The organism is Stutzerimonas kunmingensis (assembly GCF_032106285.1).
Lineage (GTDB): Bacteria > Pseudomonadota > Gammaproteobacteria > Pseudomonadales > Pseudomonadaceae > Stutzerimonas > Stutzerimonas kunmingensis_B.
Genome location: NZ_DAMCPO010000005.1, coordinates 1 through 55,261 on the forward strand (window position 1 = coordinate 1; position 55,261 = coordinate 55,261).

55 protein-coding genes (1 of these 55 cut by a window edge) are annotated in these 55,261 nt (G+C 66.1%); 28 read left to right on the plus strand and 27 right to left on the minus strand.

The features are described 5' to 3' along the window. Positions 1-158 precede the first annotated feature (158 nt). Both RT582_RS05395 and RT582_RS05400 read left to right on the plus strand, forming a co-directional pair. Positions 159-2,048, plus strand: a complete 1,890-nt coding sequence (locus tag RT582_RS05395; protein WP_313476893.1) for a methyl-accepting chemotaxis protein — start codon at positions 159-161, stop codon at positions 2,046-2,048. Positions 2,049-2,169: 121 nt separating this feature from the next. Beyond that, entirely contained in the window at positions 2,170-2,850 is a 681-nt protein-coding gene (locus RT582_RS05400) for a type 1 glutamine amidotransferase domain-containing protein (protein WP_313476896.1), read from the plus strand. Between the two features lie 3 nt (positions 2,851-2,853). On the opposite strand, the gene rimA is transcribed toward RT582_RS05400, so the two are convergent. Together rimA and RT582_RS05410 are read right to left on the minus strand one after the other, a co-directional pair. Further along, a complete protein-coding gene (gene rimA, locus RT582_RS05405) occupies positions 2,854-3,666 on the minus strand; it encodes a S6 modification regulatory phosphodiesterase RimA (protein ID WP_313476898.1) in 813 nt (270 codons plus the stop codon). A 50-nt stretch (positions 3,667-3,716) separates the two neighbouring features. Continuing rightward, on the minus strand, positions 3,717-5,390 hold the full coding sequence (locus tag RT582_RS05410; RefSeq protein WP_011912067.1) for a cation:proton antiporter: 1,674 nt from the start codon (positions 5,388-5,390) through the stop codon (positions 3,717-3,719). A gap of 181 nt (positions 5,391-5,571) precedes the next feature. Here RT582_RS05410 and RT582_RS05415 point away from each other — a divergent pair, with 181 nt between their 5' ends. After that, positions 5,572-6,897 (plus strand): DEAD/DEAH box helicase, encoded by a 1,326-nt coding sequence (locus tag RT582_RS05415; protein ID WP_313476900.1) that lies wholly within the window; start codon positions 5,572-5,574, stop codon positions 6,895-6,897. Positions 6,898-6,941: 44 nt separating this feature from the next. Here the strand turns inward: RT582_RS05415 and RT582_RS05420 are convergent, their stop codons facing one another. Both RT582_RS05420 and RT582_RS05425 read right to left on the minus strand, forming a co-directional pair. Then, positions 6,942-7,529 carry a LysE family translocator gene (locus RT582_RS05420; protein ID WP_045159165.1) on the minus strand — a complete coding sequence of 196 codons (588 nt, stop codon included), beginning with the start codon at positions 7,527-7,529 and terminating at the stop codon, positions 6,942-6,944. A 101-nt stretch (positions 7,530-7,630) separates the two neighbouring features. Continuing rightward, positions 7,631-8,470, minus strand: coding sequence for an AraC family transcriptional regulator (locus tag RT582_RS05425; RefSeq protein ID WP_011912070.1), 840 nt, complete (start codon positions 8,468-8,470; stop codon positions 7,631-7,633). Positions 8,471-8,665: 195 nt separating this feature from the next. Here RT582_RS05425 and adhP point away from each other — a divergent pair, with 195 nt between their 5' ends. Further along, complete coding sequence (gene adhP / locus RT582_RS05430) at positions 8,666-9,688, plus strand: alcohol dehydrogenase AdhP (protein WP_013981783.1); 1,023 nt, start codon at positions 8,666-8,668, stop codon at positions 9,686-9,688. Between the two features lie 27 nt (positions 9,689-9,715). Here adhP and RT582_RS05435 read toward each other — a convergent pair whose 3' ends face one another. Further along, a complete protein-coding gene (locus RT582_RS05435) occupies positions 9,716-10,999 on the minus strand; it encodes an NAD(P)/FAD-dependent oxidoreductase (RefSeq protein ID WP_313476902.1) in 1,284 nt (427 codons plus the stop codon). A 19-nt stretch (positions 11,000-11,018) separates the two neighbouring features. Beyond that, positions 11,019-11,939, minus strand: a complete 921-nt coding sequence (locus tag RT582_RS05440) for a histone deacetylase family protein (protein ID WP_313476904.1) — start codon at positions 11,937-11,939, stop codon at positions 11,019-11,021. Positions 11,940-12,009: 70 nt separating this feature from the next. On the opposite strand from RT582_RS05440, the gene RT582_RS05445 reads away from it, so the two are divergent. From RT582_RS05445 to RT582_RS05455, 3 genes are all read left to right on the plus strand, one after another. After that, a complete protein-coding gene (locus RT582_RS05445) occupies positions 12,010-12,564 on the plus strand; it encodes a GNAT family N-acetyltransferase (protein WP_095460603.1) in 555 nt (184 codons plus the stop codon). 76 nt (positions 12,565-12,640) lie between these two features. After that, a complete protein-coding gene (gene tesB, locus RT582_RS05450; RefSeq protein WP_013981787.1) occupies positions 12,641-13,510 on the plus strand; it encodes an acyl-CoA thioesterase II in 870 nt (289 codons plus the stop codon). After that, complete coding sequence (locus tag RT582_RS05455; RefSeq protein WP_313476907.1) at positions 13,507-14,109, plus strand: HAD family hydrolase; 603 nt, start codon at positions 13,507-13,509, stop codon at positions 14,107-14,109. The genes tesB and RT582_RS05455 overlap by 4 nt, the downstream gene beginning before the upstream one ends. 210 nt (positions 14,110-14,319) lie before the next feature. On the opposite strand, the gene ypfJ is transcribed toward RT582_RS05455, so the two are convergent. Continuing rightward, positions 14,320-15,177, minus strand: coding sequence for a KPN_02809 family neutral zinc metallopeptidase (gene ypfJ / locus RT582_RS05460; protein ID WP_104097958.1), 858 nt, complete (start codon positions 15,175-15,177; stop codon positions 14,320-14,322). Between the two features lie 130 nt (positions 15,178-15,307). Continuing rightward, the gene (locus tag RT582_RS05465; RefSeq protein ID WP_042928334.1) at positions 15,308-15,745 is read right to left on the minus strand and encodes a DUF411 domain-containing protein; all 438 of its coding nucleotides are present in this window, start codon (positions 15,743-15,745) and stop codon (positions 15,308-15,310) included. Positions 15,746-15,935: 190 nt separating this feature from the next. Here RT582_RS05465 and RT582_RS05470 point away from each other — a divergent pair, with 190 nt between their 5' ends. The 7 genes from RT582_RS05470 (at position 15,936) to RT582_RS05500 (ending at position 25,579) form a co-directional block, all read left to right on the plus strand. Further along, entirely contained in the window at positions 15,936-16,475 is a 540-nt protein-coding gene (locus RT582_RS05470; RefSeq protein ID WP_042928335.1) for a DUF4345 domain-containing protein, read from the plus strand. Between the two features lie 863 nt (positions 16,476-17,338). After that, positions 17,339-18,118: a tetrathionate reductase subunit TtrB gene (gene ttrB, locus RT582_RS05475; RefSeq protein ID WP_042928337.1), complete on the plus strand. Its 780-nt coding sequence runs from the start codon at positions 17,339-17,341 to the stop codon at positions 18,116-18,118. Then, positions 18,099-19,217 carry an NrfD/PsrC family molybdoenzyme membrane anchor subunit gene (gene nrfD, locus RT582_RS05480; protein ID WP_042928338.1) on the plus strand — a complete coding sequence of 373 codons (1,119 nt, stop codon included), beginning with the start codon at positions 18,099-18,101 and terminating at the stop codon, positions 19,215-19,217. Before ttrB ends, nrfD begins: the two co-directional genes overlap by 20 nt. Before the next feature lie 19 nt (positions 19,218-19,236). Then, positions 19,237-22,326 (plus strand): molybdopterin dinucleotide binding domain-containing protein, encoded by a 3,090-nt coding sequence (locus RT582_RS05485; protein ID WP_042928339.1) that lies wholly within the window; start codon positions 19,237-19,239, stop codon positions 22,324-22,326. Positions 22,327-22,582: 256 nt separating this feature from the next. Next, positions 22,583-23,572, plus strand: coding sequence for a GTP 3',8-cyclase MoaA (moaA, locus tag RT582_RS05490; RefSeq protein ID WP_042928341.1), 990 nt, complete (start codon positions 22,583-22,585; stop codon positions 23,570-23,572). A gap of 232 nt (positions 23,573-23,804) precedes the next feature. Continuing rightward, positions 23,805-24,350: a molybdenum cofactor biosynthesis protein B gene (gene moaB / locus RT582_RS05495; RefSeq protein WP_313476914.1), complete on the plus strand. Its 546-nt coding sequence runs from the start codon at positions 23,805-23,807 to the stop codon at positions 24,348-24,350. Further along, positions 24,347-25,579, plus strand: a complete 1,233-nt coding sequence (locus RT582_RS05500) for a molybdopterin molybdotransferase MoeA (protein WP_042928343.1) — start codon at positions 24,347-24,349, stop codon at positions 25,577-25,579. Before moaB ends, RT582_RS05500 begins: the two co-directional genes overlap by 4 nt. Before the next feature lie 55 nt (positions 25,580-25,634). On the opposite strand, the gene RT582_RS05505 is transcribed toward RT582_RS05500, so the two are convergent. From RT582_RS05505 to RT582_RS05545, 9 genes are all read right to left on the minus strand, one after another. Beyond that, complete coding sequence (locus tag RT582_RS05505) at positions 25,635-26,186, minus strand: cytochrome b (RefSeq protein ID WP_042928344.1); 552 nt, start codon at positions 26,184-26,186, stop codon at positions 25,635-25,637. A gap of 122 nt (positions 26,187-26,308) precedes the next feature. Further along, on the minus strand, positions 26,309-27,730 hold the full coding sequence (locus RT582_RS05510) for an ATP-binding protein (protein WP_312173004.1): 1,422 nt from the start codon (positions 27,728-27,730) through the stop codon (positions 26,309-26,311). Further along, on the minus strand, positions 27,724-28,383 hold the full coding sequence (locus RT582_RS05515; protein WP_014821503.1) for a response regulator: 660 nt from the start codon (positions 28,381-28,383) through the stop codon (positions 27,724-27,726). Before RT582_RS05515 ends, RT582_RS05510 begins: the two co-directional genes overlap by 7 nt. Before the next feature lie 62 nt (positions 28,384-28,445). Continuing rightward, positions 28,446-29,096 (minus strand): tetratricopeptide repeat protein, encoded by a 651-nt coding sequence (locus RT582_RS05520; protein ID WP_313476917.1) that lies wholly within the window; start codon positions 29,094-29,096, stop codon positions 28,446-28,448. After that, positions 29,093-29,929: an SDR family oxidoreductase gene (locus RT582_RS05525; protein ID WP_313476918.1), complete on the minus strand. Its 837-nt coding sequence runs from the start codon at positions 29,927-29,929 to the stop codon at positions 29,093-29,095. The genes RT582_RS05520 and RT582_RS05525 overlap by 4 nt, the downstream gene beginning before the upstream one ends. Beyond that, a complete protein-coding gene (locus tag RT582_RS05530; protein ID WP_313476920.1) occupies positions 29,916-30,587 on the minus strand; it encodes a TenA family transcriptional regulator in 672 nt (223 codons plus the stop codon). Before RT582_RS05530 ends, RT582_RS05525 begins: the two co-directional genes overlap by 14 nt. A 15-nt stretch (positions 30,588-30,602) precedes the next feature. Beyond that, the gene (locus RT582_RS05535; RefSeq protein ID WP_313476922.1) at positions 30,603-32,048 is read right to left on the minus strand and encodes an AMP-binding protein; all 1,446 of its coding nucleotides are present in this window, start codon (positions 32,046-32,048) and stop codon (positions 30,603-30,605) included. Further along, positions 32,032-32,721, minus strand: a complete 690-nt coding sequence (locus RT582_RS05540) for a thermostable hemolysin (protein ID WP_014821498.1) — start codon at positions 32,719-32,721, stop codon at positions 32,032-32,034. Before RT582_RS05540 ends, RT582_RS05535 begins: the two co-directional genes overlap by 17 nt. Before the next feature lie 138 nt (positions 32,722-32,859). Further along, the gene (locus RT582_RS05545; protein WP_014821497.1) at positions 32,860-33,255 is read right to left on the minus strand and encodes a YkvA family protein; all 396 of its coding nucleotides are present in this window, start codon (positions 33,253-33,255) and stop codon (positions 32,860-32,862) included. A 57-nt stretch (positions 33,256-33,312) separates the two neighbouring features. Between RT582_RS05545 and RT582_RS05550 the strand changes: the two genes are divergently transcribed. Both RT582_RS05550 and RT582_RS05555 read left to right on the plus strand, forming a co-directional pair. Next, positions 33,313-34,266 carry an SdiA-regulated domain-containing protein gene (locus tag RT582_RS05550; protein WP_014821496.1) on the plus strand — a complete coding sequence of 318 codons (954 nt, stop codon included), beginning with the start codon at positions 33,313-33,315 and terminating at the stop codon, positions 34,264-34,266. Between the two features lie 91 nt (positions 34,267-34,357). After that, positions 34,358-34,822, plus strand: coding sequence for a hypothetical protein (locus RT582_RS05555; protein WP_312966278.1), 465 nt, complete (start codon positions 34,358-34,360; stop codon positions 34,820-34,822). A 67-nt stretch (positions 34,823-34,889) separates the two neighbouring features. Here RT582_RS05555 and RT582_RS05560 read toward each other — a convergent pair whose 3' ends face one another. Continuing rightward, the gene (locus RT582_RS05560; protein ID WP_014821494.1) at positions 34,890-35,630 is read right to left on the minus strand and encodes a phosphatase PAP2 family protein; all 741 of its coding nucleotides are present in this window, start codon (positions 35,628-35,630) and stop codon (positions 34,890-34,892) included. Positions 35,631-35,667: 37 nt separating this feature from the next. Further along, positions 35,668-37,626 carry an LTA synthase family protein gene (locus tag RT582_RS05565; protein WP_014821493.1) on the minus strand — a complete coding sequence of 653 codons (1,959 nt, stop codon included), beginning with the start codon at positions 37,624-37,626 and terminating at the stop codon, positions 35,668-35,670. A gap of 108 nt (positions 37,627-37,734) precedes the next feature. On the opposite strand from RT582_RS05565, the gene RT582_RS05570 reads away from it, so the two are divergent. From RT582_RS05570 to RT582_RS05595, 6 genes are all read left to right on the plus strand, one after another. Further along, positions 37,735-38,418: a response regulator transcription factor gene (locus RT582_RS05570; protein WP_014821492.1), complete on the plus strand. Its 684-nt coding sequence runs from the start codon at positions 37,735-37,737 to the stop codon at positions 38,416-38,418. Beyond that, positions 38,408-39,682 (plus strand): sensor histidine kinase, encoded by a 1,275-nt coding sequence (locus RT582_RS05575; protein WP_014821491.1) that lies wholly within the window; start codon positions 38,408-38,410, stop codon positions 39,680-39,682. The genes RT582_RS05570 and RT582_RS05575 overlap by 11 nt, the downstream gene beginning before the upstream one ends. Before the next feature lie 81 nt (positions 39,683-39,763). Then, entirely contained in the window at positions 39,764-40,441 is a 678-nt protein-coding gene (locus tag RT582_RS05580; protein ID WP_014821490.1) for a class I SAM-dependent methyltransferase, read from the plus strand. A gap of 2 nt (positions 40,442-40,443) precedes the next feature. Further along, positions 40,444-41,163, plus strand: a complete 720-nt coding sequence (locus RT582_RS05585) for a lipopolysaccharide kinase InaA family protein (RefSeq protein WP_041754586.1) — start codon at positions 40,444-40,446, stop codon at positions 41,161-41,163. Beyond that, positions 41,153-41,581: a diacylglycerol kinase gene (locus RT582_RS05590; protein ID WP_014821488.1), complete on the plus strand. Its 429-nt coding sequence runs from the start codon at positions 41,153-41,155 to the stop codon at positions 41,579-41,581. The genes RT582_RS05585 and RT582_RS05590 overlap by 11 nt, the downstream gene beginning before the upstream one ends. Positions 41,582-41,591: 10 nt before the next feature. Next, on the plus strand, positions 41,592-43,742 hold the full coding sequence (locus tag RT582_RS05595; RefSeq protein ID WP_014821487.1) for an LTA synthase family protein: 2,151 nt from the start codon (positions 41,592-41,594) through the stop codon (positions 43,740-43,742). Between the two features lie 13 nt (positions 43,743-43,755). On the opposite strand, the gene RT582_RS05600 is transcribed toward RT582_RS05595, so the two are convergent. From RT582_RS05600 to RT582_RS05625, 6 genes are all read right to left on the minus strand, one after another. Then, on the minus strand, positions 43,756-44,238 hold the full coding sequence (locus RT582_RS05600; RefSeq protein WP_014821486.1) for a hypothetical protein: 483 nt from the start codon (positions 44,236-44,238) through the stop codon (positions 43,756-43,758). 92 nt (positions 44,239-44,330) lie between these two features. Continuing rightward, on the minus strand, positions 44,331-44,795 hold the full coding sequence (locus RT582_RS05605) for a periplasmic heavy metal sensor (RefSeq protein WP_014821485.1): 465 nt from the start codon (positions 44,793-44,795) through the stop codon (positions 44,331-44,333). Next, positions 44,792-45,223 (minus strand): anti-sigma factor family protein, encoded by a 432-nt coding sequence (locus RT582_RS05610; RefSeq protein WP_014821484.1) that lies wholly within the window; start codon positions 45,221-45,223, stop codon positions 44,792-44,794. The genes RT582_RS05605 and RT582_RS05610 overlap by 4 nt, the downstream gene beginning before the upstream one ends. After that, positions 45,216-45,776 (minus strand): RNA polymerase sigma factor, encoded by a 561-nt coding sequence (locus tag RT582_RS05615; protein WP_014821483.1) that lies wholly within the window; start codon positions 45,774-45,776, stop codon positions 45,216-45,218. Before RT582_RS05615 ends, RT582_RS05610 begins: the two co-directional genes overlap by 8 nt. A gap of 151 nt (positions 45,777-45,927) precedes the next feature. Next, on the minus strand, positions 45,928-46,452 hold the full coding sequence (locus RT582_RS05620) for a diheme cytochrome c (protein WP_014821482.1): 525 nt from the start codon (positions 46,450-46,452) through the stop codon (positions 45,928-45,930). A 10-nt stretch (positions 46,453-46,462) separates the two neighbouring features. Next, a complete protein-coding gene (locus RT582_RS05625; protein ID WP_014821481.1) occupies positions 46,463-46,870 on the minus strand; it encodes a DUF1924 domain-containing protein in 408 nt (135 codons plus the stop codon). A gap of 140 nt (positions 46,871-47,010) precedes the next feature. On the opposite strand from RT582_RS05625, the gene RT582_RS05630 reads away from it, so the two are divergent. Next, positions 47,011-48,600, plus strand: coding sequence for a 2Fe-2S iron-sulfur cluster-binding protein (locus RT582_RS05630; protein WP_014821480.1), 1,590 nt, complete (start codon positions 47,011-47,013; stop codon positions 48,598-48,600). 177 nt (positions 48,601-48,777) lie between these two features. On the opposite strand, the gene trmA is transcribed toward RT582_RS05630, so the two are convergent. Together trmA and RT582_RS05640 are read right to left on the minus strand one after the other, a co-directional pair. Further along, entirely contained in the window at positions 48,778-49,866 is a 1,089-nt protein-coding gene (trmA, locus tag RT582_RS05635; protein WP_014821479.1) for a tRNA (uridine(54)-C5)-methyltransferase TrmA, read from the minus strand. A 122-nt stretch (positions 49,867-49,988) separates the two neighbouring features. Then, positions 49,989-51,284 carry an NCS2 family permease gene (locus RT582_RS05640; RefSeq protein ID WP_014821478.1) on the minus strand — a complete coding sequence of 432 codons (1,296 nt, stop codon included), beginning with the start codon at positions 51,282-51,284 and terminating at the stop codon, positions 49,989-49,991. Positions 51,285-51,415: 131 nt separating this feature from the next. On the opposite strand from RT582_RS05640, the gene RT582_RS05645 reads away from it, so the two are divergent. The 5 genes from RT582_RS05645 to RT582_RS05665 form a co-directional block, all read left to right on the plus strand. Beyond that, entirely contained in the window at positions 51,416-51,982 is a 567-nt protein-coding gene (locus RT582_RS05645; protein ID WP_014821477.1) for a DJ-1 family glyoxalase III, read from the plus strand. Positions 51,983-52,054: 72 nt separating this feature from the next. Then, positions 52,055-53,029: an XdhC family protein gene (locus RT582_RS05650; RefSeq protein WP_014821476.1), complete on the plus strand. Its 975-nt coding sequence runs from the start codon at positions 52,055-52,057 to the stop codon at positions 53,027-53,029. After that, on the plus strand, positions 53,022-53,612 hold the full coding sequence (locus RT582_RS05655) for a nucleotidyltransferase family protein (RefSeq protein WP_014821475.1): 591 nt from the start codon (positions 53,022-53,024) through the stop codon (positions 53,610-53,612). Before RT582_RS05650 ends, RT582_RS05655 begins: the two co-directional genes overlap by 8 nt. 201 nt (positions 53,613-53,813) lie before the next feature. After that, the gene (locus RT582_RS05660; protein ID WP_014821474.1) at positions 53,814-54,326 is read left to right on the plus strand and encodes a (2Fe-2S)-binding protein; all 513 of its coding nucleotides are present in this window, start codon (positions 53,814-53,816) and stop codon (positions 54,324-54,326) included. After that, a protein-coding gene (locus RT582_RS05665; RefSeq protein WP_014821473.1) for an FAD binding domain-containing protein crosses the window boundary here: on the plus strand, positions 54,323-55,261 show its 5' portion. 48 nt of this gene lie beyond the right edge of the window; the window shows 939 of its 987 coding nt (coding positions 1-939); its start codon is at positions 54,323-54,325; its stop codon lies off the right edge, out of view. The genes RT582_RS05660 and RT582_RS05665 overlap by 4 nt, the downstream gene beginning before the upstream one ends.

Consider the following 55,261-nt stretch of genomic DNA (forward strand, 5'->3'; position numbering starts at 1 on the left):
CTAAACTTGGCGCGATGAAAAATAGATTATTGAACTAACCGCTCAGGCCACTAGTAGGTCAAGTTTCTTTGGGAACGGCCGAAAAAGTGATTGAGATCAAAGGAATGCACAGTGCGCAGGATGCCAGCACCCCGTTCAGTCATTCGGATGCGCCTCAAATGTCTAGTCATCTCAAGTTCAGCCACAAGATTCTGCTGGCCGCCTCGTTAGTGGTGATCGCAACTTTTGCGCTGTTTACCCTCTATAACGATTATCTGCAGCGGAGCGCCATTCGCGCCAACCTCGAAAGCTACCTGGGGGAAATGGGCGAGGTTACCGCCCACAACATTCAGAACTGGCTGTCAGGCCGTATCCTGCTGGTGGAAAGCGCTGCGCAGACCATCGGCCGGGATGACTCGGCAGAGTCTGTTGGCAGTCTGCTCGAACAACGCGCACTGGCCTCTACGTTCATGTTCACCTATCTCGGCGGAGCCGATGGCAGCTATATCCTCCGCCCTTACGAGGCCATGCCGGACGACTACGATGCGAGAACTCGCCCCTGGTACAAGGATGCGCTGTCTGCAGATGGCACGACGCTGACCGAACCTTACCTGGATGCCACGCTGAACGAGCTGGTTGTGACAGTCGCAACCCCGGTCAAAAGCGGCCAGGGCGCGACGGGTGTAGTTGGTGGCGACCTAGGCCTGAAAACTCTGGTGGATATGCTCAACGCGCTGGATTTTGATGGCATGGGGTACGCCTTTCTTGTCAGCGGCGACGGCAAGGTGCTGGTCCATCCCGATCAGCAGATGGTGATGAAGTCGCTCCAGGATATTTACCCGCAGAATACGCCGTCGCTCAGTAGTGGCTATGTCGAGGCGCAGCTTGAGGGTAATCCGCGCATCCTCGGCTTCAGCCCAGTCAAGGGCCTGCCTTCGGTGCAGTGGTACGTGGGTATTTCGCTGGATCGTGACAAGGCCTATGCCGCGCTGACCAGTTTCCGCACCACCGCGCTGGTTGCCACGGTTGCCGCCGTGGCGTTCATTCTGATGCTGCTGGGCATGCTGATTCGTGTACTGATGCGTCCACTCACCGATATGGGCCGCGCTATGGCCAACATCGCCGAGGGCGAGGGTGACCTGACCCGGCGCCTCGCCGTGCAGTCCATGGATGAGTTCGGTCAGCTGGCGACCGCCTTCAACCGCTTCGTCGAACGTATCCATGAATCGATCCGCGAGGTGTCCTCGGCCACGCTGCAGGTCAACGAAGTGGCACAACGCGTGCTCGGCGCTTCGAACGCATCGATGGCCAACTCCGACGAGCAGGCCAGTCGCACCAACAGCGTGGCGGCGGCGATCAACGAACTTGGCGCCGCCGCCCAGGAGATCGCCCGCAACGCGGCAGATGCCTCGCAGCACGCCAGTGGCGCGCGACATCAGGCCGAAGACGGTCGCCAGGTGGTGGAGCAGAACATCGCCGCGATGCGCGAGCTGTCGGCGAAGATCAGCGCGTCCTGCGGGCAGATCGAGGCGCTCAATGCCAAGACCGTGGACATCGGTCAGATTCTCGAGGTGATCAAGGGCATTTCCGAGCAGACCAACCTGCTCGCGCTGAACGCCGCCATCGAGGCGGCGCGGGCCGGGGAGGCGGGACGCGGCTTTGCCGTGGTCGCCGACGAGGTGCGCAACCTGGCGCATCGCACCCAGAGCTCGGCGCAGGAAATCCAGCAGATGATCGAGCAGCTGCAGGTCGGTGCCGGCGCTTCGGTGCAGACCATGACCGAAAGCCAGCGGCAGAGTGAGTCCAGCGTCTCCATCGCCGACCGCGCCGGCGAGCGCCTCGGCGAAGTGACCCAGCGCATCGGCGAGATCGACGGCATGAACCAGTCGGTGGCCACCGCCACCGAAGAGCAGACCGCGGTGATCGAGTCGCTGAACATGGACATCACCGAGATCAACACGCTGAACCAGCAAGGCGTGGAGAACCTGCAGTCGACCCTGCGCGCCTGCGGCGACCTGGATCAGCAGGCGCGCCGCCTGAAGCAGCTGGTGGACAGCTTCCGTATCTGACCTGAACGGGGTTTAGAAGGGCGCTGCGACGCCCTTTTTCATGGATGTGATTTGGCCGCGGAGCAATGCGCCCAGAACGGCAGTCTCAACTGTTCACGTCGCGCTTCAACAAGGAGGCTCCATGAAAATTCTTATCGTGCTCACGTCCCATGACCAGCTGGGTGACACCGGCAAACAGACCGGCTTCTGGCTGGAGGAATTCGCCGCGCCGTATTACGCCTTCATGGATGCCGGGGCGCAGGTGGTGCTTGCGTCGCCCGAGGGTGGCGAGCCGCCGCTGGACCCGAAGAGCGACGAGCCCGACGCCCAGACCGAGGCCACCGAGCGCTTCAACGGCGATGGCGAGGCGCAGACGCTGCTGGCCAACACCTATCGTCTGGATCAGGTCTCGGTCGAGGATTTCGACGCGGTGTTCTATCCGGGCGGCCACGGCCCGCTGTGGGACCTGGTGGACAACCCGACCTCCATCGCCCTGATCGAGTCCTTCGTCAAGGCCGACAAGCCGGTGGCCGCGGTCTGCCACGCACCGGCGGCGTTGACCGAGGTGCGCGGCAAGGATGGCGAGTATCTGGTCAAGGGTAGGCGCGTCACCGGCTTCACCAATGGCGAGGAAGCGGGTGTGGAGCTGACCGATGTAGTGCCGTTCCTGCTCGAGGACCGCCTGCGCGAGCGTGGCGGCCAGTACAGCAAGGGTGCGGACTGGACGCCCTATGTGCAGGTCGACGGGCTGCTGGTGACCGGGCAGAACCCGGCCTCATCGGAAGCGGCGGCAGAGGAACTGCTCAAGCTGCTGCGCAGCTGATACTTACTGTGGCCAGGCGAGCTGTTCCGCCTGGCCACAGGCCTCGAACAGCGGTCGGCTGAACAGATAGCCCTGCATCAGATGGATGCCCAGATCGAACAGGGCGCTGCATTCGTCGGCGGTTTCCACGCCTTCGCCGATCACCTTGATACCCAACTCCTCACACATCCCCACCGTCGCCCGGACGATGGCCTGACGCGTGCGGCTCTGGTCGATGCCGCGGATCAGGTCCATGTCCAGCTTGATGATGTCCGGCTGGAAATCGGCCAGCAGATTGAGCCCGGCAAAGCCCGCACCGAAGTCGTCGATGGCGGTGAGAAAGCCGATGCGCTGGTATTCGCGGAAGACTTCGGTCAGCCACTTGCCGTCGTTGATGCGCTCGCCTTCGACGGTCTCGAAGATGATTTGCTCGATGGGAAAGTCGTGGGCACGGGCGGCTTCCAGCGTCGAGCGGATGCACAGCTCGGGGCGGTAGATCGCATTGGGCATGAAGTTGATCGACAGCTTGCTCTGCATGCCGAGCTTGGCGGCAGTCTTGATTGCCTTGACTCGGCCGGCCTGGTCGAAGCGGAAGCGGTTCTGCTCGTTCACCTGAGCTAGCACGCTGGGGGCGGGCTCGCCGCCAGTGCCGCGCACCAGTGCTTCGTGAGCGAAAATTTCGCGGCGGCGCAGATCGACTATCGGCTGGAAGGCATAGCTGAAGCCGAAGCCGAGGCGTTCGCCGCTGGCGCAACTGGGGCAGGCGCCGTGCTCGGTGGCACCATGGCACGGGTAGGCATCTGGCGCGGGGTTGTGAGCGGTGTTTCCTGGATTCATGAAGACACTCGGTGGCGGGCTGACGGTCAGGTTAACGGCCGCATCGGCGATCACTGCAGTCCGCCGGTCCGTTCGCCGCCCAGCTCTTCGAGCAGGCTGCGTGCGGCGTAGTCTGCCGCATCGGTGAACGGATTGAGCACCCGCGCGACGCCGGCCGCGTCCAGCGCCTTGCCGTGCTGGTCGTCGCGCACCACGCCGGCGATCTTGCCGGTGAAGCCGGCATGCTTGAGCGCGTGGAGGAAGGCGCGATTGGATTCCCATTGCGGAAAGCTGGTGACCACCCATTCGGCATGCTGCAAGGGCAGCGACTCGAGAAAGCTCGGGTCCTCGCCATCGCCGAAGCGTACCGGCAGCCTGGCACGGCGCAGCGCGCGTACCGCTTCCGGATCGAAGTCCACGCCCAGCACCGGCATGCGCTCGGCGGCCAGCTGTTGCAGCAGGCGCGAGCCATAGCGGCCCAGGCCGAAGATGATGATGCGCGGCTGCCCCTGCGGACGACCCTGCGCTTCCACCTCCAGCTCACGATAGGGACGCTTGCGCTCGAACAGCCCCAGCCACGGCGCCAGCCGTTCGTAGAGCGGTTGCGAGAACAGAATCATGTAGGTCGAGAGCATGATGGTCACCAGGCCCACCAGCGTAGTCAGGCCCAGCGCCTGCGGCCCGACATGGCCGAGACTGATGCCCATGGCGACGAAGACGATGGAGAACTCGCTGATCTGCGCCACCGTCAGCCCGGCGAGAAAGCCGGTGCGCTTGCGATAGCCCATGTAGCCCATGATCGCCATGACGATCAGCGGGTTGCCGATCAGCACGAACAGCGCCAGCACGAGGGCTGGCAGCAGCTCGTTGCCGAGGGTGGAGAAGTCCAGCTTGCCGCCCAGGTCGATGAAGAAGAACAGCAGCATGAAATCGCGAATGCCGGTCAGCCGGGCGTTCATTGCTTCGCGGTACGCCGTGGAGGCCAGCGAGAAGCCGGCGACGAAGGCGCCGGCCTCCTTGCTGAAGCCGACATAATCGCCGAGCGCGGCAAGCCCGGTGCCCCAGGCGATGGCGAAGATCAGCAGCAGCTCCTGCGAGCGCGCCATGCGGCTGACCAGATCCGGCAGCACGTAGCGCATCAGCAGGTAGAGCAGCACCGCCGCACCGCCCAGGCGCAGCAGCAGCGAGCCGGACACCTCCGCCCAGCCGGCATCGCCAGCACCGCGCAGGGCGCTCATGGTCATCATCGCCAGCACCACGGCCAGATCCTGAACGATCAGAAAGCCCACTGCGATGCGCCCGTGCAGCGAGTCCAGCTCCTGTTTGTCCGAGAGCAGCTTGACGATGATGATGGTGCTGGAGAAGGTCAGCGCCACGGCGATGTAGATCGCCTCCATGGCGCTCTTGCCCATCAGCAGGGTGAGCGCGAAGCCGAAGATGATGGTGAAGGTCAGCTGCCCCAGCCCCGTGGCCAGCGCCACCGGGCCGATATTGCGGATATGCGCGAGATCGAGCTTGAGACCGACCACGAACAGCAGCACGGCGACGCCGATCTCGGCCAGCAGATGGATCTGGTCAGCGGCGTTGACCGGCCCGAACACCGCCGGCCCGAGCAGGATGCCGACCACGATGTAGGAGATCAGCAGCGGCTGGCGCAGGCTCACGGCGATGGCGCCGACCACTGCCGAGATGATCAGCAGCAGGGCGAATTCGGCGAAAGGGCCATGGGCGAGCAGCGCTTCCATGTGGGCTCCGTGGGGGCATCGGGCAGCGGGACCGCCTTATCCTGCGACAGCGCGTCGCTGCATGCCACCATCGCGATGGGAAAAACCGCCGTGCCATGTTGGGCCGGTGGCGCCGAGCAGGGCGGGCTGCTGCTAGAATCCGCCCTTTTTCACCGCGCCGAATCGGCGCCGCGAGCCTGCCATGACCTTCGCCTCCCTGGGCCTGATCGATCCGCTGCTGCGGACCCTGGAAACCCTCGACTATCGCAAGCCGACGCCGGTGCAGGCCGAGGCCATTCCCTCCGTGCTCAAAGGCCGCGACCTGATGGCAGCGGCGCAGACCGGTACCGGCAAGACCGCCGGTTTCGCCCTGCCATTGCTGCAGCGCCTGACCATGGAAGGCGCCAAGGTGGCGAGCAATTCGGTGCGCGCGCTGGTACTGGTGCCGACCCGTGAACTGGCCGAGCAGGTTCACGAGAGCTTTCGCGTGTACGGGCAGAACCTGCCGCTGCGCACCTACGCGGTGTACGGCGGCGTGAGCATCAATCCGCAGATGATGGCGCTGCGCAAGGGCATCGATGTGCTGGTGGCCACCCCGGGGCGCCTGCTCGACCTCTACCGGCAGAACGCCGTCGGTTTCGCCCAGTTGCAGGCGCTGGTGCTCGACGAGGCGGACCGCATGCTCGACCTCGGTTTTGCTGAAGAACTGGATGCGCTGTTCTCCGCTTTGCCGAAAAAGCGCCAGACCCTGCTGTTTTCCGCGACCTTCTCCGAACCGATCCGGCAGATGGCCCGCGAGCTGCTGCGCGACCCGTTGTCGGTCGAGGTCAGCCCGCGCAATGCGGCGGCGAAGACGGTCAAGCAGTGGCTGGTGCCGGTGGACAAGAAGCGCAAGAGCGAGCTGTTCCTGCATCTGCTGGCGGAGCGGCGCTGGGGTCAGGTGCTGGTATTCGTCAAGACGCGCAAGGGCGTCGATCAGCTGGTGGACGAGCTGCAGGCGCAGGGCATCGCCAGCGACGCGATCCACGGCGACAAGCCGCAGGCCTCGCGTCTGCGCGCGCTGGAGCGCTTCAAGGCTGGCGAGGTGCAGGTGCTGGTGGCGACCGACGTGGCGGCGCGCGGACTGGACATTCACGACCTGCCGCAGGTGGTCAACTTCGACCTGCCCATCGTCGCCGAGGATTACGTGCATCGCATCGGTCGTACCGGCCGCGCCGGAGCCAGTGGCGAGGCGATCTCCCTGGTCGCCGCCGACGAGGTGGACCAGCTGGCCGCCATCGAGACCCTGATCAATCAGGTGCTGCCGCGGCATGACGAGCCGGGCTTCGTACCGGATCACCGCGTGCCGGCCACGGCGCTGGGCGGGCAGATCATCAAGAAACCGAAGAAACCCAAGAAGCCCAAGGAAACTGCCGGCAAGGGCAAGATCCATCTCGGCAACTGGTTCGAGGAGAACGAAAAGCCCAACGCCCGGCCGATTCGCAAGGTGCCGAGCCTCGGCGGCGGCAAACCGGCTAAGAAGCGCTGAGCCGTCCGCAGGGTGGGAACGGCGCAGCCCTTCCACTCGCTCCGTCATAGGCTCGCCAGCGCCGACACCACCAGCAGCAACGCCATCGCCTGGTTGAAGCGGCGTAAATGTGTCGCCGAGCGCAGCAGCCGGGCCGCACCGGCGCCGAGCAGGGCCCAGGCCGCCAGGCAGGGCAGGGCGATCAGGAAGAACAGCAGCGCGTGGATGGCGTAGCGCCCGGCATCGGCGTTGGCGCCGCTGAACACGCCGACCACCGCCAGCGCCATCATCCATACCTTCGGGTTGATCACCTGCAGCCCGGCGGCACCCAGGGCGCCGAGTCGACGGCTGGCGGCGTCGGCTTCGATCGCTTCGGTCGGGCTGCGGGCGATCTGCCAGGCCAGGTAGAGCAGCCAGCCGACCCCGAGCCAGGCCATCGCCTGCTGCAATGGCGGATGGCGCAGCAGCCATTCGCCGGCGCCAAGGCCCACTAGCAGCACGATCAGCGCCGCGGCCGCGCAGGCGCCAAAGATGATGGGAAGCGCCGCCAGCAGGCCGAAGCGCGAGCTGTTGCTCAGCACCAGGATGTTGGTCGGGCCCGGGGTGATGGAGGCGACGAAGGCAAACAGCACGAAAGGCAGCCACTGGCTCATCGTTGCGGCCTCGTTTCGTGGGAGCGGTCAGGGCGGGGGTTGGGCGACATGGCGATCGGCTCCGTCGGGTTGCGGATGGCCGAATGATCGCGCCTGCCGGTTCAGCGGTCTGGAAGATTCGAGCAGCGCCTGCGGTAATGGGCCGGGGTCAGGCCGTATGCGCGGCGAAACCAGCGGCCCATATGACTCTGGTCGGCGAAACCCAGTGTCATCGCCACCCGCGCCGGTGGCTGCCCGCTGGCCAGCAGCTGTCGTGCCCTGGCCAGGCGCAGCTGGACCAGATAGGCATGCGGCGCGATGCCGAACGCGGCCTTGAACGCCCGCGACAGGCGGAAGCGATCGACACCGCTTGCCCAGGCCAGCTCGTCCAGGCCCAGGTCCTGCTCCATGTGCGCGTGCAGATAATCCCGTGCCCGCAGTGCCACCAGCGGCATGCGCGGATCGCTGTCGAGCCGCGGGCGCCAGGCCAGATGTCGCGCCAGCTTGGCCAGCAATGCATCCAGCGCGGCCTGGCGGACGATGCGCAGATCGCGGCTCTGCAGCGCCTGGAAGGCTTCGGCAATCACCGCCAGCAACTCGGGCTCGCTGGCCAGCGTCTTGGCGAATGCCGGCTGGCAATCGCCTGGCGCGTCCTCGAACAGCCCGCGCAGCTCGCGCTCCAGCCAGTGCGGGTCGAGGTAGAGCATCGAGTAGGTGAAGCCGCCCCGGGCCGGGGCGTGGCCATCGTGCAGCTCGCCGGGTTCGAGCAGAAAGACCTGGCCTGGGGTGCTGCTGTGCAGTGCCTTGCGGCAATGGAACTGTTGCACGCCCTGTTCGGTGAAGCCGATCAGGTAGCTGTCGTGGAAGTGCGGATCGTAGGCGTGGCCTTCGAAATGGGCGCGGATCGTCTCGATGCCGGTTTCGGCATCCCTGTTCAGCTCGATCCAGTCATTGTTGCCCATGGCGGTGACTCCGGTGACGCTTCGGCGCGCGTTGCTCGGGTTGAGTATCGTCTGCCGGGCTGGCCATCGTCTGGAACATTCGTGCAGCGGTGCTCGACGGATGGTCGGCCACTCTGCCCGATGATTGATCTGGGTCTAGGCTTGCTGCCGTCTGCCTGGCGCAGACTCGAACGTCCCGAATCAAGGAGCAAGCCCATGACCCAGACCATGAAAGCGGCAGTGGTTCACGCCTTCGGCGAGCCGCTGCGCCTCGAGGAAGTCAAGGTGCCGATGCCCGGCCCCGGTCAGATCCTGGTGAAGATCGCCGCCTCCGGCGTCTGCCACACCGACCTGCACGCTGCCGAGGGCGACTGGCCGGTGAAACCGTCCCTGCCGTTCATTCCCGGCCATGAAGGCGTTGGCCACGTCGCGGCGGTGGGTGCCGGCGTGACCCGGGTGAAGGAGGGCGATCGCGTCGGCGTGCCCTGGCTGTACACCGCCTGCGGCTGCTGCGAGCACTGCCTGACCGGCTGGGAAACCCTCTGCGAAGGCCAGCAGAACACCGGCTACTCGGTCAATGGCGGCTACGCAGAATACGTGCTGGCCGACCCGAACTACGTTGGCATCCTGCCGAAGAACGTCGAGTTCGACGAGATCGCGCCGATTCTCTGCGCCGGTGTCACTGTCTACAAGGGCCTCAAGGTCACCGGTGCACGCCCCGGCCAGTGGGTGGTGATCTCCGGCATCGGCGGCCTCGGTCACGTCGCGGTGCAGTACGCCAAGGCAATGGGGCTGCACGTGGTGGCGGTGGATGTGGATGACGCCAAGCTGGAGCTGGCCAAGCGTCTGGGGGCCAAGCTGACCATCAACGCGCGCACGGAGAATCCCGTGGAGGTGGTCCAGCGCGATATCGGCGGCGCCCACGGAGTGCTGGTCACCGCGGTGTCCAACAGCGCCTTCGGCCAGGCCATCGGCATGGCGCGGCGGCATGGCACCGTGGCGCTGGTCGGGCTGCCGCCGGGAGACTTCCCGACGCCGATCTTCGACGTCGTGCTCAAGGCCATCAGCATCACCGGCTCGATCGTCGGCACCCGCGCCGATCTGCAGGAGGCGCTGGATTTCGCCGGCGAGGGCCTGGTCAAGGCGACCATCCACACCGACAGCCTGGACAACATCAACCAGATCTTCGACGACATGCGCGCCGGGCGCATCGAAGGCCGTATCGTGATGAAGATGTAGCAGGCCGTGCGGCCGGCAGCGCACCGTTCAGCGCGGCGCGTTTGCCGGCACGTTGGCACGCAGCCAGCGCAGCATGCCTTCGGCTGCGGCGCGTCCGCTGGCAAAGCAGGCGGTCAGCAGATAGCCACCGGTCGGCGCTTCCCAGTCGAGCATTTCGCCAGCGCAGAACACGCCGGGTAGCCGGCGCAGCATCAGATCCTCGTCCAGTTCCTCGAAGGGCACGCCGCCGGCGCTGCTGATCGCCTCGTCCAGCGGACGCGGGCGGACCAGGCGGATGGGCAGCGCCTTGATCGCGGCGGCCAGGGCCTGCGGGGCCTGGAAGGTCGTGGCATCGGTCAGCTCGCGCAACAGCGCCGCCTTGACGCCATCGAGCTTCAGCTGGCGGTGCAGGTGCTTGGCCATCGACTGCGAACCGCGCGGTCGGGCCAGGGCGTCGGCAATCTGCGCCTGGCTGCGATCGGGCAGCAGGTCGAGCAGCACGGTGGCGGCGCCGTCGCGATTGATCGCCTCACGGATGCGCGCGGACAGTGCATAGACCAGGCTGCCCTCGATGCCCGTGGCGGTGAGCACGAACTCGCCCTTGCGCGGTGCTTCGCCGGGCAACGCCAGGCTGACCGTCTTCAGCGGCGCTCCGGCGAACTTCTCCCGCAGATGCGCACTCCAGCCGGCCACTTCGAAGCCGCAGTTGGCCGGCTGCAGCGGTGCGATGGCGATTCCGCGGGCCTTGAGCAACGGCACCCAGCTGCCATCGGAGCCCAGTCTCGCCCAGCTGCCACCGCCGAGGGCGAGCAGGGTGGCGTCCGCCTCGATCAGGCTTTCGCCTTCCGGCCCGGCGAGGCGCAGCGCGCCCTCAGCGTCCCAGCCCAGCCAGCGCTGGCGGGTATGGATGCGTACACCGTTCTCGCGCAGGCGCTTGAGCCAGGCGCGCAGGAGGGGCGCGGCCTTCATGTCGGTGGGAAACACTCGGCCCGAACTGCCGACGAAGGTGTTGATGCCCAGCCCGTGAATCCATTCACGCAGCGCATCCGGGGTGAAGGCATCGAGCAGCGGGCGCAGGTCGCCAGCGCGCTCGGCGTAGCGGCTGACGAACGCGGCGTAGTCCTCGGCATGGGTGATGTTCATGCCGCCGACGCCGGCCAGCAGGAACTTGCGCCCCACCGAGGGCATGGCGTCATACAGGTCGACATTCACGCCTGCCTGCCCGAGCACCTCGGCGGCCATCAGGCCGGCCGGACCACCACCGATGATGGCGACGCGAAAAGAGGAGGGCTGGGGCATGGTGGCAACCGGGCAGGCGAGCGGGGCGGGCATTGTAGCTGCTGACGGTGGCTCAGCCGAGCCCGTGGCGCTGCCAGGCCGAGTGGGCGCTGACATGCAAGGTCGCATGACGACGGGCGAGCAGGGCACGGTCCTTGTCGTAGCCGCCGCCGATCAGGCCGACCACGGGAATGTCACGGCCCAGGCAGTGATCGAGCACCGCGCTGTCGCGCGCGGCGAGTCCCGCGTCGGTCAGCGAGAGCAGGCCCAGGGCGTCGTCTCGGTGGACGTCGACACCGGCGTCATATAGCACCAGGTCCGGCTGATAGATCGGCAGCAGGTAGTTCAGCGTGTCGTGCACGACCTTGAGGTACGCCTCATCGCCCATGCCCGGTGGCAGCGGAATATCCCAGTCGCTATGGGCCTTGCGGGTGGGGAAGTTCTTCTCGCAGTGCAGCGAGACGGTCACTGCGTCCGGCACGCTCCCCAGGATGCGCGCGGTGCCGTCGCCCTGGTGCACGTCACAGTCGAAGATCAGCACGCGCCCGACACGTCCGCTCTCCAGCAGATACAGCGCGATCACCGCCAGGTCGTTGAAGATGCAGAAGCCGGAGGCGTGATCGCGATGCGCATGGTGCGTGCCGCCGGCCAGGTGGCAGGCCAGGCCATGCTGCAGTGCCTGCTCGGCGGCCAGCAGCGAGCCGCCTACCGCCCGCACGGTGCGCTGCGCCAGCTCCGGGCTCCAGGGCAGGCCAAGGCGGCGCAGCTCGTCGCGGCCCATCTCGCCGCTGCAGTAGCGCGCGACATAATCGGCGTCATGAGCCAGAGTGAGGATATCGCTGCTGCACAGTTGCGGGCGCAACAGGCCCGCGTCCGTGGTCATACCCAGGGTGACCAGGTGGTCACGCAGCAAGCGAAACTTCTCCATGGGAAAACGATGGCCCGGCGGCAGCGGCGGGCTGTAATCGTCGTGATAGACCAGGGGAAGGGACATGAACCACGCGCGTTCGACAGATGTGCGCCGCAGTATGCAGGCTGCCCGTCGGCGCGCTCAAGGAGCAAGGATGGTCGATCGAATCGCCCTCGAAACCTCGCGTCTGCGGCTGCGCAGCTGGCACGACGACGACCTCGAGCCATTGGCGCAGCTGTGCGCCGACCCGGAAGTCATGCGCTACGACCCGGCCCTGCTGTCGCGGGATGAGTGCGCCGCGCTGATGGTGCGCAGTCGCCTTCATCTGCTGCGGCACGGCTTCGACCTGTGGGCGCTGGAACGCAAGGACAGTGGTGCCTTTATCGGCTACTGCGGGCTGGTCTGGGCGCCGTCGTCGGTGCCGGGCTCGGCGGTGGAGCTGCGCTGGGGCGTGGCCTGTGAACAATGGGGCCAGGGCCTGGTGCTCGAGGCGGCACGGGCGGTCCTGCAGCATGCCTTCGTCACCCTGCAATTGCCCGAGGTGGTCGCCTGCATGGCGCAGATCAACGAGCCGGCCAAGCAGCTGGTGGCGGAGCTGGGCATGCGCGCCGATCAGGCTGCGTCCTTTGCCCACCCGGAGCTGGCGGCGGGGCACCCGTTGCACGAGCAGCTGCTCTACCGGCTGCAGCGGGGCGATTGGCGACAATAAGCCCTGTTGCTGGAGCGTTGCCGGCGAAATCCGTAACATGGCGCGCCTGTCCGCCCCCCTTATCAAGGATGCCGAAATGACCCAGATACTCGACGCCCTGGTCAATCTGCTGACCCTGGAACGCATCGAGGAAAACCTGTTCCGTGGCGCCAGCCAGGACCTCGGCTTTCCCCAGCTGTTCGGCGGGCAGGTGCTCGGCCAGGTGATCTCCGCTGCCAGCCAGACGGTGACGCCGGAGCGCCATGTGCATTCGCTGCACGGCTATTTCCTGCGTCCCGGTGACTCGCACCAGCCGGTGGTGTACGACGTCGATCGCGTGCGCGATGGCGGCAGCTTCACCACGCGACGGGTCAGCGCGATCCAGAAGGGGCAGACCATCTTCACCGGCATCGCCTCGTTCCAGGCCGAGGAAACGGGCTACGAGCACCAGTTGCCGATGCCGGATGTGATCGGGCCGGACGACCTGCCCAACGAGTGGGAGCTGCTGCACAAGCTTTCGCCGATGGTGCCGGAACGTGTGATGGAGAAGCTGCGCCGGCCCAAGCCCATCGAGATTCGCCCGGTCACCCTGGTCGATCCGGCCAACCCGCAGCCGATCGAACCGGTCCGCCACCTGTGGTTCCGCGCCGACGGCTCGCTGCCCGACAGCCCGGCGCTGCACAAGTACCTGCTCGCCTACGCCTCGGACTTCAGCTTTATCGGCACCGCGTTGCAGCCCCACGGCGTCAGCTCATGGAGCAAGTTCATCCAGCTGGCCAGCCTCGATCATGCCATCTGGTTCCACCGCGAAGTGAAGATGGACGACTGGCTGCTGTACTCCATCGACAGCCCCTGGGCCGGCAATGCCCGTGGCTTCGCCCGTGGCAGCATCTTCAATCGCCAGGGCGAGCTGGTTGCCTCCGTGGCTCAGGAAGGCCTGATCCGCGTGCGCGAGGACTGGATGTGAAGATCGTCGAGGTGCGGCATTGGGTGTTCGACATGGACGGCACCCTGACGATCGCCGTGCACGATTTCGCCGCGATCCGCCGCGCGCTGGCAATCCCCGAGGAGGACGATATCCTCCATCACCTGGCGGCGCTACCGGCCGAGGAGGCCGCCGCCAAGCACGCCTGGCTGTTGGAGCACGAGCGCGAGCTGGCCTGCGCGGCGCGCCCGGCAGAAGGCGCTCGCGAGCTGCTGCATGCTCTGCGCGAGCGCGGCTGCCGGCTTGGAGTGCTCACTCGCAATGCCCAGGAACTGGCCAGGGTGACTCTTGACGCAGTCGGCATGGGGGACTGTTTCCTGCCCGAGGACATCCTCGGTCGCGACGAAGCGCCGCCCAAGCCGCATCCGGGCGGGCTGCTGCATCTGGCGGAACGTTGGGGCGTGGCGCCGTCGGCGATGCTGATGGTCGGTGACTACCGCTTCGACCTGGAGTGCGCCCGCGCGGCCGGCGCGCGTGGCGTACTGGTCAACGTGCCGCACAACGAATGGCCGGAACTGGCCGATCTCTATGCCCCGGATTGCCGGGTGCTGCACGGGCTGCTCTCTTCGGGCGAGATCTGAGCGCGGCGCGAAGGGGAACGGGCACACACCGAGGCACAGCCATTTGCGGGCGAGGCCGCTGCCGCATTCGGGCAGTGCACGAGTCAGGTCATGCACAAGTCCGTCGCCAACCCTGTTCTCCCGCCGCCTGCAGCCGGTCGCGCGCAGCCGGTCCGAACCCGTATGACCACGTAGAAGCGACCTTGCTGGCGAGGCTCCCGTCGCCGTCTATTACAGCCGCGTCGCCTTGAAGGTGTCGCAGCGCGCCGGATCGCCATGCTCGAAGCCATCACGGAACCAGCGCACCCGTTGCGCCGAGGTGCCGTGGGTGAAGGCATCGGGCACCACGCGGCCCTGGCTGCGCTTCTGCAGGTTGTCGTCGCCGATGGCATTGGCGGCGTTCAGCGCTTCTTCCAGGTCGCCTTCTTCCAGCCAGTCGTGGCGTTGCTGCGCGTGATAGGCCCAGACTCCAGCGAAGCAATCGGCCTGCAGCTCCTGGCGGACCAGCAGGCCGTTGTCGCCTTCCATCCTCGCGCCGCGCTGACGGGCGCTCTGCATCTGCTGGGAAACGCCGAGCAGGGTCTGCACGTGATGGCCGACCTCATGGGCGATCACATAGGCCTGGGCGAAGTCGCCGGCGGCGGAGAAGCGCCGGGCCATCTCGTCGAAGAACTGCAGATCGAGATAGACCTGCTGATCGCCGGGGCAGTAGAACGGGCCCACCGCCGAACTGGCGAAGCCGCAGGCCGAGTTCACGCCGCCGCGAAACAGCACCAGGGTAGGGTCGCGATACTCGGCGCCAGCTTGCTGGAACAACGCACGCCAGGTGTCTTCGGTGTCGCCGAGAATCGCCCGGACGAATTCAGTCTGCGGGTCATCCCCGGCCGGCGGCTGGCTCTGCTGGGAGACGGCCGGGCCGCTCTGGTTGGCCAGCTGGCCGAGGATCTGCAGCGGGTCCTGGCCGGAGAGCAGGCCGATGATTACCACGATGGCGATGCCGCCCAGGCCCAGTCCGCCGCCAAGGCGCATGCCGCTGCGGCCTCTGGCGTCCACTACGTTGTCGCTGCGTCGGGCTCGTTTCCAGCGCATGGGGGTGTCCTTCTGAACGGTTGACGGGTTGAGGGCGCAACACCGAAGCGGCGCCTGCCTCCCGTTAAGACCCGCACGGCGCGAAAAAGCTGCAGCGCGGACCGCACTGCATTCGCAGCGGCGCGATGGCTCAGTCGCCGGGGTATTCGGAGAGCACGCGTTCCTCGCCCGCATTGCTGACGCCGATCACCTTGAAGGCGTCCTTGCGCTCGCCCATCTCCATGCCCGGCGAGCCGATCGGCATGCCGGGTACGGCCGCGCCAATCAGGTCCGGTTGCGCACGCAGCTTGAGGATGTCGGCGGCAGGAACGTGGCCTTCGACGAACTTGCCGTCGATCACCGCGGTGTGACAGGAACCGAGGCGGTGCGGGATACCGTGTTCCATTTTTACCGAGGTCATGTCGTTGACCACGTGATCGCTCACGGAAAAACCGTTGTCCTGCAGGTGATCGATCCACGCTTCGCAACAGCCGCAGTTGGGGTCACGATAGACGTCGATGGCGATGGGTTCGGCGGCCTGGGCGAGCCCGGCGAGCAGGACGGGAAGCAGCAACAGAAGACGGTGCATGGGAACCTCCTACGAGCGAGAGGCCCACCATACGCCGGGTTGCGCCCATACCCAAGGTGCGGCAGGCGGGCAATTGTCACCATCGACGTCGCGCGGGAGATTCGACCGAAGGGCCGGGGGCAGAACAAACCGGCAGTCTGACAGTCCCATGCCAATCGGAATAGCGAGTCGCACATCAGGAGAGTTTTCGATGCGTTTTGCCCGTTTCGTTCTGCTTGCGCAGGCGCTGGTGATGGCCAGTCTGAGCCTGGCTTACTGGTTTCGCCCCTACGAGATGGCCAATCTCAACGGCATGCTGCTGATGGAAACCGCGTCGGTCAGTCACATGCGTGTCTATTACGGCGGCCTGCAGCTGGGGCTGGCATTGTTCCTGATCTGGGCCGCGCGAGCACCGGAGCGAGCCCGGCCAGCGCTGATCATGCTGGTGATGACCATGGCGGCGCTGGTGCTGGGGCGGTTGGTGTCGCTCTGGCTGGATGGCGGTGACTTGGTCGGCTTCGATCTCGCCTCCATGCTCTATCGCGTGCTGGCTGTGGTGTTCGCCGGTCTCGCCTGGCGCGCTGTTCGCGAGCGTCCGGAGCCAGAGCCTGAGCGCCTTGAGCCTGCCACCCATCGCCTTGTCAGCGAATCACCGATGCCATTCAAGCTTGGTGACACGCCTCCGGCCGTAGAGCCTGCGTCAGGTGATGCGGCACCGCAGCCGTTCCGCCGAGGGGATCCCCTCGCCTGACCGAGGCCGCCGGAAGCAGGTCAGCTTCGCGGTGGCGCTGACGAAGCGCCGTTTCCGCTTGATTGAGCCGGAGGGCTCTGCCCAAGTGCACTCATCGGCCGATCCCGGCCAGGCGTTCGCGATCCAGCGTTAGTGATCCAGCGTTAATAGTTCAAGCTTGCGCAGCAGCGAGTCGCTGGTGGTGACGATCACGGTCGGGACAAAATGCGCGTCGTCGGCGAGGCTGAAACCGGCTCGGGCGAAACGCCATTGCGCGCCGATCTGATCGAGCGGGCGGTTGATCTGCTCGGTGTTCTGCGGCGCCTTGTTCAGCTCTTCCAGGCCGCGCTCGAACGCTCCGCCACTGCCCGTCGAAGTCGCCGCGTAGGTCTAGAAGCTTCCAGCTCATGGCCAGGTAAAGCATGGCGATGCGCTGGCTGAGCATGCGCTGCATGCCGCGCGGTTGACGGCTTCCGCGTCACTGACGCAGCCTGGCACGACAGACTGCCGGCCAGCAGGCCGAGCAGCAGTGAGGTGGGTAGCAGGAATCTGAACATGGGCGCTCCTTACATCCGGGCGGGGCGCGATGCTGGCTGTGCAGTCAGCTCGGCGAGGACGAGACGATAGAGCGCTTCACTGCGATGGCATTGATGATCGTCAAGGGCGTGTCGGCGTCGCTGCGGGTTGGGCTTTTGCGCACCCACACCAGAAGCCCCGACAGCCTCGTGCTGCGCAGGGCTTTGCAGTTCTATGGCCGTGCATGTCGGTCACTCTTCAGGGGGGAGTTGACCCGTATCAATCAGGGGCCGATCTACCGATGCTATAAAGTCAATCAGTTACGCAGCTAAGCATATTCGCACATACGCTCCTACTGAGAGGAAACCATGGATTTTTCTCGCCGCACCCTGCTGGGCCAGATGGCGCGCCTCACCGCTGGCGCAGCACTGGTTCCGCTGAGCAGCCTTGCCAATGCGGGTATCAATGATCAGCCGCCCCGACGGGAAGGTGACGGCTCTAAGCGCTATGCCATGCTGATCGACCTGCGCCAGTGCATTGGCTGCCAGGCCTGTACCGTATCCTGCCATATCGAGAACGAAGCACCCCTGGGCAGCTTCCGCACCATTGTCTCCCAGTACGAGGTGGCGAACGAGGCCACCGGCGATATCGCCACCATGATGCTGCCCCGCCTTTGCAATCACTGTGAGGCGCCCCCGTGCGTACCGGTATGCCCGGTACAGGCGACCTACCAGCGCGAGGACGGCATTGTCGTAGTGGATAACGAGGCCTGCGTAGGTTGCGCCTACTGTGTCCAGGCCTGCCCCTACGATGCACGGTTCATCAACGAGCACACCCAGACCGCCGACAAGTGCACCTTCTGTGCCCACCGTCTGGACGTGGGGCTGCTGCCGGCCTGCGTGGAATCCTGTGTAGGTGGCGCGCGGATCATCGGCGACATACGGGATCCGGACAGCCAGATCAGCCGGTTGCTGGCCGAACATCATGACGACCTGATGGTACTGAAGCCGGAGCAGGGCACATCTCCCCATGTGTTCTACCTGGGTATGGACGAGCGTTTCGTGACTCGTCCGTTGGCGAACCCCGCCATCTGGGATGTCCGGGATAACGATGGCAAGGAGATCGGCTATGAATTTGCTGGCCACTGAAATACTCACACCGCGCTATGCGCTTGCCTGGTATCCCTGGGCGGTGCAGTACTTTTTCCTGATCGCGATTTCCTACTCGGCACTGATGCTGTCGCTGCCGGGACTGATGTTCCGCCGGGAGCGCTTCATGCCTCTGGCCCGGCTGGCGTTGCTGGTGGCGGTAAGCTGCACCCTGGTGGGTCCCGTGGCACTGCTGGCGGACCTGCACCAGCCGGCCCGGTTCTGGCACTTCTACGCCAGCGCGGCCCCCTGGTCCTGGATGTCCATTGGCGCGGTACTGCTGCCGCCTTATGTGGTGCTGACCATTCTCTATGGCTACTTTGCCTGGCGCCCGGCGCTGATGGCCCGGGGCGCCGAGGGGCAGGGCTGGGATGCGAAGCTGGCTCGATTGCTGTGCCTGGGCAACTGGCAGGCTCCCCGTTTGACGGTGGTCGTGTTCGGCCTGCTGGCGGCGCTGTTTGCCTGCGGCATCATGCTCTACACCGGAGCCGAGATTGCCATTCTTGCTTCCCGACCGCTGTGGAATACCCACTGGCTGCCGGTGATGTTCGTGTTCACCGGTCTGATCGCGGCCTCCGGCCTGGTCATGTTGCTCAACCGGCTGATGGTCGGTGCCAATGCTGATGTCTACCGCCAGGGCCTGAAAGTGATTCTGGTCGCCATCCTCGGTGCCGCCTTGGTTGCCGCGATCTGGTTTGTCCAGGGTATTACCGGCTACAGCCCCTCTGTGCAGGCAGCGCTGGAGTCTGTTCGTCACAACCCGGACTGGACCACCATTGCGATCTGGGCGTTGAGTGCCGGCATCCTGCTGTTGCTGGTCGCCGTCGCCATGCTGCGGACACCGAAGTGGCAGCGATGGGCCTGGCTGTTGGGCCTGCTGGCCATCCACATGGGCTGGGCGTTCCGCTGGCTGGTGCTGATGGAGGTGCAGACCGTCGCCAAGAATACTGCCGGCTACTATCACCTGGCAGTGGCTGCGGGGTCCTATGGCCTGCTGGGCATTATCGGCACCTTCGGACTGTGGCTGGCGGTACTGCTGATCATCGACATTCTGGTGCCCTGGCGTGACGTGAACAACGCCAGCGCCGCTACCTATTGACTTGAGCCGGAGTCTTACCATGGACAAGAATCGTCGCAATTTCCTCAAGGGCGCCGTTGCCGCGGGTGGCGTGGCCACTTTCGTCGCCGGCTATTCCGGCCCTCTGGAAAAGATTGGCAAGGGCCTGCTCAACGGAACCGCCGGCAAGGACACCAATCACCGCACTCACGGCAACTCCCTGGCACCGGAGTACACCGTGGATCCGCTGTCCGGAGAAGTCAGCCTGAACCCGGACCAGCGCATCGCCTTCACCGTCTGTTACGGCTGCACCACCACGTGCGGTGTCCGGGTCCGCATCGACAACAACACCGAACAGGTTCTGCGGGTGGCGGGCAACCCCTACCATCCGCTGTCCGCGGATGAGCATCTGGACGAACAGACCCCGGTCATGCAAGCGTTGCAGAAACTCAGCACCTTCAAGGACCAGGGACAGCTCAATCGCTCCACTGCCTGTGCCCGGGGCAACGCCGCCATGGCGCAACTGACCAGTGAGAAGCGGGTGACGGAGGTGCTCAAGCGGGTCGGCCCCCGTGGCGGCCGGCAGTGGCAGCGCATTTCCTTCGAGCAGATGCTGGATGAGGTGGTCAATGGGGGCGACCTGTTTGGCGAGGGCGCTGTAGAAGGTCTGAAGGACCTTTACGACCATGACACCCCGCTGGACCCGCAAAATCCGGAATTCGGCCCCAAAGCCAACCAGCTACTGGTGATGGAGGCCACCGATTACGGCCGCTCCTCGGTGCTGAAGCGCTTTGCCATGAATGCCTTCGGCACCCGCAACTATGGGCACCACGGCTCCTATTGTGGCCTGGCGTTCCGCATGGGCTCCGGCGCCATGTACGGCGACTTGGACAAGAATACCCACACCAAGCCGGATTACAACAACGTCCGCTTCGCCCTGTTTATCGGCACCGCGCCGAGCCAGGCCGGCAACCCCTTCAAGCGGCAGGGGCGCCTGCTGGCGGCAGCCCGGGCCACTGGCAAGCTGGAATACGTGGTGGTGGACCCGGCGCTGAACGCCACCGCTTCACACGCTGCCGGCGGCCGCAGCCGCTGGATTCCCATCACACCAGGCACCGATACGGCGTTGGCTATGGGCCTGATTCGCTGGATGCTGGAGAACGAGGGCTTTGCAGCGGATTACCTGTCCATTCCCGGCCAGACGGGAGCCCAGGCCGCTGGTGAAACCGTCCACACCAATGCCACACACTTGGTGATCGAGAGCGAAGATCACCCCGGCGTGGGTCATTTCCTGCGCTTGTCGGACCTGGGCCGTGCCGAGGCGGGTGCCGACGATGATGTGCCCGTGGTGATGTCTGTTGACGGCAACCTGGAAAGCTCCGAGGTCCTCGACCGCGCTGAACTCTTCGTGGAAACCGAGGTAGAGACCGCAGCGGGCATGACACGGGTGAAAAGCGCCCTGTTCAAGCTGCGCGAGCAGGCCCAGCGCCAGACCATCGAGGAATATGCCGAAAACTGTGGCATTCCCGCCGGCACCCTCCGCAAGCTGGCAGCGAAGTTCGCGTCCCATGGCCGGGAGTCGGTGGCGGATACCCATGGCGGCATGATGTCCGGCACCGGTTTCTATGCCACCTTTGGCATCAACATGCTCAACCTGCTGGCGGGTAGCGTCAACCAGCAGGGTGGCATGGCCCTGGGTGGCGGCTCCTTCAACGGTACTGGCGCGGGCCCGCGGTACGACCTGGCCAACTTCCCGGGTAAACGTGATCCCAAGGGCGTGTTCCTGTCCCGGTCACGATTCCCCTACGAAAAGACTGCCGAGTACAAGCGGCGGGTGACCAATGGCGAATCTCCCTACCCGGCCCCGGCACCCTGGCGCACCCTGGCGCCGCCGCTGCTGACCGAGCACCTGATGTCCGGCCTGGAAGGCTACCCATACCAGGCCAAGGCGCTGATCAGCTGCATGGCCAATCCATTGTATGGCCAGGCCGGTCTCGCGGCGCTGATAGAGGACAAGCTCAAGGATCCGAAACGGATTGGCCTGTTCGTTGCCGTTGACGGTTTTATTAACGAAACCAACCGCTTTGCAGACTACATTGTGCCGGATTCGGTGATGTACGAAGTCTGGGGCTTCACCGGTGCCTGGAGCGGCACGCTGACCAAAATGACCACCGCCTGCTGGCCGGTGGTTGAACCTCGCCAGGCGAAAACCGCCGACGGCGACCCGGTGAGCCTGGAGACCTTCTTTATCGGCCTGGCCAGGCGTCTTGGGCTGCCCGGATTCGGGGAGGGGGCGATTTCCGACAAGGAAGGCAATACTTATCCGCTGAATCGGGCCGAGGATTACTATCTGCGGGCGGCCGCCAATATTGCCCTGACCGGCGCCCCACTACCAGACGCATCCGCAGAAGACATCCGCGCGGCTGGGGTGGAATCCCTGATGGAGCGGCTGCATGCGCACCTGAAGCCGGAAGAAGTCGGGCCGGTGGCGCATCTGTACTCACGGGGCGGCCGCTTCGAGAAGCACAGTGCGGCCTACAAGGGCGACAAGCTGACCCACGGCTGGAAAAAGCCGCTGTGTGTGTATAACGAGCAGGTGGGGACTACCCGGGACAGCTACACCGGCGAACGGCTTGCCGGAACCCCGTGTTTCCAAGAGGCGACGTTCTGGGACGGTACCCCGATGCGTGAGCACTTTCCACAAACCGAGTGGCCGCTGCTGGCATTTTCTTTCAAGTCCAACCTGATGAATTCATATGCAATCGGTCTTGAGCGCCTGCGGATGATCAAGCCCTACAACCCGGTGTTGCTGCATCGTGAAGATGCCGAGCGGTTCGGGGTAGGCCATGGTGACACCATCACCATCGAAAGCCCGGGCGGCTCGATTACCGGTGTTGCTTTGGTCTGCGAAGGGGTACAGCGGGGCGCCATCGGTATCGAACATGGCTACGGCCACCGGGAACTGGGTGCTTCTGATCACACTATCGACGGCCAGTTGCATGCTGGGCAGAAATTCCTGGGAGCAGGCGTCAACCTGAACGATCTGGGGTTCGCCGACCCGACCAGGGGTGGCGCGGCAACCTGGCTTGAGAACGTGACCGGCGCGTCCATACGGCAGGGTTTGCCGGTGCGGGTGCAGAAGGCGAGCTGAGCGGCAGCGGCGCATACCCCGGGCTGACGAAACAGCTGAGCAATGATGAATCAAGCGGTTCGGGAACTGCACGACAGGCTAGCAGGTAGTTTTTCAACGGTCTGCTAGGCCGGGAGATGGTGCTTCAGCCATCCACCGAGCAGGGCCACTGTTGGATGGCGCTTCAGCCATCCAACAGTGGCAACGAGCGAGCCTGTGAGGGCCCCGGCGAATGAGCAGAGGGGCATCCGCCCCACGAAGTACAGAGAGCCTGGCGATGACTCAACTACGCGATGCCCACAACCGCCCAATCGACTACCTGCGCATGTCGGTGACCGACCGCTGCGACTTCCGCTGCGTCTACTGCATGGCCGAGGATATGACCTTCCTGCCGCGCCAGCAGGTGCTCGGTCTGGAGGAGTTGGAGCGCATCGCGCGGATCTTCGTCGGCCTGGGGGTGAAGAAGATTCGCCTCACCGGCGGCGAGCCGCTGGTACGCCAGGGCATCGTCGGTCTCTGCGAGCGCATCGCGGCCTTGCCCGGCCTGCGCGAACTGGTGATGACCACCAACGGCTCGCAGCTGGTCAAGCTTGCCTCACCGCTGGCGCGCGCCGGGGTCAAGCGGCTGAACATCAGCCTGGATAGCCTGGACGCCGCCAAATTCCACGCCATCACCCGCACCGGCCAGTTGCAGCAGGTGCTCGACGGCATCGATGCGGCGCGTGACGCCGGCTTCGAGCGGATCAAACTCAATGCGGTGGTGATGAAGGGCCGCAACGCCGAGGAAGTCGCCGACCTGGTGGATTTCGCCATCGCCGGCGGGCTGGACCTGAGCTTCATCGAGGAAATGCCGCTGGGCGACGTCGGTCGCTCCCGTGGCGAAAGCTTCTGCTCCAGCGACGAGGTGCGCGCGCTGATCGCCGAGCGCCATGCACTGATCGATTCGGCCGAGCAGAGCGGCGGGCCGGCGCGCTACGTGCGCCTGCAGGACCATCCGCAGACGCGCATCGGCTTCATCTCGCCGCATTCGCACAACTTCTGCGCCACCTGCAACCGCGTGCGGCTGACGGTGGAAGGGCGCCTGTTGCTGTGCCTGGGCCACGAGCATTCCATCGACCTGCGCGCACTGCTGCGCCGCCATCCGACCAGCGACCAGCCGGTGATCGACGCTATTCACGCTGCGCTGCAGCGCAAACCGCTGCGCCATGAATTCTCCAGCAGCGGCGAGGTCCAGGTGTTGCGCTTCATGAATGCCAGCGGCGGTTGAGACGGGCTACGAGTCGACCGCCTAATTCGCTACCATCGACCGGCATCGCCGGTTTGACCCACGTGCCCAGCTGCCGCAGCCGGGCCATGTCGCAGAGCCAGGTCGCACAATCGCCTGCAGCGTTGTCAGACCTCATGGCACCCGTGCCGCGCGGACATACCTCCAATGGGGAATGGGTTCGCATACGGCGCCGGTGCAACCTGCGCACACATCTTCAAGGGGGTTTCGAGCCATGGCTCATCTGTCCAACACCGAATTCCAGCCGCTGAGCATTGCGGTGCTCACGGTGAGCGACACCCGTAACATCGATTCCGATAGCTCCGGCCAGGCCCTGATCGACGGCCTGCAGAGCGCCGGCCATACGCTGGCCGAACGGGCCATCGTCAAGGACGATATCTGGCAGATTCGCGCCCGCGTCTGCAACTGGATCGCCAGCGAAAACGTGCAGGTGGTGCTGATCACCGGCGGCACCGGTTTCACCACCCGCGACAACACCCCGCAGGCGGTACAGCCGCTGCTGGACAAGGACGTCGACGGTTTCGGCGAGCTGTTCCGCTACGTTTCGCTGGGCGAGATCGGCACCTCCACCGTGCAGTCCCGCGCGCTGGCCGGCATGAGCAACGGCACCCTGGTCTGCTGCCTGCCCGGTTCGACCAATGCCTGCCGCACCGCCTGGAACAAGATCCTCGTCGAGCAGCTGGACAGCCGCACCAAGCCCTGCAACTTCGTGCCGCACCTCAAGGCCAGCGCGGTCGAATACTGCGGGCCACGCGCATGAGCGCCCGTGGCTGCGACACCAGTGGCCTGAAGCCGGTGGACGAGGCCATCGCCGAACTGCTGGCGCGGGTGCCGGCGCTGCCGCCGGTGGAACACGTCGCGCTGTCCGATGCCCTCGGCCGGGTGCTGGCGGAATCGCTCGACGCACCCTTCCCGGTGCCGGCCTGGGATAACAGCGCGATGGACGGCTACGCCCTGCGCGCTGCCGATCTGCCGGCCGAAGGCGGCTGGCTGCCACTCGCCGGGCGCATCGCCGCCGGTGATGCCGCCGACCAGCAACTGCCTGCCGGCCACGCCGTGCGCATCTTCACCGGCGCGCCGCTGCCGCCGGGCGCCGACACCGTGGTGGCGCAGGAGGATTGCCAGATCGAGGCTGATCGCGTGCATTTCCCCGGCGTCACCCAGGGCGCCCATGTGCGTCGGCAGGGCGAGGAACTGCACGCCGGCGCCCCGGTGCTGCAGGCCGGCAAGCGCCTGCGCCCGCAGGAGATCGGCCTGCTGGCGAGCTTCGGCGTCGCCCGCGTGGCGGTCTATCGGCGCCTGCGCATCGGTCTGCTCTCCAGCGGCAACGAACTGCGCGAACCCGGCGAGCCGCTGGCACCGGGGCAGATCTACAACTCCAATCGCTACTGCCTGCTCAGCGTGCTGCGCAGCCTCGGAATGGAGGTTCACGACTACGAAATCCTCGTCGACGAACTGGCCGCCAGCCGTGACGCTCTGGCGCTGGCCGCGTCCGAATGGGACATGCTGATCACCTCCGGCGGCGTCTCGGTCGGCGAGGAGGATCACCTCAAGCAGGCCATTCGCGAACTGGGCGAGCTGCACCTGTGGCGCCTGGCGATCCAGCCCGGCAAGCCGCTGGCCTTTGGCGAGGTGAATGGCAAGCCGTGGATCGGCCTGCCGGGCAATCCGGCTGCGGCGCTGATCACCTCGCTGGTGGTGGCGCGGCCGTTCCTGCTCAGTGCCCAGGGTTGCACCGAGGTGCTGCCCAAGCCGCTGCGCCTGACGGCCGGCTTCGCCTGGCGCAAGCCGAACAACCGCCGCCAGTACCTGCGCGCGCGGCTGGAGCAGGTCGATGGCGAGATGCGCGTGTGCCTGCACCCGCGGCAGGGTTCGGCGATGCTGACCTCGGCCAGCTGGGCCGAAGGCCTGGCCATCGTCGAGCGCAACCGCACGCTGGAAGAGGGTGAGACGGTGGCGTACCTGCCGTTCAGCGAATTGCTCGGCTGAGACACGAAAACGCCCGGTCGATGACAAGTCGGCCGGGCGTTTTCGCGTCTGCGCTTCAGGCCTGGCGGCGCAGCGGCAGCATCCGCAACAGGGTGCCGTCGCGGCGCACGTACTGGTGGAACAGCGCGGCCGCCGCATGCAGGCCGATCAGCCAGTAGCCGGCCACCGCCAGCGTTTCATGCAGCTCCTTGAACTCGCCGGCCAGCTCCTTGTCCGCGCCGATCAGAGCCGGCAGCTCGAGGCCGAAGAAGGGAATCGGGTTGTCTGCCGCGCTCAGGGTCAGCCAGCCGAGCAGCGGCAGGCCGATCATCAGGGCGTACAGCGCCAGGTGCATCAGCTTGGCCAGCGCCCGTTCCCAGCCGGCCCCGGCGACCGCCTTCGGCGCCGGATGCAGCCAGCGCGCAATCAGGCGCAGCCAGACCAGCGCGAAAACGCTCAGCCCGAGCATGAAATGCCAGTGCTTGAGCAACTCCCGCGGCTCGCTGCCCTTGGGGAAATTGCCCTTCAGTTCGATGGTCGCGTATACCGCCGCGATCAACAGCAGCATCAGCCAGTGCAGGGCAATGCTCAGGCGACCGTAGCGTGCCATAGGGTTCGATGCAGTCATTTCACACACTCCGAGTAGGGGAATGTCGGCAGTCTAGGGCGCCAGCCTTAAGCGAACCTTAGCGAATGCCCGTTGCGCCTGCGGGCGGGCGGTCGCGGCAGCTCGCCGCGGGTCGGTCTGGGCTAGTGGTGTGGCTGGCGGGGCAGGTGCACGGCGACCTGCAGCCCGCCGAGCGGTGAGTCCGCCAGTTCGATGGTCGCGCCGTGCAGTTCGGCGATGCGCGCGACGATGGCCAGGCCGAGCCCCGCGCCCTGGCCGTCGCCCTGGCGGTAGAAGCGCTCGAACAGTTTGTCGCGCTGCGCTGCCGGCACGCCCGGACCGCTGTCATCCACGCGCAGGCTGACGCCGTTTTCCATGGTCTGGAGGCTGACCTGAATCTGCCCGCCATCGGGCGTGTACTGCAGGGCATTGCCGACCAGATTCTGCAGCAGCGTGGCGAGCGCGGCGGCATCGCCGGGAAGCCTGTGATCGGCCACGTCGTCAGCTTCCAGCGTCAGTTCCTGATCGCGCGCCAGGGCCAGGGGCGTCAGCTCGGCGAGGCATTCGCGGCACAGCGGCAGCAGGTCCAGCTGCTGTGGATGCCGCGGCTGTGCATTGGGTTCCAGGCGAGCGAGCGTGAGCAGCTGGGTGACCACGCGGGTGGTGCGATCGACGCCGGTCAGCAGTTGCTGCAGCGCGGCTTCACGGTCCTCCGGCTGCTGGGCCTGTTGCGCGTTCTGCGCATGGATGCGCAGTACGGCCAGGGGCGTGCGCAGCTCATGGGCGGCGTCGGCGATGAAGCGTTTTTCCCGCTCGACCAGCTGATTGACCTGCTGCAGCAGGCGATTCAGCGAGGCGGCCACCGGCTCCAACTCCTGCGGCAGCGGCGCCAACAGCAGCGGCGCGAGGTTGTCCGGATCGCGACTCTTCAACAGCTGTGCCATGTGCGCCAGCGGGCGCAGGCCCCAGCCCACCGCCAGCCAGATCAGCAGTGCCAGCAGCGGCAGACCGATGAGGTCGGGCAGCAGGCTGCGCCGGGCGATCTTGCCGACCAGCTCGCCGCGCACGTCGCCGCGCTCGCTGAGCAGAATCCACAGATCGTCCTCGCGGTCGTGCAGCAGGAACAGCCGCCAGGCATGGCCGTCGAGCTGCACGTCGTGATAGCCGCCGCTCAGATGGCTGAAGGGTGAGGCGGAGTCGGCGCCGGCCAGCCGCTGCAAGGCGCCGTGCGGTGCGCCGGCTGACTGCAACAGGCTGCTGCCATCCGTGGCGTAGACCTGAAAGCCCAGCTTGGTTTCGTAGTCGTGCCCCGGCACGCCCTGATCGCGCCGCGCATTCACCGCGGCGTCCAGCGCCTGCTGCAGCGCATTGCGGGCCTGCGGATTCATGTCGCGCATCACCAGCCCCTGCACCAGTCGAGCACTGTGCGCCAGCTGGGCGTCGAACAGTTCCTCGATCTCGTGGCGGGCGTCGCGATAACTGCGCCAGGAGATCAGGCTCAGCGACAGCAGCAGGATGCCGAGCACCAGCACCAGGGTGCGGTTGCGGATAGAGCGCCTCAGCATTTGTCCACCAGATAGCCGACCCCACGCACGGTGCGGATCAGTTCGGGGAAGAATTTCTTGCGCAGGTGATGGATATGCACCTCCAGCGCGTTGCTCTCGACTTCCTCGTCCCAGCCGTAGAGCACCTGCTGCAGCCGATCGCGGGTCAGCACGCGGCCGGGCTGGGCGATCAGCTCGTGCAGCAGGACGAACTCCTTGCGCGGCAGGTTGATCGGGGTGCCCTGGTAGCTGACCTGCTGATTGACCGGGTCGAGCAGGATGCCGCGGTACTCCAGTACCGGCTCAGGGCGATTGAAGCTGCGTCGGAGCAGAGCGCGCAGGCGGGCCTTGAGTTCGGCGACGTCGAAGGGCTTGACCAGGTAGTCGTCGGCGCCGGCATCCAGCCCGGCGATGCGGTCGCTGGTGGCATCGCGCGCGGTGAGTACCAGCACCGGGATCGGGTTGGCGCTGGCGCGCAGGCGCTTGAGCACTTCCAGCCCGTCCATCCGCGGCAGGCCGAGGTCGAGAATGGCCAGCTCGAAGCTCTCGTGGCTCAGCGCATGCAGCGCGCTGGCGCCGTCCTGCAGCCAGTCCACCGTGTAGCCCTCGGGCTTGAGTGCGGTGCGGATGCCCTCGCCGAGGGCGCGATCGTCTTCCACCAGCAGAATGCGCATATCGTTCCTGTCGTCCTGAAGGGTTCGCGGCATTGCTGTGCATTCAACGCCGCCGCACCCGGTTATTCCAGCTTTTCCTTGACCTGCGCGAGCAGCGCGCGGGCTTCGTCGCGGCGACCGGCATCGGCGACTTCACGACCCGCGCGGTCGGGCGCGGCGAGTGCCTTTTCCAGCGCCGCGCGCGCTTCCCCGTAGCGTTTCTGACGCAGCAGGAAATCACCGTGGAAGTAGTTCGGGTCGATGCCGTTCGGGTTCAGCGCTAGCGCCTGCTGGAACAGCGCCTCGGCCTTGTCCTCGTCACCGAAACCGATCGGCCAGCCGGGCACCTGGTAGTAGAGGCTGGCCAGACTGGTATAGGCCGAGCCGTCGAGTGCCTGCGCGTCGAGCTCGATGGCTTTTTCCAGTTCGGCCTTGGCCTGCTTGACCAGGCCCAGCGCGCCGAGCCCGCCCTTGGCGCCGGCCCAGGTGCTGAGCACGATGCCGTGCCAGATATGCAGCTCGGCGGCCTGCGGTTCGCCGACCACCGCGCTTTCGGCCTCCGAGGCGAGCCGGGCGAAGGCCGCTTCGCGCTGCGCCGCCGGCAGCTGGTAGTTGATTTCCGCCCAGCGCGCCTGGATCTGGCGCAGCGACGATTCGCCGGCCGGGCTGAGGGCGAAGGAGGGCTGGCTGGCCAGGGCCAGCATCAGGGCGCAGAGGGCGAGCAGACGCATCATGGGTGTTCTCCGGTTGAGTTGGGCTGGGGGGTGGGTGGCTGCGGCTGTTCGGCGCCGGCGAAGCGCTTGATCACCGGCAACTGCTTGCGCAGGGCCTGGTCGACCAGCCGCGGCAGCAGCCCGTTGAGACGCACGAAGAGTTTTTCCGGCCAGCCGAGGTAAAGCTCTTCGCGCTCGGTGGCGATGGCAAGGACGATCTGTCGGGCGACTTCTTGCGGATCGTCCATCTCCACCTTCAGCGCGTCGTTCATCGCCACCACGTCGGCACTGTTCATCGCCGTGCGAGTGGCGCGTGGCGCGATGTAGAGCACCTTGACGTGACTGTCGGCCAGCTCGCGGCGCAGCGCCTCGGAAAAACCGCGCAGGGCGAACTTGCTCGCGCAATAAGCGGCAAAACCCGGGTAGCCGATGGAGCCGAAGGTTGAACCGAGATTGACCAGCAGCGCCTGCGGTTGCTGGCGCAGCAGCGGCAGCAGCAGGTGGGTCAGCTGCAGCGTGGCGGTGACGTTGACGCCGATCAGGCGGGCGATGGCATCCTCGTCCTGCTGTTCGAGCAGGCTGAACTGGTTGATCCCGGCGGCGTTGATCACGCAGTTGAGGCCGCCGAAACGCCGCGCGGCATCGAGCACCGTATGCCGGCCGCTGCGCTGGGTGAGGTCGGCGCAGACTAGGCTGACCTGCCCCGGATAGCGGCGCGTCAGCGCTTCCAGGGCAAGACTGTCGCGTCCCACCAGCAACAGCCGTGCGCCGTTCGCGCAGAGCCGCTCGACCAGCACCTGGCCGATGCCGCCGCTGGCGCCGGTCAGCAGGATTCGCGCGTCACGCAGTTGCATGGTCGTACTCCGGCGCGCTCAGGCTGCGGAAGATGTCGCCGTAGAGGCGGTAGACGACGCGAGCGGTGTGCACCACGGCGGCCTTGTCGTCCTCGTCGTCGAGGCGGTTCATCAGCTTCTTGAAGAACTCGATGTGCTCCATGTCCAGGCTGCCGTGGGAGGTCAGGTAGCTGAATGCCTTGGCCGGCAGCTCGAGCTTGTCCTGCAGCACGCCGGCGGCCTGGGTCGCCAGGGCGATGCTGGTGCCTTCCAGCACGTTGACCATGCCGAAGAAACTCGCCGGATTGTGCCGCGCGATGCGGTCGTAGACGTAGGCGACCATCAGTTCGGTGGGCAGTGCGGGCTGGCCGTGGCGCACCGCTTCTGCATCGCCACCGCAGGCGCGGATGTCGTTGAGGATCCATTCCTGATGGCCGATCTCTTCCTCGATGTATTCGGCGATCGCCTCGCGCAGCCACTCCAGGCGCTCCGGCAGGCGTGCGCCGCAGGCCATCAACAGCGGCACGGTGTGCTTGACGTGGTGGTAGGCCTGAGTCAGGAAGGCGATGTACTGCGCGCGGGTCGCGGTGCCGGCGAGCGCGGCGTGGATGATCGGTGCGCGGAGCAGGTATTCGCGCTCGGCGTTGGTCTGGTGTTGCAACTGGTCGAAGAAATCCATGATGAACCTCGAAAGTCAGGACGGAAGGGCGTTGATCGCCGATTGGTAATGGTTGAAGAGGGCGTTGCGACGCAGCCGGCCGTTGGCGGTGACCAGACCGTTGCTGGCGGTGAAGGGCTCGGCGGCGCGCAGCCAGTGGTGCACGCGGGCGTAGTCCGGCAAGCCGGCGTTGACCCGCTCGACCGCCGCCTGCAGCTCGGCATCGCTCAGCTCGGGGCGGCGAGGTACGAGCACGGCGACGTTCTGCGCCAGTGCTTCGCCATGCAGCCAGGCCTGGGCGATGGAGGCCTGCTGCACCAGCTCCGCCTCGACCCATTCCGGGTTGACGTTGCGTCCGTACGCGGTGACGAACTGGTGCTTCTTGCGCCCGTGCAGGACCAGGAAACCGTCCTCGAAATGGCCGAGATCGCCAGTCGCCAACCACTCGCCAGCGAGCGCCGGCTCACCGAGATAGCCGAGCATGTGCGGGCCGCGCACCAGTACCTCGCCATCGTCGGCCAAGCGCAGCTCGACGTGTGGCAGCGGCCGGCCGACCGTGCCGATGCGCCGCGCCTCGGGTGTGTTCAGGCAGACCACCGAGGCGCATTCGGACAAGCCGTAGCCCTCGAACACCGGCAGCCCGAGGCGTTCGGCGCGCTCCAGCAGTTGCGGCGCGACGCGACCGCCACCCACCGCGATAAAGCGCAGCGATGCGGGTAATGGCACGCCTTGCTCAGCGGCGCTGACCAGCGCCAGCAGCAGCTGAGGCAACAGGATCAGGCTGTGCGGCTGGCTGGTCTGCAGCGTGGCCAGCAAACGTTGCAGCTCGAAGCCCGCCGCACCGCTGAAGCCGATCTCCGCCAGCGGGCGCAGCTCGACTCGCGCACCGGCCAGCAGCGGCGCATAGAGCCCGGCGATGTTCTCCAGCAGCGTCGCCAGCGGCAGCACGCAGAGATGCTGGCGCACATCACACGGCAGGCTGGCCCGCCGCAGGCTCTCGGCCACCGCCAGCTGCGCCTCGGCATCCAGGCAGACGCCCTTGGGCTGGCCGGTGGTGCCGGAGGTATAGGTGATCTTCAGCGTGCCGGCCGGTACCGGCGTGACGGCATCCGGCTGGCGCTGCAGCAGGCCAGTGGCGGTCTGCTGGAAGCCGCAGCGCTCGCTGAGCGGGCTGGCGGTGCCGATCAGACAGTCGGTGCCGGCGTGCTGCAGCACGTGCTCCTGCTGCGCCGCGGAAAAGAATGCCGGCAGCGGCACGCAGACCAGCCCGGCGCGCAGCAGGGCCAGGTCCCACAGCGCCCACTCCAGACCGTTATCCAGCGCCAAGGCGACGCGCTGCACGCCGAGCCTTTGCAGATGGCTGGCGCGCGCGGCCACCTCATGGCGCAGTTCGGCGTAGCTCAGTTGGCGCGGCCCTTCGCTCAGCGCGATGCCGGCGTGCTGGTCGAGTGTCGTCCAGAAGCGTTCAGCTGCAGGCTGCATGGGGCGCCTCCGTGGTGTCGAACAGCGGCTGATAGCCGAGCCGCGCATAAAGGCCAAGCTGCAGCAGGCGCTGGTGGCCGGGCAGGATCTCGCCGGCCATCAGCTGCGGCCGGCAGGCGTAGTAGCTGCCCCAGTCGGCCAGCTCCTCGCCCATGCGCGCCGGATCGGCCAGACCCAGCGGCAGCGGGTCGAGCGCCAGGCGCTGGAAGCTGTTAAGCAGTGCCGGCGTGCCGGTGAACACCACCCAGCGAAAGCCCTGGGCGACCAGCAGATCGGTCAGCGCGACGATCAGCAGGCGCGCCGAGGCATTGCCAAAGGCGGCGAGGTTGCCGACCTCGACGATCTCCTCGCGCGGCACCGTGCGCCCGCAGCGCTGGCTCACGGCCTGCTCGATGGGCTCGTCCAGATAGCGCTCGAGAAACAGCGGCCGGCGCCGGGCGCTACGCAGGCCGACCGCGCCCTGCACCTCGCCATTGTCGCCATGCAGGCCGAGCAGGCAGGGCATGAAATGACGCACCTGCGCCTGATAGTGCTCGGCGAAGCGTTGGCGGATGAAGTGTTCCAGCGCTGTGCGCCGCTCGCCTGCATCGGCCTGCGCCAGTTGCAGGCAGAGCGAAGGCTCGCGGCCAATGCGTGCCAGTACATCGGTGTGATCGACCCAGGGCAGTTCCATCGGGGAACCTCGGTTAGAAGCCTGGGCCGGATTGTTGGGTCGCAAACTTAAGGCAGCCTTAAGCCGGTTGCCGTGGTGCAACGATCCGTGCCGACGACGATTTTTTCACATGTGCCTGGCTATGCTCGGCCGCGTCGATCACGCCTCGCTCAGCCAGTAGGCCAGGGCGCTGGCGGCTAACACCCAGATGAGCACGACTGCTGCAGCGCCCGCCCGGCTGTTCGGGCGTGGCGTGTTTTCCCAGTCAAGTGCCTGAGCGCGGCACTCGCTGAGGATGGCGGGAGGCATCAGGCGTATGGCCAGCCAGATGCCCAGGGGCAACAGCAGCAGATCGTCGAGGTAGCCGAGCACTGGGATGAAGTCCGGAATCAGGTCGATCGGGCTCAGGGCATAGGCGACCACACAGACCAGTAACCCCCGCAACCACCAGGGCGTATCCGGGTGGCGAGCACAGCACCAGAGCGTCATGACGTCACGTTTGAGCTGGCGTGCCCAGCGCTGCAGGCGCGACGTGAGGCGAGACAGGCTGAACATTCGATTGCTCCTTTGTGCAGAACAGGCGGCAGCGCTAGCGATGAGGAAAGAACCGAGATGATGCAAGCAGGCTCTTACACCCGACAACGCCTGGGTGCGATGGTCCGCCGTCGCTACCGCTGGGTCGGCCTGACGGCTCTATTGTTCGCATTCGGTGCCACGGCAATAGCGCTGCACTGGAACGAGCGCTGGTACTTCAACCTGACCCGGCAGATGAACGTCACTCAACATGATCTGGCGAACCGCTGGTTGCCTGGCTATGAGGTATCCATCGATGGCAAGCCGGTAGAGGGCATCAGCCGGAACCTCTCGGCGGTCAGTTATGACGCGGATCTGGATCGCCTGCTAGCGGTGGTGAACGGCGGGCCGACTGAGTTGGTGGCGCTGAGCAAGAGCGGCGAGCTGCTCGAGCGCTATCCGCTGCAGGGTTTCGGCGACATTGAAGGTGTGACCTACATGGGGCACGGTCGCGTGGCCGTATCCGATGAGCGAGCGCAACAGATCAGCATCTTCCGCTTGCCGACGCAGCCACGACCCATTGATGCGTCCGAGGCGCAGTTCTTTTCGCTCGGGATCAACCTAAACGGCAACAAGGGCTTCGAAGGGCTGACGTACGACGCAGCGGGCGACCGGCTGTTTATCGTCAAGGAACGCGACCCTCGGCAGCTGTACGAGGTCGGTGGAGTCGCTGCCAGCCTCGAGGGGCCGCTGCAGCTGACCATTCGCGACCGCAGCGACTGGATCGCGGACCAGGTGTTCGCCACCGATCTGTCAGACATTCACTTCGATGCCGTTACCGGTCACCTGATCCTGCTCAGCGACGAGTCGCGCTTGCTCATGGAACTCAGCGACAGCGGGCGCATGCTCAGCTATCGCAGCCTCAATCGCTGGTTCGGTGGTCTGCGGCATTCTGCGCCGCATCCCGAGGGCGTCACCCTTGATAGCGATGGCACGCTGTTCGTCGTCAGCGAGCCCAATCTGTTCTACAGCTTCCGTCGTACTGGGGGCTAACGCCGGACAGCGCTTTCACACTTCGTTCACGCCCGTTTGACGAAACCCTGACAGCACGCAGATCAGACTTCGAAGCGTGCCGTGGTGGCCCTTGGCGCTTGCCGAGGGCTTCGTTTTCTCATGCCCGAGTGATCTCATGTCTTCTCGCCATTTGCGTCCACAACGCGCCAGTAATCGGCGTAACAGTTCTTCACCTCATCGTCGGGCACTGCTAACCATGATGCTCGCCGGACTCTCCCTGACCGGTTGCCAGAGCGCATCGGAGCTGCTGGTCGCCGACGAATACCCGCCCGAATATGCCGATGGCTTCCGTGCCGGGTGCGGAAGCGGCCGCCAGGCTGCCGGCGCGCTGGCACAGTTTCGCAAGGACGTTCCGCGCTACATGGGCCAGCCGTTGTACGCCGAGGGTTGGAATGACGGCTATCGCCAATGCCAGGCGATGCAAATTGACACCGGTGGGCTGACCGGCTGGCGCAGCAATGCGCTGGAACGTGATCGCGACCGGGCATGGCGCCACCAAGTGGATCAGGCCAAGGCAGAAGCTTTTCACCGCTGAGCGCATTCGTGGTCCATGGAAGGCGCACGAAACCAAGCCGGTGCGCCTCAAGGCCAGCCGCGGGTGACTAGCCCGCGGGTTCGGCCGCGAGCAGCGGCCGCTCGACCGGTGTCGCTCGATACAGCACCAGCCGGTAACAGGCCAGGCAGATCGTCCAGTCGAACAGCAGCGTCCACAGGTTGTGCGAGAAGAAATGCGCGCCCTGCATCACCCGCCCAATCGACAGCACCGTTCCCAACCCCAGCGCCGTCGCCAGGGCGATCCGGGCGGCACGCGGGCTGCGGTCGCGCAGCATGAAAAACAACGCCAGCAGCGAAAAGCCTGCCGAGGCGTGGCCGCCGGGCCAGCAGCGCCCCGGCTTGAGCGTCGGCGCGCGCTCGCTGAGCAGTGGTGTGAAGGTTTCAGCGCCGCCGAATTCCACCAGGCTCCAAGGGCAATGCACGCCTGTGAGCGCCTTGAGCGGTGTGACGATGCTGGTCGACAGGCCCAACGCCAGCACCAGATAGCCCAGCGACCGGCGCCACGGGGCCAGCCGCGTCGGCAGCAGACTGAGCAGGAAACCAACGATGGCGAGTACGCCGAGCGCGATGACCGCTTGCTTGATCCGGTCATGCAGGACGTCTTCGAGCAGCCAGCTGTGGCGCCCGACGAAACCGACGCCGGGCTGATAGAACAGGTGCGACAGGGCAAAGTCGAGGTTGCTCGGCTCGCCCACCAGCAGCGCTACCATCAACAATCCCGGCAAGCCGAAGCCAGGGGTGAAGTTGAACGGGCGGCTCGCGGCAGGCGTGTTCGGCGCGACGGACATCTTTACTCCAGAGGCGCCGCGAAGGGCGCCGACAGGTTCAGCGCTGGCTGAGTTGGGTGGCGGTGGTTTGCGGGCGTTTCCAACCGAGCAGGGCGTGGCCGTAGTCGTAACTGGCGCCCTGGTAGTAGGCGATGTCGCGGCGGACCAGGGGGTCGTCCGGCGTGGCAGAGGACTCGTTGCTCGCCTGCAGCGCGTCGTCGTGCCGACGGACGCCGCGGCGTGGGCTGAGGATGGCCAGATCCTTGCCGTCGAACAGGCCAAGGTGCTGGTAGTTGCCGATCAACGCCCGTCCGGGTTTGACGTCGTCCCGCAGCAGGTTGCGGCCGAAGAAAGTCGACACATAGTCCAAATTCAGCAGCCCGAGCAGCGTCGGCGCGATGTCGATCTGACTGGCAACGGTGTTTATTTCGCGAGGCTCGACCAGTTCCGGCCCATAAATGAACAGAGGAATGTGGTAGTTGGCGACCGGCAAATCCTGCGAGCCCGCGCTGCCAGCCGTGTGGTCGGCGACGATGACGAACAGCGTATTGGCGAACCAGGGCTTGCTCTGGGCGTTGCGCAGGAACTCGCCGATGGTCGCGTCGGTGTATTTCACCGCGCCTTCACGGCCCTCGCCGGACGGGATGTCGATGCGTCCGTCCGGGTAGGTGTAGGGGCGGTGGTTGGAGGTGGTCATCATCTGCAGGAGGAAGGGCTTGCCGACCGCGTAATCGGCATCCGCCTCGCGAAGCGCCAGCTGATAAAGATCCTCGTCGGCCATGCCCCACGCATTCTTGAAGTGGATGTCGGCTTCGTCCGCGCTGCTCTGGTCCACCACGCGGTAGCCGTTGCCGCTGAAGAAGGCGCTCATGTTGTCGAAGTAACCGCGCCCGCCGTACAGGAACACGCTGTCGTAACCTTGCGCGCGCAGCTGCTGACCGAGGCTGGCAAAGCCGCTTTCACGGCCGATGCGCTTGACGATGGAGCGACCGGGCGTGGGCGGCACCGACAGGGTGATGGCTTCAAGGCCGCGGTCGGTGCGGGTGCCGGTGGCGTAGAACTTGTTGAAGAACAGGCTCTGTTGGCGCAGCCGGTCGAGGTTGGGCGTCAGCCCGCGCGTGTCGCCAAAGCTGCCGAGGTATTTTGCGCTGAGGCTTTCAACGGTGATCAGCACCACGTTGAGCTTGCGCAGCTGGCCGGGGTTGTCGATCACGCGGCGGATGTCCAACGGGTCCTGACCGATGAAGCGGGCGTTGGGCTCGCTCACCTCAGCGCGCAAGCTTGCGGCAACGTCGACCTCGGGCAACGTCGAGTAGAACTGCTGGTAATCCAGCTCATTGTTGCGAAACGCGGCGAAGAACTGGAACGGGCCGTTGCTCGCCAGCTCGCGCTGATACGGATTACCGCCAGTGCCGCGCGGAAAGTCCTGACCCACGAGCAATCCCGCGCCCAGGGCCGTCGCCAGCAGTCCGGCGAATGCCGTCGCGCGTCCGCGCCAGGGTAGGCTCGGTGACTCCAGTGCGCGACTAAGTGGGCGCTGCAACGCGGCAGTGGCGATCAATGCCACCAGCCCGATCAAAGCGAGCAACGCGTAGACCGGGTACGACTCGAGGATGTTGTTCACCACCTCATCGGAGTAGACCAGATAGTCCACCGCGATGAAGTTGAAGCGCACACCGAACTCGTCCCAGAACAGCCATTCGGCCACGGCGGTGAACAGCATGGCGTACAGGCTCAGGCCCATCAGCACCGTCAGCCAACGGCGGTGCCAGCGGCTGGCCCAGACCCGTTTTGGGCACAGCAGCAGATAAATCCCAAGGGGAAGCGCGGCAAATGCCAGGTAAGTGAGGTCGTAGACCATACCGAGGCCATAGACGCGCAATAGTCCGATGGGGCCGCTGGCGGCTTCCTGCCAGTGGGCAAAAAGCAGGGCGCTACGGGTGATCAGGAAGATGCCCAGCCAGAGGCCGAGCAGCAGGGACAGATAACGAAGTTGAGCATGGCGCAGGAGTGTCATCGTATGATCCACAGGCAAGATTGAACGCGCCGAAGTCTGCGCACCCGCCTGTGAGCCCTTCGTAAAGAGGGCGTGAAAATTCCGTCATTTGCCTGCTAGCGAACCGATATGCGCATTCTGGTCATCGAAGACAACCGCGACATCCTGGCTAACGTCCTGGACTACCTGGAGCTCAAAGGCTATGTGGTCGATTGCGCTCAGGACGGACTAAGCGGCCTGCATCTGGCTGCCACCGAGCACTACGACCTGATCGTGCTGGACATCATGTTGCCTGGCATCGATGGGCTGCAGGTCTGCAAACGGCTGCGGGACGATGCCGGGCGGGACACCCCGATCATCATGCTAACGGCCCGTGATGCGCTTAATGATCGGCTGCAAGGGCTGGGTGCCGGCGCCGACGACTACCTGATCAAGCCGTTCGCGCTGTCGGAGCTGGTCGCCCGTATCGAGGCGATCCTGCGGCGCAGCCAGGGCTCGCGCAAACACAAACTGCATGTCGGTGATCTGCACTATGACCTCGATACCCTCCAGGCAACCCGCGCCGGGCAGCCGCTGCGATTGAATCCCATCGGCCACAAACTGCTGGCGATCCTCATGCAGAAAAGCCCGGCGGTGGTGCGGCGCGAGCAGTTGGAGGAAGCGCTCTGGGGCAATGATGTTCCCGACAGCGACAGCCTGCGCAGCCATATTCACCAGCTACGCCAGGTACTCGACAAGCCGTTCGCGGCACCACTGCTGCACACCGTGCATGGCGTCGGTTTCCGTCTCGCGGAGCCTGAGCATGCTGGCTAAGCAACCCTTCGCGCGACGCATCGTCATCGCCTTCACGCTGATGACGCTGGTGGTCAGCGGGACCTTTTCCCTCGGAATCGTCGCGGTCGTGCATTTCATCGAGGAGCATCTGGTGACCCAGGAGCTGGGGCACGAATTGGACAGTGTGCTCAATGACGTCCTGGTGCACGGGGACGCACCACGGCTCGACGCGGTCACCCGATTCTTCGCCTCGAACCTGCCTGGCTACGCCATTCCCGAGGCGTTCAGGGGACTCGCCGATGGGTTCACCGAGCTGGTCCGTAACGAGGATGCCTACTACGTCTATCAACGCGAAATCGACGGCGCCAAGTATCTGCTGGTCGAGGAACAGCATGAATTCGAGGCGCGCGAGAACGCATTGTTCATGGTGGTGCTGGCCGGATTCGTGCTGAGCATCCTTGGTGCCTGGGGGCTTGGCTGGTTGATGGCGAGGAAAGTCATGGCCCCGCTGTCACGCCTGGCGCAGCAGGTTCGTCATCGCGATCAGCTGCATCCGCTGGCGCCACCACTGGCGTTGCAATATCCGGACGACGAGGTCGGCCATGTGGCGGCGGCGTTCGACAGTACCCTTGGCCAACTGCGCCAGAGCCTGGAGCGCGAGCGGCTGTTCACCAGCGATGTCAGCCATGAGCTGCGCACCCCTCTGATGGTCATCCTCGGCGCCTGCGAACTGCTCGATCAGACCGAGCTACCGGAAAAGTCGCGTACCCAGGCCCAGCGCATCGAGCGCGCCGCGCAGGAAATGCACGAGCTGGTGCAGACGTTCCTGATGCTGGCGCGGACCCGGCCGGAGCAGACCGCCTTTGCCGGCACCGCCAGCCTGCGCAGCGTGGCGCAGGAGCAGAGCGAGCGCTGGGCGCCGCTGTTTCTTGAAAAGGGGCTGACGTTCAATGTGGTCAGCGAAGGCGAGGACAGCGGCGAATACAACCTCACGCTGCTTGGCTCGGTGATGTCCAATCTGCTGCGCAATGCCCTGCATTACACCGACAGCGGCTCGGTGCGGCTGATTCTCGAAAACGCCGGCTTTCGCGTCGAAGACACTGGCATGGGCATTCCGCTGGAGCAGCAGGAACGCATGTTCCAGCCCTTCGTGCGCGGCGCCGACAGCCGGGGGGAGGGCCTGGGGTTAGGGCTGTCGCTGGTCAAGCGTATCTGCACACATCAGGGGTGGTCAGTGGGTGTAGCCCCTTGCGAGCCCAAGGGCAGCTGCTTCCAGGTGCGTCTGAAAAGCGATGGCGTTTGACGTTTTTTTCACATCCATTTGACAGAGCCTTGATGCGCGTCTCGATAGCGTGGTGTTTCGTTACCTATCGGAATGCCCGCCATGACCACATCGAGCCCCATCGAACTGGAGTTCTCGCGCAAATACGATCGCCAGCACGCCTACGAATACCTGCACAAGCATCAGGATGGCCTGGCCCGGCGGCTGTCGCACTGGCGTGACGAGCAGATGGCGCGCCGCGCACTGAAGATCGCCGGCGATCCTGATCTGGTGCTGGACCTGCCGTGCGGCGCCGGGCGCTTCTGGCCGCTGCTGGCCGAGCACCCAAGCCGGATGATCTTTGCCGCCGACAACTCGGCCGACATGCTGGCGATCGCCGAAGCCTCGCAGTCGCGGGAAATCCTCTATCGGGTCGAGAGCTTCCAGACCTCCGCCTTCGCCATCGACATGGGTGACAACGCGGTAGACAACATCTTCTGCATGCGCCTACTGCACCACATCGCCGACCCGGCGCACCGGCTGGCGATGCTGCGTGAGTTCCACCGCGTCACCCGTGACACGCTGATCGTCTCGCTGTGGGTCGATGGCAACTACAAGGCCTGGAAGCGCAAGCGCCTGGAGCGTCGCCGGCCGGCGAAGGACAACCAGAACCGCTTCGTCGTCGCGCGCTCGGTGATCGAGGCGGAGTTCGCCGAGGCCGGCTTCGACATCCTCGACCGTAATGACTTCCTCCCGGGCTACGCCATGTGGCGGGTCTATGTGCTGCGCAAGCGGGGTTGAGCATGAGCCGACCACTCGTATTGCCGGCCCGAGAAGCGCGTACCAGCACCTTCCAGCGCTGGTGGAACATCCGGGGTGAATGGGTCGAGGAGCCCAATCAGCGGCGCGCCGGCGAAAGCGGCGTGCAACGGATACGGATGCGCGATCCGCAACAACCGCTGCTGTACTGCAAACGGCAGATCGGCCACCTGTATCGCTCATTGCTGCATCCTTTTGGCAGGCCCACGGTCCTGCGCGAACTGCAGGCGCTGCAGGCCTTCGGCTGGCTAAGCGTGCGGGTGCCGGAACTGATCTACTGCGGCACGCGACAACAGGCCGGGCAGTGGCAGGCGCTGCTGGTGACGGCGGAGCTGGAAGGGTTTGTCAGCCTGGAGGACTGGTATCAACAGGAGCTGGGCGAGCGCTTCGGTCCGGCGGTACAGGAGCGCATGCTGACAGCGGTCGGAATTAGCCTCGGTCGCATCCACCAGGCGCGCTGGCAGCACGGCTGCTGCTATCCCAAGCACATCTTCATCAAGGTTCACGGCGAAGGTGACGCGGCCAGCGTCGAGGTCGCCCTGCTCGATCTGGAAAAGAGCCGCCGCCGGCTACGTCGTAGCGCCGCGGCACGGCATGACCTGCGCCAGCTCAAGCGTCATCGCCAGGCCATGCCGGAACAGGACTGGCAACGATTGCTGGCCGCCCACCGCACCTTCAGCGAGTTGCGCTGCGATGTCATCTGAGCCGACCAGCGTGGTTGCCGATGGTGCGGCTGGCGTTGACGTGCCGGCGGACGGCGCGGCCCTGAAAGGGCGCAGCGGTCTGACGCGGCTCTGGTATGCCGCCGGCTACTCCGCCGCCGGCCTCAAGGCCGCCTATCGGGGCGAGGCGGCGTTTCGCCAGTTGGTGCTGCTGAACCTGCTGCTGATTCCGCTGGCCTTCCTGCTCGACGTCAGCCGCGTCGAGCGCGCCGTGCTGATTGCCGTGGTGTTTCTCGGCCTGATCGTCGAATTGCTCAACTCGGCCATCGAGGCGACGGTCGACCGCATCTCTTTCGAACTGCATCCGCTCGCCAAACAGGCCAAGGACATGGGCAGCGCCGCGCAATTGCTGGCGCTGTGCCTGATCGGTCTGGTCTGGGCGGTGATTCTCATCCCCTGAAGGACGTACCATGCTTTCCTCTTTGCGACGCCCTGCTCGAGAGCGCCCGGCGTCCGGCTTCAATGGCCTGGCCGCGCACCTGCGCTTCACGTTCGCCAGTGCGCTGGCCCTGCTGGCGCTGTTCGCGCTGTTGCGGCTGGGCTTGCTGCTGTTCAACCGCGAGCTGATCGGCAGTACACCGCTGGCCAGCTTCGTCGAGGCGTTCGGCAACGGCCTGCGCTTCGACCTGCGGCTGACGGTGTACATCCTGCTGCCACTGCTGCTCGGCGTGCTGAGCATGCGCATGATGGCCGCCCGGGGCCTGCTGCGGCTGTGGTTGAGTGTGTGTGCCAGCCTGACGATCCTGCTCGGGCTGATCGAGCTGAACTTCTATCGCGAGTTTCACCAGCGCCTCAATAGCCTGGTGTTCCAGTACCTGCAGGAAGACCCGGCCACCGTGCTGAGCATGCTCTGGCACGGCTTCCCAGTGCTGCGGCTGCTGGCCGCCTGGCTCGCGACGAGCGCTGCGCTGTTCGCGCTGTTCGGCTGGCTGGAGCGTCGTACCCGCGCCGCGCCGGTGAGCCTGGCGAGCGCGCAGGCCCGACGCGGCGCGAGCTGGTCGGCGCGGTTCGCGGTGTTCGGCGTGTTGCTGGTGGTCAGTGTGGTGGCCGCGCGCGGCACGCTGCGTCAGGGCCCGCCGCTACGCTGGGGCGATGCCTTCACCACCGCCTCGACCTTCGCCAACCACCTCGGTCAGAACGCCACGCTGTCGCTCTACGATGCAGCGCGCAACCGCTTCTCCAGCCATCGCGACAACAGCTGGAAGGCGACACTGCCGGTGGCGGATGCGCAGGCGATCACCCGCGAGCTGCTGCTGACCGCCAACGACCGGCTGGTGGATGCCGAACTGGCGCCGGTGCGCCGTGACTTCCAGCCGCCAGTGGACGGCCAGCTGGCGGTGCGCAACGTGGTGGTGATCCTTATGGAGAGCTTCGCCGGTCGCTATGTCGGCGCGCTCGGCAGCGCCGACGGCATCACGCCGAACTTCGACCGTCTGGCCGGCGAGGGGCTGTTGTTCGAGCGCTTCTTCGCCAACGGCACCCACACCCACCAGGGCATGTTCGCCAGCATGGCCTGCTTTCCCAACCTGCCAGGCTTCGAGTACCTGATGCAGACGCCCGAAGGCGGCCATCGCTTCTCCGGCCTGCCGCAGCTGCTCGGTGCGCGGGCGTTCGACGACGTTTACGTCTACAACGGCGATTTCGCCTGGGACAACCAGGCGGGGTTCTTCGGCAACCAGGGCATGAAGCGCTTCGTCGGCCGCAACGATTACGTGAATCCGGTGGTTTCCGACCCGACCTGGGGCGTTTCCGACCAGGACATGTTCACCCGCGCCGCCGAGGAGCTGGGCAAGTTGGATAACGGCGCGCCGTTCTATGCGCTGCTGCAGACGCTGTCCAACCACACGCCGTATGCGCTACCCGAGCAGTTGCCGGTCGCTGCTGTCGAGGGGTATGGCGCGCTGGACCAGCATCTGACGGCGATGCGTTATTCGGACTGGGCGCTGGGGCAGTTCTTCGACAAGGTGCGTAACCAGCCCTGGTTCAAGCAGACCTTGTTCGTGGTGGTCGGCGATCACGGTTTCGGTGCGCCGGAGGAAGTCACCGAGATGGACCTGCTGCGCTTCCACGTGCCGCTGCTGCTGATCGCCCCGGGCGTCACCGAGCGTTTCGGCAGCCGCCGTGATGTAGTGGGTACCCAGGTCGACGTGGTGCCGACCATCATGGGCCGCCTCGGTGGTGAGGTGCGTCATCAATGCTGGGGTCGCGACCTGCTCAGCCTGGCGGCGGACGATCCGGGGTTCGGCATCGTCAAGCCGTCGGGCAGCGACCAGACCGTGGCGCTGATCCGCGGTGATCGGGTGCTGGTGCAGCCCAAGGAGCAGCCGGCGCGACTGTATCGCTATCGCCTGGGCCGTGAGCCGGCTGGCGAGAGGATCGCCGCGGTCGAGGATCAGCCGCAGCTGCTGCGCCAGCTGCACGCCTACCTGCAGACCGCCACCGCCAGCCTGCTGGCCAATACCAGCGGAGATCGCAGCGGCGAGGGCGAGTCGGACGCGGTGCCCGCCGACGTGCCGCTCGCGGTGAAAGCGGCTACGCCGGCGCGGCCGGACAAGGGCTGAGCGGGGCGGCCGATCAGTGTTCCAGCGGCTTGAAGCTGTCGTCGGCGAAGTAGGTGGCGTAGTCGCCCAGCGCGCCGACCACGGTCACCGCGCCGTCGCGCTGGTCGGCCGGGGCGCCGCTCATGGCGTCGGCGCCGGCGAGCAGCTGAGCGATGATCAGGTGCAGCTGTGCGTCGGCCTCGGCGCTCAGCTTGCAGTTCTCCACCATGTAGGCGACCTGGCCGCGCACCGTCTCGGCCAGTTCGCCGTAGCGGGCGGTGGGCAGCCGATCCTCGTGGATCGCCGGTAGCGCCTGGCGCATGTCGTCGTTGATGGTGCCGATCGCCTGGCGCAGCGGCGCATCGGTGGCCCAGCGCTTGCCGGCATCGAGTTGCAGCGCCGTCGCGCCGTCGCCGTTGCCGTGGTCATGGCTGGTGGCGGCGAGGCTGGTGCTGGCGTGGCCGAGGGTGCCGGCGAGGATGATGGCGAGGGCGAGAGCCTGGGGTTTGCGGATCATCGATAGAACTCCGTTGAGCGAGCCGGCGAAGTGCGGTTCCTGATGTTCTAACGCAGGCGCGACGGATTTGTTCCATCGCGTCGTGCAATCCGTCATTTGCGGTGCAGTTGCTCGATGCTGTCGGCGCCGAGCGACTGCTGCGTGAGCACCTGGGCGAGCCGCGCGCGCTGCTGCGGTTCGAGGATTTCGCGCTCCTGCAGCAGCTGGTCGATGAGCAGGCGCTGCTGTTCATTCTGCAGTTCGGCGATCTTCGCCTGCTCGGCGTCGATCACCGTGCGGTCCACCTGTTCGGCGAAGATCGCCTCGATCAGCCGGTTGCGGTGTTCGCCGAGGCTGGCGTTGGAGGCGCGCAGGTAGGCCAGGAACGGCGCCTCGGTATCGTGCCAGCGCTGCAGCTGGCTGGCGCTCAGTTGCAGCTCGCGCGACAGCTCGGTCGGTGCGCCGGAGGGCATCGGCAGGCCGTCGTGACTGAGTTTCTGCCAGCCGAGGCCGGCGAGCACGCCGACGTTGACCAGCACGGACAGGACCAGGGCGTTGCGCAGGGTGGTGTTGCTCATTTCAGGTTTACCTTCAGGTAGCAGAATTCGGGGCGCGCGCAGAGCGCGCCGGGTGGGGCGCTGCCGAGGACGGCGAGCAGGTCGTGGCTGGGTGAGCTGCCCGGCGGCTGGCCGGGCAGGGCATAGCCGAGCAGCAGGCCGAGCAGGACTGACGCCGCGGCGCCGATACCCTGCGCCCAGTGCCGGGCCCACCAGCAGCTGCGCGCGGGCGGCGGCGCGAAGGGCCGCTGCAGGCGCGCCTGCAACCCGGCCGGCAATTCCGGGCAGACCAGCGCACGCAAGCCCTGGCCGAGCCCGTCGAGTTCGGCCAGGGTGGCGCGACACTGCGGACAAACCGCCAGGTGGGCGTCGGCGTGGCGCTGTTTGGCGGCGTCGAGTTCGTTGTCGAGATAGGCGGACAGGCTCGCCATGTCCAGATGCTCAGTCATCGAGGGTGCCTCCGTTGGCCTGGCGATAGCCGTGCAGCAGCGCCTCGCGGGCGCGTGCCAGGCGCGACTTGACGGTGCCGGCATTGAGCTGCAGCGTGGCGGCCAGTTCGTTGTAGGCCAGCCCTTCTACCTCACGCAGCAGCAAGATCTCGCGCTGTTCGTGGGGCAGACGGGCCAGCAGCCGTTCCAGCAACGCCAAGTCGCGCCCGGTCTGCAGCCGGCTCAGCGGCGACGGCGCCGGATCGACCGGCTCGGCCAGTTTCTCCGGCGCCACGTCGACGTAGCGCTGCCGCTGGCGCAGCGTATCCAGCGCGGCATTGCGCGCGATCTGCAGCAACCAGGTCTGCAAGCGTGCCTCCGGACGCCATCTGGGCAGCGCCTGGAAGGCGCGGATGAACGTTTCCTGAGTCAGGTCCGCGGCCTCGTCGGCGCTGCCGAGCAGGCGACGGAGGAAGTGGAAGACCCGCGCCTGATGGACGCGCACCAGCGTGCCGAACGCCTGGCGATCACCACGCGCGGCCTGCTGGATGAGGTCCTGTTCGCTGTCGTTCATTAAACGCTCGTCTGGGCTGACCGCAGAGGGCACCGCTAAAACCTGCCGGCGTTGTCAGCGCCTCGGCTTTTACCGGTGCCCATGTGCTGCCGACCGGGTTGCCGCAGGGATATAACGCAACGGTTGGCGAAATGTTCCGGCTATTTTTGCCTCAGCGCGGAATCTTCACCCGGTCCTCGTCGAAGTCGCCTTTTTCCGCGTCGCGATGGCAGGCCACACAGTTGAAGCGGCCGCCGACCGACTCGCGGGCGAACTTGGCTTCGCTGACCTCGTCGTGCTTGTGCTCGAACCAGCGGGTCTGGCTGATGCGTGGCGGCTCGCCGGCGGTCGGTGACGGCTCCACCGGCAGGCGGTTGGCGGCCGAGGCGCGAACCAGGAAGTCGAGGATTTCCTTTTCCTGCACCGGGTCCAGCGACGCGTTGCTGCCGTAGTGATCGCCCAGGGTGCGCATCTGCTCGCGCCAGGCATCTGCAGGCATCAGGCCGGGAGAATAGAGCATGTGGCAGGCCGCGCATTCTTCCTTCCACACCAGCGGTGCGTCGCTCGGTACCGACAGGCGCTTGGGCCGCTTGTAGCCCTTGCGCTCGTGATGGTCGTCGTCATCGGCGAAGCTGAGGCCGGCCAATACCAGGGTCAGGCCCAGCCCGGCGACGGCAGCGAGGGGTGCAATCTTCATGGCGGGCTCCTTACTTGATGCTGTCGATCCAGCTGATGAAGTCACCCTTTTCCTGCGCGGTGCATTCACGGGCGTAGACGTCGTCGCAGTTGCGGCGGAACCATTTCTCGACCTTCTTCAGGTCGGTGAAGCGCTCGGGGTTGGCTGCCGGCGCCAGCGGATCGACCTTGCGGTGCGCCGGCGTCTTGCCGGGCTGACGCGGGTCGGCGGTGTGGCAGGTGGTGCAGCTCATGGTCTTGCCGTTGCGCTGCTCCTCGGCGAAGTACAGTGTCTTGCCGCGCTCGGCGGAGAAACTGGTGAAGTTCGGATTCTCCTGACGCGCCTGTGCGGCGTAGCCGGCCAGCAGTGGGTGTTCGGTTTTGGCCAGGGCCGGCAGGCTCAGGCAGCAGGACAGGAGGATGATCCAGCGGGCTTTCATGGTGCGCTCTCCGGTTGGGAATGAGCGCAGCCTAGGCGCGCTACCTTACGCCAAGCTGAAGCGCAGCGGTCGGTGCCGTTCAGTTTCGTTTCAGCTCGCAGGAATACAAAGGCGGCATCCATTCAAAGAGGATCGCCGTCGTGGCTGCTTTCAATCGTTTCCGTCTGTTCCACTGGCTGCTGGCCGGTTTCTTTCTTGGCGCCTACCTCAGCGGTGACGACGCCGAGACGCTGCATATCTGGTTGGGCTATGGCCTGGTGGCGCTGTTGATGTGGCGCCTGCTGATCGTGCCGCTGCGCCTGCGCGGCTTCCCGCAGTTGCTGCCGCCGAAGGGCCAGCGGAGTAAGCCGGGCCTGTCGAGCGTCGGCAAGTGGCTGACGGTCGGCGCGCTGGGCAGTTTCGCCATTGCCAGCGTGGTCGGTCTGGGCATGGTAGACAACGGTGATGTGCTGGCCGCCCTGCCGGGCGTGGGGCCGGATGTCTTCGGCGCCGCCAGCGACATCGAATTCGTCGGCTGGATGGGCGACGCCGAAGAGGTGCACGAGTTCTTCGCCAACCTGGGGCTGTGGCTGATCGGCCTGCATGTCGGCTATGTGCTGCTGTTCCGCCGCAAGGCGGTATGGCCGATGCTGCGTGGCGTGCCGAAGTCGGGACCGGCTTCGACTGCACCTTCGACCTCGGCGCCGGTAGCGACTTCACTTGCGTTGTCGCCGTCGCCGGTCGAGGGGGAATTCACCCGCCTGCGCATCGTCTCACGCCAGGCTGAAACCGCCGACAGCTGTTCGTTCACCCTGCAGGTGCCAGCCGCCCAGCGCGTACGCTTTACCACGCAGCCGGGGCAGTTCCTCACGCTCAAGGTGCCCGGTGCCGAGCCGGCGCTGCTGCGCTGCTACTCGCTGTCGCAGCGGCCGCAGGCGGATGGCGCGCTGCGCATCACTATCAAGCGGGTGCCCGGCGGGCGCGCGTCGAACTGGCTGCTGGACAATCTGCAGGCGGGCGACTGCATCGAGGCGCTGCCGCCGTCCGGGGTGTTCGTGCCGCGCAGCCTGGAGGGCGATCTGCTGCTGCTCGGTGCCGGCAGCGGCATCACGCCGCTGATGGCGATCCTGCAGGCTGCGCTGGTCGAGGGCAGCGGGCGGGTGTTCCTGTTCTACGCCAGCCGCGATGCCGCCTCGCTGATCTTTGCCGAGGAGCTGGCCGAGTGGTCTGCGCGTTACCCCGAGCGTCTGCAACTGCGCATCTGGCTCGATGCCGAGCAGGGTGTGCCGAATGCTGCGGCCATCGCCGCGAAACTGGCCGGTTGGCCGCTTGCCGAGGCCTTTGTCTGCGGCCCGCAGCCGTTCATGGATGGCGCCAGCGTGGCGCTGGGCGAGCTGGGGGTGGTGGCGGCGCGCATCCATCTGGAGCGTTTTGGGGCGGCGGCGCCGCGTGGCGAGGCGGGCCGTGAGACGGGCGGTCGCCGCAGTCGCCTGCGGGTCGCGCTCGACGGTCGCCGTCACGAACTGGACGTACCGCGTGGCGAGGTGCTGCTGGAGGCGATGGAACAGGCCGGGCTGCAACCGCCGAGCGCCTGCCGCTCGGGTGTCTGCGCCGCCTGCAAATGCCGGGTGGTGGAGGGCAGCGTGAGCATGCGCAGCAACCAGGTGCTGAGCGAAAGCGAGGTGCGCCAGGGCTGGGCGCTGGCCTGCCAGGCCGAACCGCGCAGCGCCGAGCTGCAGGTTGAATATTGATATGCGTACGGAGCTAAGCGCTTCGCCCCGAGGGCGGAACTCCCACGAAGAAGCCAAGCCCCATCGCACATCTCGTGGGCGCCGCGCCCTCGCGGCGAATGCAGGCCGAAGGACTGCTAAAACGAAAAGTCTGGCTATGTCCCGCTGGCTATCCGCATACAGAACCCGATCACTGCCTCAGCGGCGCACCAGCAACACCCCGGACTCCATGTGATGGGTATAGGGGAACTGGTCGAACAGTGCGCAGCGCTCGATGCGATGGGTGTCGTGCAGTTGGGCGATGTTCTGCGCCAGGGTTTCCGGGTTGCACGAAATATAGAGGATGCGCTCGAAGCGGCGGGTCAGCTCGCAGGTGTCGGGGTCCATGCCGGCGCGCGGCGGGTCGACGAAGACGCTGCCGAAGTCATAACTCTTCAAGTCGATGCCGGCCAGGCGGCGGAACGGGCGAACCTCGTTGAGTGCCTGGGTCAGCTCCTCGGCGGACAGACGCACCAGGGTGACGTTGTCGGTGCCGTTGTCGGCCAGGTTGGCCAGCGCGGCATTGACCGAGCTCTTGCTGATCTCGGTGGCCAGCACGCGGCGCACGCGGGTGGACAGCGGCAGGGTGAAGTTGCCGTTGCCGCAGTAGAGCTCCAGCAGGTCGTCGTCGCGCTCGCCGAGCGCCTCGAAGGCCCAGTTCAGCATCTTCTGGCAGACCTCGCCGTTGGGCTGGGTGAAGGCGCCCTCGGGTTGGCGATAGCGGAAAGTCCGCCCGGCCACCACGAGTTCTTCCTCGACATAGTCGCGCCCGATGACGATGCGCTTGCCGCGCGAGCGACCGACGATGCTCACACCCAGATTCGCCGCCAACTGTTCGGCTGCAGCTTGCCAGGCTTCGTTCAGCGGTCGGTGATAGGCCAGAGTGATCAGCGCGTCGCCCGCCAGGGTGGTCAGAAATTCCACCTGGAACAGCTTGAACCCCAAGGCATCGCTGGCCTGCCAGCCGGCTTTCAGTTGCGGCATCAGTTCGTTGATGCGACGGCTGGCGATGGGGAAGTCATTGATCAGGATCGGCGTGTGGTTGTCGCCCGGCTCGAACATCGCATAGTGACGCTGGCCCTGGTCGTACCACAGACGGAATTCGGTGCGCAGGCGATAGTGCGCGCCCGGTGAGTCGAATACCTCGGGCTCGGGTGCCGCGAAAGGTGCCAGCAGGTCGCGCAGCCGCGCGGTCTTCTCGGCAAGCTGGGTGTCGTAAGTGGCGGGGTCGAATTGCGGAGCGCTCATGAAGACTCTTGGAATGGTAGATAAATCGTAGGGTGGATCGGGGCGCGCAGCTGACGCTTTATCCATCCACCGTCTCCGTATCAAAGGTGGATGAAAAAAAGCGTCATCCACCCTGCGGAACGTCAGCCGGCGAACCAGCCCAGCTTGACCACGAACAGCGCCGAGAGCACCCACATGGCCGGGCTCAGTTCGCGCCAGCGTCCGGCCAGCAGCTTGACGGCAGTCCAGGCGATGAAGCCGAAGGCGATACCGTTGGCGATGGAGAAGGTCAGCGGCATGGCCAGTGCGGTGACCACCACAGGTGCGGCGACCGTCATGTCGTCCCAGTCGATGCCGGCCAGGCTGCTCATCATCAGCACGGCGACAAACAGCAGCGCCGGTGCGGTGGCGTAGGCCGGCACGGCACCGGCCAGCGGGGCAAAGAACAGGCTGAGCAGGAACAGCAGCGCCACGACACAGGCGGTCAGGCCGGTGCGACCGCCTGCAGCAGTGCCGGCTGCGGACTCGATATAGCTGGTGGTGGTGGATGTGCCCAGTGCGGCGCCGGCCATGGTGGCGGTGCTGTCGGCCAGCAATGCACGGCCCAGGCGCGGCAGCTTGCCGTCCTTGTCGAGCAGCTCGGCTTTCTGAGCGACGCCGATCAGCGTCCCTGAGGTGTCGAACAGGTCGACGAAGAGGAAGGCGAAGATCACGCTGATCAGGCCGATGTCCAGCGCACCGATAATATCCAGCTGCATGAAGGTCGGTGCCAGTGACGGCGGCATCGACACCACGCCATTGAGCTGCGACAGGCCCAGCAGGATCGATAGCCCGGTGACCACCAGAATGCCGATCATCACTGCGCCGGTAACCTTGCGATAGGCCAGCGCGGCGATCAGGAAGAAGCCCAGGCAGGCCAGCAGCGGGCCGCCGGCGCTGAGGTCGCCGAGACCCACCAGCGTCGCTGGATGGTCGACCACGATGCCGGCGTTCTTCAGCGCGATGATCGCCAGGAACAGGCCGATACCCGCGGCAATGCCGGCGCGCAGGGCCAGCGGAATGCTGTGGATGATCCACTCGCGGATCTTGAAGATCGACAGCAGGAAGAAGATCACCCCGGAGAGGAATACCGCGCCCAGGGCGGTCTGCCAGGCGTAACCCATGGTCAGAACCACGGTGTAGGTGAAGAAGGCGTTGAGGCCCATGCCCGGCGCCAGCGCAATGGGGTAGTTGGCGAGCAGTCCCATGATCGCCGAGCCGATGGCCGCGGCCAGGCAGGTGGCAACGAACACCGCGCCGTGATCCATGCCGGTTTCGGCGAGGATGCTCGGGTTGACGAAGAGGATGTAGGCCATCGTCAGGAAGGTAGTGATACCGGCCAGGACCTCGGTGCGCAGCGTGGTGTTGTGCGCCTTGAGTTGAAATAGCTTTTCCAGCATGGTCGATCCCCTATGTGCCGGTCAGTGTGAGGGCTGTCGCCTCTGGCGGGCGATTCGCGTGTCGTCGCAAAAGCCGCGCATCTTACACCGGCCGGCAGCGCGGTTGAATTTCCATTGAGCAGGTGAACGCCATGAGCAAACGAGTCCTGATTCCGATCGCCGACGGTTCCGAAGACCTGGAGGCCGTCACCCTGATCGACGTGCTACGGCGTGCCGAGTTCGAGGTACTGGTGGCCAGTGCCGAAGAGCGGCGCATGCTGACCTGCGCGCGCGGTACCCGAATCACCGCCGACGCCATGCTGCTCGACGTGCTGGCGCAGGACTTCGACCTGATCGTGCTGCCCGGCGGCATGCCCGGCGCGAAGACCCTCGGCGAGCTGGAGCCACTGGGCGAGCGCGTACGCCAGCAGGCCGCGGCCGGGCTGGACTATGCGGCAATCTGCGCGGCGCCGGCGGTGGCGCTGCATCCCTACGGCGTGCTCAAAGGCCGTCAGGTGACCTGCTACCCGGGCATGAGCGACAACCTCACCGGCACGCATTTCCTTGACCAGCCGGTGGTGGTGGACGGCAACTGCATCACCAGCCAGGGCCCGGCGACTGCCCTGGAGTTCGCCCTGACCCTGGTGGAGCATCTGGCCGGTCGCGGCAAGCGCCGCGAAGTAGCCGACGCCATGCTGGTGCCGGCAACGACGAACTAACTTCGCCTCGGATCGGTCACTCCTTGCATTGCCGGAGGTCCTGGCAGCAATGGGCTGAATCCGAGGAGATCAATGGACAGTGTCGATCTGGCGGTGCTGCGGCGCGCCCGCGACTGGTTGCGCGACGGCCACGCGGTGGTGCTCTACACGGTGCTGGAAACCTGGGGCAGTGCGCCACGTCCGGTGGGTTCGCTGCTGGCGCTGCGCGGCGATGGCCGCGTTGAAGGCTCGGTGTCTGGCGGCTGCGTCGAGGACGATCTGCTCGCCCGAGTCAAGGCTGACCAGCCTCCGTCGACCGGCCAGCTGATCACCTATGGCGTGAGCAAGGAAGAATCCGCGCGTTTCGGTCTGCCCTGTGGTGGCACCCTGCGCCTGCTGCAGGAGCCATTGCGCGATGCCGGCTGGATCGACGAGCTGCTGCGTCGCTGCGCCGGGCACGAGCGGCTGCTGCGCTGCGTGGATATCGCCAGTGGTGACGTAACGCTGCAAACCGCCGGCCGCGACGCCGCGCTGCAGTTCGATGGCCATACCCTGCGCGCCCCATTCGGCCCGGCCTGGCGCCTGCTGATGATCGGCGCCGGGCAGCTGTCGCGTTATGTCGCCGACCTGGCCCACGGCCTCGGCTTCGAGGTGCTGATCTGCGACCCGCGCGAAGGTTATGCCCATGACTGGGATGCGGCCGCCGTGCGCTTCGTGCCCGGCATGCCGGACGATGCCGTGCTGGCCATCGAGCCGGATGCGCACACCGCCATCGTTGCGCTGACCCACGACCCGCGGCTGGACGACATGGCACTGCTTACCGCGCTGCAATCGGACGCTTTCTACGTCGGCGCGCTGGGCTCGCGGGTCAATAGCGAGAAGCGCAAGGCGCGCCTGCTCTCGCTGGGCCTCGGCGAGCGCCAGGTGCAGCGCCTGCACGGCCCCATCGGCTTGCCCATCGGCAGCCGTACGCCGGCGGAAATCGCGCTGTCCTTGATGGCCGAGGTGGTGGCGCTGAAGAACGGCGCCCTGGTCAGCCAGGCGTTGCCGGAACAGCGCTGTGCCTGAGCAGGGCGTTTGCGCCATCGTCCTCGCCGCCGGGCAGGGCAGCCGTTACCGCGCCGCCGGTGGGGCGGACAAGCTGCTGGCGGCCAGCCTGGCTGCTGCGTCTTCGCCGCCGGTGCTGGCGGCCACGCTGGCCAACCTTCGTGGTGTCGCCGAACGGCTGCTGGTGGTGACCCGTGCAGACAATCTGCCGCTGCGCGACTGGCTGAGCGCCAACGCTGCCGACTGCGAGGTGCTTGCGCTGGACACCCGCGGCCTCGGCCACAGCCTCGCGCAGGCCGTGGCCCACGCGCCGGTGGCGCGCGGCTGGCTGGTGGCGCTGGCCGATATGCCCTATGTGCGGCCGCGGACCCTGCGCGAGATCGCGGCGGCCATCCGCGAAGACAATCTGGTCGTGCCGACCTATGACGACCGCCCCGGCCATCCGCGCGGCATCGGCAGCGCCCATCGCGATGCGCTGCTGCAGCTGGATGGCGATCGCGGTGCCCAGGCGCTGTTCGTCGCGCACCCGGTACTGGCGCTCGCCCTGAACGATCCCGGCGTGCTGCAGGACATCGACCATCCCGATGATCGCCGGCAGGCCTGAACCCAAGTCGCCTCGGTGGTTGCCGGGACCTGCGCGAAGCAGACTTCGGTCGCTCCCGCGTAGCGCCACGCCGTTCCCCACGAGACGACTCTCCGCCAGCGCAGCCACTCGGCCAGCGGTGCTGAACGATTTTCGCGCCACGCCAGTCGTACCCCAAGACGCACGGACAGCGCACACCAACGCCCAAACCGTGAGGCTGCCATGAGCGAACATTCTTCAGCTGCAGGCCAAACCTGCACCATCAGCCTGGAGCTGAACGGCGAGCGCCGTGAGCTCCAGGTGCAACCCTGGGCCACCTTGCTCGACCTGCTGCGCGACCAGCTCGGCCTGACCGGCACCAAGAAAGGCTGCGATCACGGCCAGTGCGGCGCCTGCACGGTGCTGCTCGACGGCCGGCGCATCAACAGCTGCCTGACCCTGGCGGTGATGCACGACGGCGCCAGCCTGACCACCATCGAGGGTCTGGCCAGCGCCGAGGCGCTGCATCCGCTGCAGGCGGCCTTCGTCAAGCACGATGCCTTCCAGTGCGGCTATTGTACGCCGGGGCAGATCTGCTCGGCGGCCGGGCTCGCGGCGGAGAACCGTGCCAGCAGCCGCGACGAGATCCGCGAGCACATGAGCGGCAACCTCTGCCGCTGTGGCGCCTATCCGAACATTCTTGCCGCTATCGAAGACGCACTGCCGGCGCTGCGCGGCCAGGAGGGTGCGCAATGACGCCGTTCAGCTACCAGCGCCCCGAACGCATCGACCAGGCCATCGCCCTGCACGGGCCGGACAGCCGCTATATCGCGGGCGGCACCAACCTGCTCGACCTGATGAAGGAAAACGTGCTGCAACCCGGCCAGCTCATCGACATCAACGGCCTGCCGCTGCGCGAGATCGAGCAGACCGCCGAGGGCGGCCTGCGCATCGGTGCGCTGGTGAGCAACGCCGACCTGGCCTGGCACCCGCAGATCGAACAGCGCTACCCACTGCTGAGCAAGGCGATCCTCGCCGGGGCGTCGCCGCAGCTGCGCAACATGGCCAGTACCGGCGGCAACCTGCTGCAGCGCACCCGTTGCTACTACTTCTACGACACCGCCACGCCCTGCAACAAACGTGAGCCGGGCTCCGGTTGCAGCGCGCGTGACGGACGCAATCGCATCCACGCGATTCTTGGCGCCAGCGAACACTGCGTCGCCGTGCATCCGTCGGACATGTGCGTGGCGCTGGCGGCGCTGGATGCGCGGGTGCATGTGGAAGGGCCGCACGGCAAGCGACGACTGGAGCTGGTGGACTTCCACCGTCTGCCCGGCGACCAGCCACAGCAGGACAACGTACTCGTCGAAGGCGAGCTGATCACCGCGATCGAACTGCCGGTGGAAGGCTTTGCCAGCCACTGCGCCTACCTCAAGGTGCGCGACCGCGCCTCCTACGCCTTCGCCCTGGTGTCCGTCGCGGCGGCCCTGGAGATGGATGGCGACGTCATCCGCCGCGCCCGCATCGCCCTCGGCGGAGTCGCGCACAAGCCCTGGCGTATCGAAGAGGCCGAAGACCAGCTCAGTGGCAAGCGCGCCGAAGCGGGCTGCTTCGCAGCGGCAGCCGACCGCCTGCTGCAAGGCGCGCAACCGCTTGCCGACAACGCTTTCAAGATCGACCTGGCTCGGCGC

Excerpts from the sequence above, each read along its gene's own strand:
- RT582_RS05395 (WP_313476893.1), top strand. The coding sequence starts at position 159 with ATGTCTAGTCATCTCAAGTTCAGCCACAAGATTCTGCTGGCCGCCTCG.
- RT582_RS05400 (WP_313476896.1), top strand. The coding sequence starts at position 2,170 with ATGAAAATTCTTATCGTGCTCACGTCCCATGACCAGCTGGGTGACACC.
- rimA (WP_313476898.1), bottom strand. The coding sequence starts at position 3,666 with ATGAATCCAGGAAACACCGCTCACAACCCCGCGCCAGATGCCTACCCG.
- RT582_RS05410 (WP_011912067.1), bottom strand. The coding sequence starts at position 5,390 with ATGGAAGCGCTGCTCGCCCATGGCCCTTTCGCCGAATTCGCCCTGCTG.
- RT582_RS05415 (WP_313476900.1), top strand. The coding sequence starts at position 5,572 with ATGACCTTCGCCTCCCTGGGCCTGATCGATCCGCTGCTGCGGACCCTG.
- RT582_RS05420 (WP_045159165.1), bottom strand. The coding sequence starts at position 7,529 with ATGAGCCAGTGGCTGCCTTTCGTGCTGTTTGCCTTCGTCGCCTCCATC.
- RT582_RS05425 (WP_011912070.1), bottom strand. The coding sequence starts at position 8,470 with ATGGGCAACAATGACTGGATCGAGCTGAACAGGGATGCCGAAACCGGC.
- adhP (WP_013981783.1), top strand. The coding sequence starts at position 8,666 with ATGACCCAGACCATGAAAGCGGCAGTGGTTCACGCCTTCGGCGAGCCG.
- RT582_RS05435 (WP_313476902.1), bottom strand. The coding sequence starts at position 10,999 with ATGCCCGCCCCGCTCGCCTGCCCGGTTGCCACCATGCCCCAGCCCTCC.
- RT582_RS05440 (WP_313476904.1), bottom strand. The coding sequence starts at position 11,939 with ATGTCCCTTCCCCTGGTCTATCACGACGATTACAGCCCGCCGCTGCCG.
- RT582_RS05445 (WP_095460603.1), top strand. The coding sequence starts at position 12,010 with ATGGTCGATCGAATCGCCCTCGAAACCTCGCGTCTGCGGCTGCGCAGC.
- tesB (WP_013981787.1), top strand. The coding sequence starts at position 12,641 with ATGACCCAGATACTCGACGCCCTGGTCAATCTGCTGACCCTGGAACGC.
- ypfJ (WP_104097958.1), bottom strand. The coding sequence starts at position 15,177 with ATGCGCTGGAAACGAGCCCGACGCAGCGACAACGTAGTGGACGCCAGA.
- RT582_RS05465 (WP_042928334.1), bottom strand. The coding sequence starts at position 15,745 with ATGCACCGTCTTCTGTTGCTGCTTCCCGTCCTGCTCGCCGGGCTCGCC.
- RT582_RS05470 (WP_042928335.1), top strand. The coding sequence starts at position 15,936 with ATGCGTTTTGCCCGTTTCGTTCTGCTTGCGCAGGCGCTGGTGATGGCC.
- ttrB (WP_042928337.1), top strand. The coding sequence starts at position 17,339 with ATGGATTTTTCTCGCCGCACCCTGCTGGGCCAGATGGCGCGCCTCACC.
- nrfD (WP_042928338.1), top strand. The coding sequence starts at position 18,099 with ATGAATTTGCTGGCCACTGAAATACTCACACCGCGCTATGCGCTTGCC.
- RT582_RS05485 (WP_042928339.1), top strand. The coding sequence starts at position 19,237 with ATGGACAAGAATCGTCGCAATTTCCTCAAGGGCGCCGTTGCCGCGGGT.
- moaA (WP_042928341.1), top strand. The coding sequence starts at position 22,583 with ATGACTCAACTACGCGATGCCCACAACCGCCCAATCGACTACCTGCGC.
- moaB (WP_313476914.1), top strand. The coding sequence starts at position 23,805 with ATGGCTCATCTGTCCAACACCGAATTCCAGCCGCTGAGCATTGCGGTG.
- RT582_RS05500 (WP_042928343.1), top strand. The coding sequence starts at position 24,347 with ATGAGCGCCCGTGGCTGCGACACCAGTGGCCTGAAGCCGGTGGACGAG.
- RT582_RS05505 (WP_042928344.1), bottom strand. The coding sequence starts at position 26,186 with ATGACTGCATCGAACCCTATGGCACGCTACGGTCGCCTGAGCATTGCC.
- RT582_RS05510 (WP_312173004.1), bottom strand. The coding sequence starts at position 27,730 with ATGCTGAGGCGCTCTATCCGCAACCGCACCCTGGTGCTGGTGCTCGGC.
- RT582_RS05515 (WP_014821503.1), bottom strand. The coding sequence starts at position 28,383 with ATGCGCATTCTGCTGGTGGAAGACGATCGCGCCCTCGGCGAGGGCATC.
- RT582_RS05520 (WP_313476917.1), bottom strand. The coding sequence starts at position 29,096 with ATGATGCGTCTGCTCGCCCTCTGCGCCCTGATGCTGGCCCTGGCCAGC.
- RT582_RS05525 (WP_313476918.1), bottom strand. The coding sequence starts at position 29,929 with ATGCAACTGCGTGACGCGCGAATCCTGCTGACCGGCGCCAGCGGCGGC.
- RT582_RS05530 (WP_313476920.1), bottom strand. The coding sequence starts at position 30,587 with ATGGATTTCTTCGACCAGTTGCAACACCAGACCAACGCCGAGCGCGAA.
- RT582_RS05535 (WP_313476922.1), bottom strand. The coding sequence starts at position 32,048 with ATGCAGCCTGCAGCTGAACGCTTCTGGACGACACTCGACCAGCACGCC.
- RT582_RS05540 (WP_014821498.1), bottom strand. The coding sequence starts at position 32,721 with ATGGAACTGCCCTGGGTCGATCACACCGATGTACTGGCACGCATTGGC.
- RT582_RS05545 (WP_014821497.1), bottom strand. The coding sequence starts at position 33,255 with ATGTTCAGCCTGTCTCGCCTCACGTCGCGCCTGCAGCGCTGGGCACGC.
- RT582_RS05550 (WP_014821496.1), top strand. The coding sequence starts at position 33,313 with ATGATGCAAGCAGGCTCTTACACCCGACAACGCCTGGGTGCGATGGTC.
- RT582_RS05560 (WP_014821494.1), bottom strand. The coding sequence starts at position 35,630 with ATGTCCGTCGCGCCGAACACGCCTGCCGCGAGCCGCCCGTTCAACTTC.
- RT582_RS05565 (WP_014821493.1), bottom strand. The coding sequence starts at position 37,626 with ATGACACTCCTGCGCCATGCTCAACTTCGTTATCTGTCCCTGCTGCTC.
- RT582_RS05570 (WP_014821492.1), top strand. The coding sequence starts at position 37,735 with ATGCGCATTCTGGTCATCGAAGACAACCGCGACATCCTGGCTAACGTC.
- RT582_RS05575 (WP_014821491.1), top strand. The coding sequence starts at position 38,408 with ATGCTGGCTAAGCAACCCTTCGCGCGACGCATCGTCATCGCCTTCACG.
- RT582_RS05580 (WP_014821490.1), top strand. The coding sequence starts at position 39,764 with ATGACCACATCGAGCCCCATCGAACTGGAGTTCTCGCGCAAATACGAT.
- RT582_RS05585 (WP_041754586.1), top strand. The coding sequence starts at position 40,444 with ATGAGCCGACCACTCGTATTGCCGGCCCGAGAAGCGCGTACCAGCACC.
- RT582_RS05590 (WP_014821488.1), top strand. The coding sequence starts at position 41,153 with ATGTCATCTGAGCCGACCAGCGTGGTTGCCGATGGTGCGGCTGGCGTT.
- RT582_RS05595 (WP_014821487.1), top strand. The coding sequence starts at position 41,592 with ATGCTTTCCTCTTTGCGACGCCCTGCTCGAGAGCGCCCGGCGTCCGGC.
- RT582_RS05600 (WP_014821486.1), bottom strand. The coding sequence starts at position 44,238 with ATGATCCGCAAACCCCAGGCTCTCGCCCTCGCCATCATCCTCGCCGGC.
- RT582_RS05605 (WP_014821485.1), bottom strand. The coding sequence starts at position 44,795 with ATGAGCAACACCACCCTGCGCAACGCCCTGGTCCTGTCCGTGCTGGTC.
- RT582_RS05610 (WP_014821484.1), bottom strand. The coding sequence starts at position 45,223 with ATGACTGAGCATCTGGACATGGCGAGCCTGTCCGCCTATCTCGACAAC.
- RT582_RS05615 (WP_014821483.1), bottom strand. The coding sequence starts at position 45,776 with ATGAACGACAGCGAACAGGACCTCATCCAGCAGGCCGCGCGTGGTGAT.
- RT582_RS05620 (WP_014821482.1), bottom strand. The coding sequence starts at position 46,452 with ATGAAGATTGCACCCCTCGCTGCCGTCGCCGGGCTGGGCCTGACCCTG.
- RT582_RS05625 (WP_014821481.1), bottom strand. The coding sequence starts at position 46,870 with ATGAAAGCCCGCTGGATCATCCTCCTGTCCTGCTGCCTGAGCCTGCCG.
- trmA (WP_014821479.1), bottom strand. The coding sequence starts at position 49,866 with ATGAGCGCTCCGCAATTCGACCCCGCCACTTACGACACCCAGCTTGCC.
- RT582_RS05640 (WP_014821478.1), bottom strand. The coding sequence starts at position 51,284 with ATGCTGGAAAAGCTATTTCAACTCAAGGCGCACAACACCACGCTGCGC.
- RT582_RS05645 (WP_014821477.1), top strand. The coding sequence starts at position 51,416 with ATGAGCAAACGAGTCCTGATTCCGATCGCCGACGGTTCCGAAGACCTG.
- RT582_RS05650 (WP_014821476.1), top strand. The coding sequence starts at position 52,055 with ATGGACAGTGTCGATCTGGCGGTGCTGCGGCGCGCCCGCGACTGGTTG.
- RT582_RS05660 (WP_014821474.1), top strand. The coding sequence starts at position 53,814 with ATGAGCGAACATTCTTCAGCTGCAGGCCAAACCTGCACCATCAGCCTG.